The sequence below is a fragment of the Variovorax sp. ISS6 genome (assembly GCF_056523145.1).
In genome coordinates, this window is the sequence record NZ_JAWRZC010000001.1 from 4510184 (window position 1) to 4565352 (window position 55169).

54 protein-coding genes (2 of these 54 running past the window's edge) are annotated in these 55169 nt (G+C 70.7%); 22 read left to right on the top strand and 32 right to left on the bottom strand.

All coding sequences use genetic code 11. The features are described from left to right. Nucleotides 1-71 carry the 3' end of a sodium:solute symporter family protein gene (locus tag AC1HIL_RS20940; protein WP_479669923.1) on the top strand. Its footprint begins 1438 nt before the window's first position, so the window shows 71 of its 1509 coding nt (coding positions 1439-1509); its start codon lies beyond the left edge, outside the window; its stop codon occupies nt 69-71. A 7-nt stretch (nt 72-78) separates the two neighbouring features. Here AC1HIL_RS20940 and AC1HIL_RS20945 read toward each other — a convergent pair whose 3' ends face one another. The 4 genes from AC1HIL_RS20945 to AC1HIL_RS20960 form a co-directional block, all read right to left on the bottom strand. After that, nucleotides 79-1434, bottom strand: a complete 1356-nt coding sequence (locus AC1HIL_RS20945) for a homoserine dehydrogenase (protein WP_296733521.1) — start codon at nt 1432-1434, stop codon at nt 79-81. 264 nt (nt 1435-1698) lie between these two features. Continuing rightward, nucleotides 1699-2775, bottom strand: coding sequence for an amino acid ABC transporter permease (locus AC1HIL_RS20950; protein ID WP_479669924.1), 1077 nt, complete (start codon nt 2773-2775; stop codon nt 1699-1701). Continuing rightward, nucleotides 2772-3779: an amino acid ABC transporter permease gene (locus AC1HIL_RS20955; protein WP_057596934.1), complete on the bottom strand. Its 1008-nt coding sequence runs from the start codon at nt 3777-3779 to the stop codon at nt 2772-2774. Before AC1HIL_RS20955 ends, AC1HIL_RS20950 begins: the two co-directional genes overlap by 4 nt. After that, entirely contained in the window at nt 3776-4810 is a 1035-nt protein-coding gene (locus tag AC1HIL_RS20960; protein WP_057596933.1) for an amino acid ABC transporter substrate-binding protein, read from the bottom strand. Before AC1HIL_RS20960 ends, AC1HIL_RS20955 begins: the two co-directional genes overlap by 4 nt. A gap of 185 nt (nt 4811-4995) precedes the next feature. On the opposite strand from AC1HIL_RS20960, the gene AC1HIL_RS20965 reads away from it, so the two are divergent. Continuing rightward, nucleotides 4996-5385 carry a DoxX family protein gene (locus AC1HIL_RS20965; protein WP_057596931.1) on the top strand — a complete coding sequence of 130 codons (390 nt, stop codon included), beginning with the start codon at nt 4996-4998 and terminating at the stop codon, nt 5383-5385. A 6-nt stretch (nt 5386-5391) separates the two neighbouring features. On the opposite strand, the gene def is transcribed toward AC1HIL_RS20965, so the two are convergent. From def to smc, 5 genes are all read right to left on the bottom strand, one after another. Then, nucleotides 5392-5931: a peptide deformylase gene (gene def / locus AC1HIL_RS20970; protein WP_057596930.1), complete on the bottom strand. Its 540-nt coding sequence runs from the start codon at nt 5929-5931 to the stop codon at nt 5392-5394. Between the two features lie 60 nt (nt 5932-5991). Beyond that, a complete protein-coding gene (locus AC1HIL_RS20975) occupies nt 5992-6432 on the bottom strand; it encodes a hypothetical protein (protein ID WP_261205632.1) in 441 nt (146 codons plus the stop codon). 110 nt (nt 6433-6542) lie between these two features. Beyond that, nucleotides 6543-8636: an NAD-dependent DNA ligase LigA gene (gene ligA / locus AC1HIL_RS20980; RefSeq protein ID WP_479669925.1), complete on the bottom strand. Its 2094-nt coding sequence runs from the start codon at nt 8634-8636 to the stop codon at nt 6543-6545. Nucleotides 8637-8716: 80 nt separating this feature from the next. After that, nucleotides 8717-9814 (bottom strand): cell division protein ZipA C-terminal FtsZ-binding domain-containing protein, encoded by a 1098-nt coding sequence (locus AC1HIL_RS20985; protein WP_057596208.1) that lies wholly within the window; start codon nt 9812-9814, stop codon nt 8717-8719. 13 nt (nt 9815-9827) lie between these two features. Further along, nucleotides 9828-13343: a chromosome segregation protein SMC gene (gene smc / locus AC1HIL_RS20990; RefSeq protein WP_261205630.1), complete on the bottom strand. Its 3516-nt coding sequence runs from the start codon at nt 13341-13343 to the stop codon at nt 9828-9830. Between the two features lie 148 nt (nt 13344-13491). Here smc and AC1HIL_RS20995 point away from each other — a divergent pair, with 148 nt between their 5' ends. The 5 genes from AC1HIL_RS20995 (at nt 13492) to AC1HIL_RS21015 (ending at nt 17083) form a co-directional block, all read left to right on the top strand. Then, nucleotides 13492-14250, top strand: a complete 759-nt coding sequence (locus AC1HIL_RS20995; protein ID WP_057596210.1) for a hypothetical protein — start codon at nt 13492-13494, stop codon at nt 14248-14250. A 91-nt stretch (nt 14251-14341) separates the two neighbouring features. Continuing rightward, complete coding sequence (locus tag AC1HIL_RS21000) at nt 14342-14698, top strand: helix-turn-helix domain-containing protein (RefSeq protein WP_261205628.1); 357 nt, start codon at nt 14342-14344, stop codon at nt 14696-14698. Further along, nucleotides 14695-15990 carry a type II toxin-antitoxin system HipA family toxin gene (locus AC1HIL_RS21005; protein WP_422096927.1) on the top strand — a complete coding sequence of 432 codons (1296 nt, stop codon included), beginning with the start codon at nt 14695-14697 and terminating at the stop codon, nt 15988-15990. The genes AC1HIL_RS21000 and AC1HIL_RS21005 overlap by 4 nt, the downstream gene beginning before the upstream one ends. A gap of 120 nt (nt 15991-16110) precedes the next feature. Further along, complete coding sequence (locus tag AC1HIL_RS21010) at nt 16111-16341, top strand: hypothetical protein (RefSeq protein WP_296733491.1); 231 nt, start codon at nt 16111-16113, stop codon at nt 16339-16341. A 49-nt stretch (nt 16342-16390) separates the two neighbouring features. Further along, complete coding sequence (locus AC1HIL_RS21015) at nt 16391-17083, top strand: P-loop NTPase family protein (RefSeq protein ID WP_057596214.1); 693 nt, start codon at nt 16391-16393, stop codon at nt 17081-17083. Here the strand turns inward: AC1HIL_RS21015 and fabG are convergent. From fabG to AC1HIL_RS21065, 10 genes are read right to left on the bottom strand one after another with little or no spacing between them, the layout of a single operon-like run. Then, nucleotides 17080-17811 (bottom strand): 3-oxoacyl-ACP reductase FabG, encoded by a 732-nt coding sequence (gene fabG, locus AC1HIL_RS21020; protein WP_413763458.1) that lies wholly within the window; start codon nt 17809-17811, stop codon nt 17080-17082. The genes AC1HIL_RS21015 and fabG overlap by 4 nt on opposite strands. After that, on the bottom strand, nt 17808-18284 hold the full coding sequence (locus tag AC1HIL_RS21025; protein WP_261205624.1) for a hotdog family protein: 477 nt from the start codon (nt 18282-18284) through the stop codon (nt 17808-17810). Before AC1HIL_RS21025 ends, fabG begins: the two co-directional genes overlap by 4 nt. Next, nucleotides 18281-19045, bottom strand: a complete 765-nt coding sequence (locus tag AC1HIL_RS21030; RefSeq protein WP_422096926.1) for a class I SAM-dependent methyltransferase — start codon at nt 19043-19045, stop codon at nt 18281-18283. Before AC1HIL_RS21030 ends, AC1HIL_RS21025 begins: the two co-directional genes overlap by 4 nt. Next, nucleotides 19042-19863 carry a polysaccharide deacetylase family protein gene (locus tag AC1HIL_RS21035; RefSeq protein WP_479669926.1) on the bottom strand — a complete coding sequence of 274 codons (822 nt, stop codon included), beginning with the start codon at nt 19861-19863 and terminating at the stop codon, nt 19042-19044. Before AC1HIL_RS21035 ends, AC1HIL_RS21030 begins: the two co-directional genes overlap by 4 nt. A 16-nt stretch (nt 19864-19879) precedes the next feature. After that, nucleotides 19880-22309, bottom strand: coding sequence for an MMPL family transporter (locus tag AC1HIL_RS21040; RefSeq protein ID WP_479669927.1), 2430 nt, complete (start codon nt 22307-22309; stop codon nt 19880-19882). Continuing rightward, nucleotides 22306-22965 (bottom strand): LolA-related protein, encoded by a 660-nt coding sequence (locus AC1HIL_RS21045; protein WP_479669928.1) that lies wholly within the window; start codon nt 22963-22965, stop codon nt 22306-22308. Before AC1HIL_RS21045 ends, AC1HIL_RS21040 begins: the two co-directional genes overlap by 4 nt. Then, on the bottom strand, nt 22922-23959 hold the full coding sequence (locus AC1HIL_RS21050) for an acyl-CoA synthetase (RefSeq protein ID WP_422096923.1): 1038 nt from the start codon (nt 23957-23959) through the stop codon (nt 22922-22924). The genes AC1HIL_RS21045 and AC1HIL_RS21050 overlap by 44 nt, the downstream gene beginning before the upstream one ends. Further along, nucleotides 23956-25674, bottom strand: coding sequence for an AMP-binding protein (locus AC1HIL_RS21055; RefSeq protein ID WP_479669929.1), 1719 nt, complete (start codon nt 25672-25674; stop codon nt 23956-23958). Before AC1HIL_RS21055 ends, AC1HIL_RS21050 begins: the two co-directional genes overlap by 4 nt. A 46-nt stretch (nt 25675-25720) precedes the next feature. Then, nucleotides 25721-26371 (bottom strand): COG4648 family protein, encoded by a 651-nt coding sequence (locus AC1HIL_RS21060; protein ID WP_261205617.1) that lies wholly within the window; start codon nt 26369-26371, stop codon nt 25721-25723. Nucleotides 26372-26376: 5 nt separating this feature from the next. After that, nucleotides 26377-26682, bottom strand: a complete 306-nt coding sequence (locus tag AC1HIL_RS21065) for a phosphopantetheine-binding protein (RefSeq protein WP_057596224.1) — start codon at nt 26680-26682, stop codon at nt 26377-26379. Nucleotides 26683-26784: 102 nt separating this feature from the next. Here AC1HIL_RS21065 and AC1HIL_RS21070 point away from each other — a divergent pair, with 102 nt between their 5' ends. Together AC1HIL_RS21070 and AC1HIL_RS21075 are read left to right on the top strand one after the other, a co-directional pair. Further along, a complete protein-coding gene (locus AC1HIL_RS21070; protein WP_296728017.1) occupies nt 26785-28299 on the top strand; it encodes a helicase HerA-like domain-containing protein in 1515 nt (504 codons plus the stop codon). A gap of 19 nt (nt 28300-28318) precedes the next feature. Further along, nucleotides 28319-29026 (top strand): Crp/Fnr family transcriptional regulator, encoded by a 708-nt coding sequence (locus tag AC1HIL_RS21075; RefSeq protein ID WP_057596226.1) that lies wholly within the window; start codon nt 28319-28321, stop codon nt 29024-29026. A 13-nt stretch (nt 29027-29039) separates the two neighbouring features. On the opposite strand, the gene AC1HIL_RS21080 is transcribed toward AC1HIL_RS21075, so the two are convergent. The 3 genes from AC1HIL_RS21080 to AC1HIL_RS21090 all read right to left on the bottom strand — a co-directional run bounded on the left by AC1HIL_RS21080 (nt 29040) and on the right by AC1HIL_RS21090 (nt 32744). Then, nucleotides 29040-31379 (bottom strand): DUF6351 family protein, encoded by a 2340-nt coding sequence (locus AC1HIL_RS21080; protein ID WP_479669930.1) that lies wholly within the window; start codon nt 31377-31379, stop codon nt 29040-29042. A gap of 148 nt (nt 31380-31527) precedes the next feature. Further along, nucleotides 31528-32169 carry a DUF1109 domain-containing protein gene (locus AC1HIL_RS21085; protein WP_261205614.1) on the bottom strand — a complete coding sequence of 214 codons (642 nt, stop codon included), beginning with the start codon at nt 32167-32169 and terminating at the stop codon, nt 31528-31530. Continuing rightward, entirely contained in the window at nt 32166-32744 is a 579-nt protein-coding gene (locus AC1HIL_RS21090; RefSeq protein WP_479669931.1) for a sigma-70 family RNA polymerase sigma factor, read from the bottom strand. The genes AC1HIL_RS21085 and AC1HIL_RS21090 overlap by 4 nt, the downstream gene beginning before the upstream one ends. A 171-nt stretch (nt 32745-32915) precedes the next feature. On the opposite strand from AC1HIL_RS21090, the gene AC1HIL_RS21095 reads away from it, so the two are divergent. The 13 genes from AC1HIL_RS21095 (at nt 32916) to AC1HIL_RS21155 (ending at nt 45857) form a co-directional block, all read left to right on the top strand. Then, nucleotides 32916-33347 carry a hypothetical protein gene (locus tag AC1HIL_RS21095; RefSeq protein WP_261205962.1) on the top strand — a complete coding sequence of 144 codons (432 nt, stop codon included), beginning with the start codon at nt 32916-32918 and terminating at the stop codon, nt 33345-33347. A gap of 43 nt (nt 33348-33390) precedes the next feature. Next, nucleotides 33391-33873, top strand: a complete 483-nt coding sequence (locus AC1HIL_RS21100) for a DUF6152 family protein (RefSeq protein WP_479669932.1) — start codon at nt 33391-33393, stop codon at nt 33871-33873. 120 nt (nt 33874-33993) lie between these two features. Beyond that, nucleotides 33994-35346: a GTP cyclohydrolase II gene (locus tag AC1HIL_RS21105; RefSeq protein ID WP_479669933.1), complete on the top strand. Its 1353-nt coding sequence runs from the start codon at nt 33994-33996 to the stop codon at nt 35344-35346. After that, complete coding sequence (locus tag AC1HIL_RS21110) at nt 35343-36752, top strand: URC4/urg3 family protein (protein WP_479669934.1); 1410 nt, start codon at nt 35343-35345, stop codon at nt 36750-36752. Before AC1HIL_RS21105 ends, AC1HIL_RS21110 begins: the two co-directional genes overlap by 4 nt. A 58-nt stretch (nt 36753-36810) precedes the next feature. Beyond that, nucleotides 36811-37440 (top strand): uracil phosphoribosyltransferase, encoded by a 630-nt coding sequence (upp, locus tag AC1HIL_RS21115; protein ID WP_093342184.1) that lies wholly within the window; start codon nt 36811-36813, stop codon nt 37438-37440. Nucleotides 37441-37567: 127 nt separating this feature from the next. Further along, complete coding sequence (locus AC1HIL_RS21120; protein WP_057594817.1) at nt 37568-38569, top strand: BMP family protein; 1002 nt, start codon at nt 37568-37570, stop codon at nt 38567-38569. A gap of 8 nt (nt 38570-38577) precedes the next feature. Then, nucleotides 38578-39525, top strand: a complete 948-nt coding sequence (locus AC1HIL_RS21125; RefSeq protein WP_057594818.1) for a 5'-methylthioadenosine/S-adenosylhomocysteine nucleosidase — start codon at nt 38578-38580, stop codon at nt 39523-39525. A gap of 46 nt (nt 39526-39571) precedes the next feature. Then, nucleotides 39572-41167 carry an ABC transporter ATP-binding protein gene (locus AC1HIL_RS21130; protein WP_479669935.1) on the top strand — a complete coding sequence of 532 codons (1596 nt, stop codon included), beginning with the start codon at nt 39572-39574 and terminating at the stop codon, nt 41165-41167. Continuing rightward, nucleotides 41167-42231, top strand: a complete 1065-nt coding sequence (locus AC1HIL_RS21135; RefSeq protein ID WP_172705451.1) for an ABC transporter permease — start codon at nt 41167-41169, stop codon at nt 42229-42231. The genes AC1HIL_RS21130 and AC1HIL_RS21135 overlap by 1 nt, the downstream gene beginning before the upstream one ends. Then, entirely contained in the window at nt 42228-43151 is a 924-nt protein-coding gene (locus AC1HIL_RS21140; protein ID WP_057594821.1) for an ABC transporter permease, read from the top strand. The genes AC1HIL_RS21135 and AC1HIL_RS21140 overlap by 4 nt, the downstream gene beginning before the upstream one ends. Next, complete coding sequence (locus AC1HIL_RS21145; RefSeq protein WP_057594822.1) at nt 43151-43606, top strand: hypothetical protein; 456 nt, start codon at nt 43151-43153, stop codon at nt 43604-43606. Before AC1HIL_RS21140 ends, AC1HIL_RS21145 begins: the two co-directional genes overlap by 1 nt. A 59-nt stretch (nt 43607-43665) precedes the next feature. Beyond that, nucleotides 43666-44949 carry an amidohydrolase family protein gene (locus tag AC1HIL_RS21150; RefSeq protein ID WP_057594823.1) on the top strand — a complete coding sequence of 428 codons (1284 nt, stop codon included), beginning with the start codon at nt 43666-43668 and terminating at the stop codon, nt 44947-44949. A 29-nt stretch (nt 44950-44978) separates the two neighbouring features. Further along, the gene (locus tag AC1HIL_RS21155; protein ID WP_479669936.1) at nt 44979-45857 is read left to right on the top strand and encodes an alpha/beta hydrolase; all 879 of its coding nucleotides are present in this window, start codon (nt 44979-44981) and stop codon (nt 45855-45857) included. Here the strand turns inward: AC1HIL_RS21155 and AC1HIL_RS21160 are convergent. The 10 genes from AC1HIL_RS21160 to tssG form a co-directional block, all read right to left on the bottom strand. Next, nucleotides 45854-46708 carry an NAD-dependent protein deacetylase gene (locus AC1HIL_RS21160; protein ID WP_479669937.1) on the bottom strand — a complete coding sequence of 285 codons (855 nt, stop codon included), beginning with the start codon at nt 46706-46708 and terminating at the stop codon, nt 45854-45856. The genes AC1HIL_RS21155 and AC1HIL_RS21160 overlap by 4 nt on opposite strands. Before the next feature lie 104 nt (nt 46709-46812). Beyond that, nucleotides 46813-47346, bottom strand: a complete 534-nt coding sequence (locus tag AC1HIL_RS21165) for an N-acetyltransferase family protein (protein ID WP_479669938.1) — start codon at nt 47344-47346, stop codon at nt 46813-46815. A gap of 13 nt (nt 47347-47359) precedes the next feature. Further along, on the bottom strand, nt 47360-47788 hold the full coding sequence (locus AC1HIL_RS21170) for a DUF3574 domain-containing protein (RefSeq protein WP_479669939.1): 429 nt from the start codon (nt 47786-47788) through the stop codon (nt 47360-47362). 31 nt (nt 47789-47819) lie between these two features. Continuing rightward, complete coding sequence (gene sbcB / locus AC1HIL_RS21175; protein WP_479669940.1) at nt 47820-49262, bottom strand: exodeoxyribonuclease I; 1443 nt, start codon at nt 49260-49262, stop codon at nt 47820-47822. A 46-nt stretch (nt 49263-49308) separates the two neighbouring features. Then, entirely contained in the window at nt 49309-50754 is a 1446-nt protein-coding gene (cls, locus tag AC1HIL_RS21180; protein ID WP_261205597.1) for a cardiolipin synthase, read from the bottom strand. A gap of 111 nt (nt 50755-50865) precedes the next feature. Beyond that, on the bottom strand, nt 50866-53187 hold the full coding sequence (gene clpA / locus AC1HIL_RS21185) for an ATP-dependent Clp protease ATP-binding subunit ClpA (protein ID WP_057594828.1): 2322 nt from the start codon (nt 53185-53187) through the stop codon (nt 50866-50868). Between the two features lie 68 nt (nt 53188-53255). Further along, nucleotides 53256-53615 carry an ATP-dependent Clp protease adapter ClpS gene (clpS, locus tag AC1HIL_RS21190; protein ID WP_057594846.1) on the bottom strand — a complete coding sequence of 120 codons (360 nt, stop codon included), beginning with the start codon at nt 53613-53615 and terminating at the stop codon, nt 53256-53258. A gap of 134 nt (nt 53616-53749) precedes the next feature. After that, on the bottom strand, nt 53750-54118 hold the full coding sequence (locus tag AC1HIL_RS21195; protein WP_479669941.1) for a hypothetical protein: 369 nt from the start codon (nt 54116-54118) through the stop codon (nt 53750-53752). Continuing rightward, a complete protein-coding gene (locus AC1HIL_RS21200; protein WP_479669942.1) occupies nt 54100-55110 on the bottom strand; it encodes a type VI secretion system protein TssA in 1011 nt (336 codons plus the stop codon). Before AC1HIL_RS21200 ends, AC1HIL_RS21195 begins: the two co-directional genes overlap by 19 nt. Further along, nucleotides 55107-55169, bottom strand: the final stretch of a protein-coding gene (tssG, locus tag AC1HIL_RS21205) for a type VI secretion system baseplate subunit TssG (protein WP_479672793.1). 984 nt of this gene lie beyond the right edge of the window; only the last 63 of its 1047 coding nucleotides appear in the window; its start codon lies beyond the right edge, outside the window; it ends in the stop codon at nt 55107-55109. The genes AC1HIL_RS21200 and tssG overlap by 4 nt, the downstream gene beginning before the upstream one ends.

Sequence of the window (55169 nt, forward strand, 5' to 3'; positions counted from 1 at the left end):
CGCTGGCACTGGGGCAACTCGACGACGGGGCACCGCGCGCACCCCGCAGCCTGCCCGCGCGGGCCGCCTGAACGCGCGTCAAGCCTCCAGCATCTCCACGCGCAACGTCGCGACCGCGCCGGCCACGGCCGGGTGCGACTGCAGCGCATGCACCGCGAGATCGAGCGCGCCCTGCGCCATCGGCTCGGTCAGCACCAGCACCTGCGCACCGGCCGCGCAGGGCGCGGCCAGCGTCACCCGCCGCACGGGCACCTGCTGGCTCGCGAGCCAGGCCGTCACGGCCTCGATGCCGCCGGCCGCGTGCACCGGTACGCGCAGGTAGTGCGCGCTGCGCACCGCCGCGCGCGGCAGCACCTCGAGCGCATTCATCGCATGCGCATGGAAGCCCAGGTGCGGCACGCGCTGCGCGGCCGGGGTGCCGGCCAGCCGGGCCACGTCCACCAGGTCGGCGATCACGGCCGAAGCGGTCTGCTCCGAGCCGGCACCGGCGCCGTAGTACATCGTCACGCCCGAGGCATCGCCCTTGACCATCACCGCGTTCATCGAGCCGTTCACATGCGCCATCAGATGCTCGGCGGGCACCAGCGCGGGCTGCACGCGCAGCTCGACGCCCTCCTCGCGGCGGCGCGCCACGCCCAGCAGCTTGACGCGAAAGCCCAGCTGCTCGGCGCAGGCCACGTCCAGCCCCTGCAGCGCCGTGATGCCCTCGGCCTGCACGTCGGCGAAGCGCAGCGGCATGCCGAAGGCATTGGCCGCGAGCAGCGTGAGCTTGTGGGCCGCGTCGATGCCCTCGATGTCGAAGGTCGGATCGGCCTCGGCATAGCCGAGCGCCTGGGCCTGCGCGAGCGCGGCCCCGAAGTCCAGGCCCTCGTCGCGCATCTTGCTGAGGATAAAATTGGTGGTGCCGTTGACGATGCCCGCCACCCATTCGATGCGGTTGGCCACGAGGCCTTCGCGCAGCGCCTTCACGATCGGGATGCTGACCGCCACCGCACCCTCGTAGGCCACCGCCACGCCGTGGCGGCGCGCGGCCTCGAAGATCTCGCCGCCATGCTCGGCCAGCAGCGCCTTGTTGGCCGTCACCACGTGCTTGCCGTGGGCGATCGCGGCCAGCACCCAGTCGCGCGCCGCGCCGGTGCCGCCGGCCACCTCGACCACCACGTCGAGCTCGGGATGGGTCGCGACGCGCATCGCGTCGTCGGTGAGCGCCACGCCCTCGCCCACGATGCCCGCGGCGCGCGCGAGGTTGCGCGCGGCCACGATGACGATCTCGATGCCGCGGCCGGCGCGCGCGGCGATCTGGTCGTGGTTGCGCGCCAGCACGCGGAAGGTGCCCGAGCCGACGGTGCCGATGCCGATCATGCCCACGCGCAGCGCTCGCATGGCCTGGCTGGGCACGACGGTTTCTAGGGACTGGACGGGATCGCGGTACATGGGCTTCTCCAAACGACAAAAACAAAAACCCAGCTGCCAGAGCTGGGTTTCATTCGTTCGGGGGAAGAGCGATCACCAGGTGGCTGCCGGAACGGCCACCTGCGCGTGCTCAGGTGGCCGCGGTGGTAATGGTGGTAATCATTCGTGCATCCATTGCCCATCCGGTCCGCGCGAAAGCGGACGGCATCATGCGGCCCATGCGGGCGGCGCTCGATGCGAAGGCGGGGTGGAAACACGACATGGGGGCGGAGTGTACAGGACGCCTCAGGCCGGCTCGGCCTGGACCACGCGCGGCACGGCCGACAGGCGCCCCTCGAGCCACACGCTGTAGCGCGAGAGCCCGAAGCACAGCAGCCAGTAGATCGCCGCGATGAACAGGTAGCCCTCGAGGTAGAACGGCCGCCAGGTCGGATCGCCGCCGAGCGACAGGCCGAGCGCGCCCGTGAGCTCGAACAGCCCCACCACCGTGACCAGCGAGGTGTCCTTGAGCGTGCCCACCACGTTGTTGGTCAGCGCCGGCACGACCAGCCGCAGCGCCTGCGGCAGCACGATGTCGCGCTGCACCGGCCAGCGGCCGAAGCCCAGCGCCATCGCGACCTCGGTCTGGCCGCGCGGCACGGCCTGCAGGCCGCCGCGAATGATCTCCGCCAGGTAGGCGGCCACGAACAGCGACAGCCCGGCCAGCACGCGCACCAGCACGTCGGGCTGCCAGCCCGCGGGCCACAGCAGCGGCAGCAGGAACGAGGCCATGAACAGCACCGAGATCAGCGGCACGCCGCGCACCAGCTCGATGTAGCTCGCGCAGAGCGTGCGCACCACCGGCCAGCCCGAGCGGCGCCCGAGCGCCAGCAGCAGCGCGAGCGGAAAGGCCAGCGCCAGCCCGACCACCGCGAGCCCGATGGTCAGCGGCAGGCCGCCCCAGCGGTTGGTCGGCACGTGGCTCCAGCCGAACGCGCCGCCGCGCATCAGCAGCACGAAGGCCGCGAGCGCCAGCAGCCACAGCGCCGGCAGCCACCAGCGCCAGCTGCGCGGCCAGGCGCTGAGCAGCGTGACCGCCGACAGCAGCGCGACCGCGATCGCGGGGCGCCACTGGTCTTCATAGGGGAAGCGGCCGAACAGCATCGGCCGCCATTTCTCGGCCACCACGCCCCAGCAGGCGCCGTGCCGCACCGCGCGGCAGGCCTCGGCATCGGGGCGGAACACCGCGTGCACCACGGCCCAGTCGACCAGGTGCCAGCCGGCCCAGGCCAGCAGCCCCGCGAGCAGCAGCGTGGCGAGCGTGCGCAGCGGCGAACCCCAGAGTTCGTGCCGCCAGGCGATCGGGCCTCGCACGACCCTCATCGCCAACCTCGCAGCGCGACGCGCGCGTTGTAGCGGTTCATGCCCAGCGAGATCACGAGCGACAGCAGCAGGTAGACCGCCATGATGATCGCGATGCACTCGAAGGCGCGGCCGTTCGCGCCGATGGTGGTGTTGGCCACCGACACCAGCTCGGGATAGCCGACCGCCACCGCGAGCGAGGAGTTCTTGACCAGGCTCAACACCTGGTTGGTGAGCGCCGGCACGATCACGCGCAGCGCCTGCGGCAGGATCACGATGCGCAGCTGCTGCACCGGCGAGAAGCCCATCGCCTGCCCCGCGAGCACCTGCCCCTGCGACACCGACAGGATGCCCGCGCGCACGATCTCGGCCACGAAGGCGGCCGAGTAGAGCGACAGGCCCGCGACGATGGTCACGTACTCGGGGCTCAGCGCCGCGCCGCCGTTGACGCCGAAGTCGCCGCGCTCGGGCCATTCGAGGTGCGTGGGCCACCAGCCGCCCTCGCCCGCCACCGGCCACGGCACGCTGAGTCCGCCCTTGCTGAGCCACACGCCCGGCAGCAGCCGCACCGGCTCGGTCGGGTCGGGCAGCAAGTTCGCCATCACGAAGGCCAGCATCAGCAGCTGCACCAGCAGCGGCACGTTGCGCAGCAGCTCGACGTAGGCGGTGCAGATGCCGCGCACCAGCACGTGCGGCGCGAGCCGCCCGATGCCGATCAGGGTGCCGAGCAGCACCGAGAACACGACCGCCGGCACCGCGGCGCGCACGGTGTTGACGAGGCCGGCGAGGAAGGCCCGCCACGACGGCTGGCTGGCCTCGAAATCGAGCCAGCCCTCGCTGATCGCGAAGCCCGCGGGCTCGCTGAGGAAGTCGAAGCCCGAGCGCACGCCGCGCGCGCGCAGCACCTCGAGCGCGTGGTGCACGACCCAGAAGGCGCCGGCCACCACGGCCAGCACCAGGAGCACCTGCACGGCCCAGGCCAGCCAGGCCGAGCGGCGTTCACCGCCCGCGGCCCGCAGGCTCATCGCACCGGCGGTGCGTAGATCAGGCCGCCCTTGCTCCAGAGGTTGTTGGAGCCGCGCGGCAGCTTCAGCACCGACTTCGGTCCGACGTTGCGCTCGAAGATCTCGCCGTAGTTGCCCACGGCCTTGATCGCGCGATAGGACCAGTCCTTGTCGAGGCCCAGCAGCTTGCCGAGGTCCTCGCCGGCGCCCAGCAGGCGCTGCTGCGCGGGGTCCTTGCTCGAGGCCTTGAGCTGTTCGGCGTTGGCCTCGGTGATGCCGGCCTCCTCCGCCTCGATCAGCGCATTGGGCACCCACTTGGCGATCGCGAACCATTCGTCGTCGCCGCGGCGCACCAGCGGCGCCAGCGGTTCCTTGGAGATCAGCTCGGGCAGGATCAGGTAGTCGTCGGGGTTCTGCGCCTCCTTGTTGCGCAGGCCGGCGAGCGCCGAGGCGTCGGTGGTGAAGGCCTGGCAGCGGCCCGAGAAGAAGGCCTTGAACGAGGCCTCGAAGCTCTCGAACACGACCGTCTTGACGGGGATGTTCTGGGCCCGGAAGTAGTCGGAGACGTTCTTCTCGTTGGTGGTGCCCGACTGGGTGCAGATGGTCGCGTTCTTCAGTTGCTTAGCGCTCGTGACCTTGAGCTTCTTCGGCACCAGGAAACCCTGGCCGTCGTAGTAGGTGATGGTCGTGAAGTTGAAGCCCAGCGAGGCGTCGCGCGTGAGCGTCCAGGTGGTGTTGCGCGCGAGGATGTCAATCTCGCCGGCCTGCAGCGCCGAGAAGCGCTGCTGCGAATTGAGCGGCACGAACTCGACCTTCTTCGCATCGCCGAGCACGGCCGCGGCGATCGCGCGGCAGGTGTCGACGTCGAGGCCCGACCAGTTGCCCTGCGTGTCGGGCGCCGAGAAACCGGCCACGCCGTTGGTCACGCCGCACTTGAGGCTGCCGCGCTGCTTGACCGCGTCGAGGGTCTTGCCGGCAAAGGCGGGCGCGGCGGCGACCAGCGCGGCGGCGGTCGCCGCCAGGGCGAAGGCGGATCGGAATCGGGGCGTCATGGATGGGTTCTCCTCAGGCAAAAAGGCAGTGTACGAGGCGGCGCGCCGGGCCGCCAAGGAACAGGCGGTTGGATGCATATGCGAAGCCCGTGCATGCGCCATGGATGCCTGATCCGATGCATGCCGTTTCTTCACTACCATACGGCCCTCGCAACATTTCGAACCATCACCGAGGAACCCCGACCATGTTCAAGTCCGACGACACCGGCAAGCTCATTCTTCGCGTCGCCCTGGGCATCCTGATCCTGCTGCACGGCATCGCCAAGGTGAGCAAGGGCGTGGACGGCATCGGCGGCATGCTGGCCTCGCACGGGCTGCCGGGCGTGCTGGCCTACCTGGTCTACGTGGGCGAGATCGTCGCGCCGGTGCTGCTGATCATCGGCCTGTACACGCGGCCCGCTGCCGCGATCGTGGCGATCAACATGCTCGTGGCGATCTGGCTGGTGCACCGCAAGGACCTCGGCGCCCTCAACGGCCAGGGCGGCTGGGCGCTCGAGCTGCAGGGCATGTTCCTGTTCGCGGCCATCGCGCTCGCGTTCACGGGCGGCGGCCGCTTCGGGCTCAACAACAAGTAGTCCGGCTCAATCGTCGTCGGCCGCGTCGAGGCCCGGGAACAGGACCTCGGTGTAGCCGAAGCGCGAGAAGTCGCGCACCCGCATCGGATAGAGCTTGCCCAGCAGGTGGTCGACCTCGTGCTGCACCACGCGCGCGTGGAAGCCGCTGGCCGTGCGGTCGATCGGGTCGCCGTAGGGATCGAAGCCCGTGTAGCGGATGTTCGAGAAGCGCGGCACCACGCCGCGCAGTCCCGGCACCGACAGGCAGCCTTCCCAGCCCTCTTCCTCGGCCTCGCCGATCGGCGTGATGACCGGGTTCAGCAGCACGGTGCGCGGCACCGGCGGCGCATCGGGATAGCGCGGATTCACGACGTCGGTGCCGAAGATCACCAGTTGCAGGTCGACGCCGATCTGCGGCGCCGCGAGGCCGGCGCCGTTGACCGCATGCATGGTCTCGAACATGTCGCGCACCAGCAGGTGCAGTTCGTCGGTGTCGAAGGCGGTGACCGGCTGCGCGATGCGCAGCAGGCGCGGATCGCCCATCTTGAGGATTTCGTGGATGGCCATGGCGCGGATTATCGCGACGGCACTCGCGCCCCGCGACGCGCCCGGCCTTTCGCGGCCGCCTTACTGCTGGTGCGGCGAGCCCGGGGCGATGTTCTGCGGCACATAGCCCGGCATGCCCGGCAGGGCGCCCGGCACGCCACGCCCGGTGCCGGGGGTCACCGGCACGGTCCGCTGCGGCGGCAGCCCCACGGGCGGCGCGACGACCGGCGGGCGGCCACCGCCCCAGCCCGGACGCCCGCCGCCGCCGTTCCAGCCCGGACGCGGCGGGTAGGGATAGCCGGGGCGCCCGTAGTAGGGCCGGTCGCGGTAGTAGGGACGGCGGTCGTAGTACGCCCCGCCATTGATGTAGACCGGCGCGGGCTGCACCACCACCGGGTCGGAATAGTAGGGATCCGAGTAGCCCCCGCTGTAGTACGGATCGCCGGGCACCGCGACGCAGCCGGTGAGCAGCGCGAGGCCGCCGGCGGCGAGGCATAAACCGAGAACACGAGTTTTCTGCATGAGGGTCTCCTTGTCAGCCTTCTGCGTTCATTCAACGTACCAGCTTGTAGGCCCTGTTGACTGCGCTGGTGTGAAGTCGCGTAACGGCCGGTAAGGAGGACGCCGTCCTCTCATTCCGCGGCCGGAGGCACGCCGTTGGCGAGTATGTCCAGCATCCGCGCCTCGTCGATCACCTCGACGCCGTTCTCGCGCGCCTTGTCGAGCTTGCTGCCGGCGTCCTCGCCGGCCACCAGGTAGTGGGTCTTCTTGCTGACCGAGCCGGCGACCTTGGCGCCGGCCATCTCCAGTTTGTCCTTCGCCTCGTCGCGGCTCAGCGTAGGAAGGGTGCCGGTGATGACGAAGGTCAGTCCCGCCAGCGGCTTGGGCACGCGCGCCGCGGGCTCGCCCTCCTCCCAGCTCAGGCCGCAGGCGCGCAGTTGCTCGACCACCTCGCGGTTGTGCGGCTGGTCGAAGAAGGTGCGCAGGCTCTGCGCCACCACCGGGCCGACGTCGTTGACCTCGAGCAGCAGCTCCTCGCTCGCGTCCATGATCGCGTCGAGCTTGCCGAAGTGCTTGGCCAGGTCCTTGGCCGTGCTCTCGCCCACGTGCCGAATGCCCAGGCCGAACAGGAAGCGCGGCAGCGTGGTCTTCTTCGAGGCCTCGAGCGCGTCGACCAGGTTCTGCGCCGACTTGTCGGCCATGCGCTCCAGCCCCGCCAGCGTGGTGAAGCCCAGCTTGTAGAGGTCGGGCAAGGTGCGGATCAGGTTGGCATCGACCATCTGCTCGACCAGCTTGTCGCCGAGCCCGTCGACGTAGACCGCGCGGCGCGCGGCGAAATGCAGGATCGCCTCCTTGCGCTGGGCACCGCAGAACAGCCCGCCGGTGCAGCGGTAGTCGGCCTCGCCCTCCTCGCGCACGGCGTCCGAGCCGCAGACCGGGCACTTGCGCGGCATGGTGAAGACGGCGCCGCGCTCGCCCTCGGGCCGCGCCAGGCTCTCGGGCGTGACGCCCACCACCTCGGGGATCACGTCGCCCGCGCGGCGCACGATCACCTTGTCGCCCACGCGCACATCCTTGCGGCGCGCCTCGTCCTCGTTGTGCAGGGTGGCGTTGGTCACGGTCACGCCGCCGACGAACACCGGCGCCAGCTTGGCCACCGGCGTGAGCTTGCCGGTGCGCCCCACCTGCACCTCGATGCCGAGCACCTCGGTGATCTGCTCCTGCGCCGGGTACTTGTGCGCCACGGCCCAGCGCGGCTCGCGCGAGACGAAGCCGAGCTGGCGCTGCAGCTCGACGCTGTCGACCTTGTAGACCACGCCGTCGATGTCGTAGGGCAGGCTGTCGCGCTGGCGCCCGATGTTCTCGTGGAACGCGATCAGCTCGATCGCGCCGGTCGCGCGCGCGGTCTGTATCGCCACCGGAAAGCCCCAGGCATGGAACTGCTGCAGCCAGTCGAACTGGGTCGGGCAGTCGGGCCCGCCCTCGGCCGGCGGCGTGACCTCGCCGAGGCCGTAGGCGAAGAAGCTCAGCGGCCGCTCGGCGGCGATCGCCGGGTCGAGTTGCCGCACCGCTCCCGCGGCCGCGTTGCGCGGGTTCACGAACACCTTCTCGTTCTTCTGGCCGGCCGCGATCCTCTGCCGCTGGCGCTCGTTGAGCGCCTCGAAGTCGGCGCGCTTCATGTAGACCTCGCCGCGCACCTCGACCACCGGCGGCGCGTTGCCCTTCAGGCGCAGCGGGATCTCGCGCACGGTGCGGATGTTCTGCGTGACCTCCTCGCCGACCTCGCCGTCGCCGCGTGTGGCGGCCTGCACCAGCACGCCGTTCTCGTAGCGCAGGTTCATCGCGAGCCCGTCGAACTTGAGCTCGCAGACGTAGGCGATCTGCGGACCGTCCTCGGCCAGGCCGAGCTCGCGCCGCACGCGCGCGTCGAAGCTGCTGGCGCCGCCGGGCGTGATGTCGGTCTCGGTGCGGATCGACAGCATCGGCACCCTGTGGCGCACCTTGACGAAGCCGTCGAGCGCCTTGCCGCCCACGCGCTGCGTCGGCGAGTCGGGCGTGCGCAGGTCGGGGAACTCGGCCTCGATCGCCTGCAGCCGCTGGAACATGCGGTCGTACTCGGCGTCGGGCAGCGCGGGCGCGTCGAGCACGTAGTAGAGATGGGCGTTGTGATGGAGCTTCTCGCTCAGGTCGGCGGCTTCGCGGGCCGCTTCGTCGCGCGTGGTCATGGGGTGTCTTCCGAAAAAACGATGCGGCCGCCCGACCGCTTCGTGGCGGGCTGGGCGGCCTTGTGCATGGCGGGAACGGCTTAGCTGAACAGCCGGCGCGCCAGCGGCGAACCCGCCGCGAGGTCGCGCGCGTCGAGCGTGTCGTAGAGCTGCTCGAGGTCGGCGCCGATGGCGTCCATGGTCTCGTCGCGCAGCAGCTGGCCGTCGCTGTCGGTCACCACGCCGTCCATCTCGCGCGCCAGCGTGGCGGCGATCTCGCGCATGCGGGTGAAGGGCTGCTCGCCGCGGTCGACCTGGGGCACGTCGAGGCTCAGGCTCAGTTCGCGGATGGCCGACTGCGCCGGGTCGTCGGCCAATGCGGCCTGGGTGTCGAAGGCCAGGCCGAGGATCGGCGGCAGGCCCAGCTCGCTGGTCGGCAGCACCATGCGGCCCGGGATGATGCCGGCCACGAAGCCCAGGCGCGCGGCGTTCTGCTGCACGTAGCCCGGGCTCCAGGCCGCGTGCAATGCGCGCAGCACGAAGCCCAGCTGCGCATCGTGCGCGCTGGCGAACTGGTCGAGCTCGCGCGCGCGCGCCACCTCGTCGAGCATCTCGGGGAACTCGGGCGCGCCGTTCAGCGCGTCGGCGAAGGCCTGGGCCTTCACCACGAATTCCGAATACTCGATCTCGTTGAGCGCGCCGGTGCGGTTGGCCAGCTGCACGCCGACCTGGAAGGCGCCGTAGCGCTGTCCCGGCACGGGCGGCTCCCATTGGCGCGAGTGCTCGTTCAGGCCCTCGATGGCGACCGGCTTGCTGCCCGCGCGGCGCGTCGGCGGCATGGCGGCAATGGCCGCGTCGCCCGAGGCCAGGCCATCGAGCGAGATCGGCGCGATCACGTCGATCAGCGGATCGAGCCCGCCGCGCCGCTCGCCCGTGGGCACCGGCAGCGTGCCGGGCGCGGGCAGGTCGGGATCGAAAAGCGGTTCATGCCGGTCGTTCGTCGGCACCTGGCGCGGATCGACGTGCATCACCGGCTCGTAGCCGTCGTCGGACGGTGCGCGCTGCGCATCGGCCGGATCGCCATCGGCCGCATCGGGCTGGCGCGGTGCGTTGCGGCGCGAACGCAGGGCGTCGTAGCCGATCACGGCCGCGAGGACGAGGCCACCGAGGATGGCCAGGGCAAGCGTGAGATTGCTCATGGGTGCGCGCGCCTCAGGCGGCCTCGACCATCGAGGCCGCCGCTTCCATGTCGACCGCGACGATGCGCGACACGCCCTGCTCCTGCATCGTCACGCCGATCAGCTGCTCGGCCATTTCCATGGCGATCTTGTTGTGGCTGATGAAGAGGAACTGGGTTTCACGGCTCATGGCGGTCACGAGTTTGGCGTAGCGCTCGGTGTTGGCGTCGTCCAGCGGCGCATCCACTTCGTCCAGCAGGCAGAACGGGGCGGGATTGAGCTGGAAGATCGCGAACACCAGCGCGATCGCGGTCAGCGCCTTCTCGCCGCCCGACAGCAGGTGGATGGTCTGGTTCTTCTTGCCCGGCGGCTGCGCCATCACCTGCACGCCGGAGTCGAGGATCTCGTCGCCGGTCATCATCAGCTTGGCGTTGCCGCCGCCGAACAGCTCGGGGAACATGCGGCTGAAGTGCTCGTTCACGGTCTTGAAGGTGCCGCCGAGCAGGTCGCGCGTCTCGGCGTCGATCTTGCGGATGGCGTCCTCGAGCGTGGTGATCGCCTCGTTGAGGTCGCTCGACTGCGCATCGAGGAAGACCTTGCGCTCGCTCGCCACCGCGAGCTCGTCGAGCGCCGCGAGGTTGACCGCGCCGAGCGCCACCACCTCGCGGTTCAGCCGGTCGATCTCGCCCTGCAGGCCGGCCAGCCGCACCTTGTCGGTCTCGATCGACAGCGCGATGGCCTCGAGGTCGGCGCCGGCATCGGCCAGCAGTTGCTCGTACTGCTCGAAGCCCAGGCGCGAGGCCTGTTCCTTGAGCTGGAATTCGGTGATGCGCTGGCGCAGCGGGTCGAGCTCGCGCTCGAGCTGCAGCCGGCGCTCGTCGCTGGCGCGCAGCTTGAGCGTGAGGTCGTCGTACTGGCTGCGCGCGGCGCCCAGCGCGGTCTCGCGCTCGAGCTTGAGCGCCAGCGCGTCCTGCAGCCCGGCCTGGGCGGCAGCATCCGACAGCCGGCCGAGTTCGCCGCGGGCGCGCTCGTCCTCGTCGGCCAGCGCCACGGTTTGCTGCGAGGCCGTCTCGATCGAGCGGTTGAGTTCGCCGCGGCGCGCCTCGAGCGTGCGCTGCGCGAAAGTGGCTTCCTGCGCCTGGCGTTCGAGGCTGCGGTGCTGCTCGCGGCTGGCGGCCAGCGCGCGGCCGGCCTCGATCACGCGTTCGTCGAGCTCGGCATGGCGCTCCTGGCTGTCGGCCAGCTGCATGTCGAGCTCCTCGAAGCGGCCCTCGGCGGCGATGCGGCGCTCCTGCAGTTCCTCGAGCTGGGCATCGACCTCGCCGAGGTCGGCCGCGAGCTGCTCGCTGCGCGCGCGGGTCTGTTCGGCCAATTGCGTGAGGCGCAGCGTCTCGACCTGCAATTCGTGCGCGCGCGACTGCGTGTCGGCGGCTTCGCGGCGCGCCGATACCAGCCGCTGCGCGGCGTCGGCGTAGGCGGCCTCGGCGCGCACCAGGGCCGCGCGGGCCTCCTCGCTGATCAGCGCCTGGGCGCGCAACTGGCGGTCGAGGTTCTCCATCTCCTGTTGGCGCGCCAGCATGCCGGCCTGCTCGGAGTCGGGGGCGTAGAAGTTGACGCCGTGCGCGCTGACCGCATGGCCGCTCTGCACGTAGATCGTCTCGCCGGGCTGCAGCGCGCCGCGCTGGGCCAGAGCCTCCTCGAAGCTCGCGGCGGTGTAGCAGCCGTGCAGCCAGTCGGCCAGCAAGGCCTGCTGGCCCGCGTCGTTGAGGCGCAGCAGGCTCGACAGCCGCGGCAGACTGGCGGCGCCTTCGGGCACACCGGCCACGGGCGGGCTGAAGAAGGCCAGCTTGGCGGGCGGCGCGTCGTTGGCGAAGGCGCGGACCATGTCGAGGCGGCTGACCTCGAGCGCGCCCAGGCGCTCGCGCAGCGCGGATTCGAGCGCGTTCTCCCAGCCCTGCTCGATGTGGATGCGGCTCCACAGGCCCTGCAGGCCGTCGAGCCCGTGCTTGGCGAGCCAGGGCGCGAGCTTGCCGTCGGTCTTGACCTTCTCCTGCAGCGCGCGCAATGCCTCGAGCCGCGCCGACAGCTCGGCATGGCGCGCACCCTCGCTGTTCACCGCCTGCTGGCGCGTGCGACGGTCGTCGTCGAGCCGCGGCACCGCTTCCTGCAGGTCCTGCAGCCGCGCGTCGGCCTCGCTGGCCGCTTCCTGCGCGGCCTCGAGCTGCTCCTGCATCGCCACCAGCTTCGCCTCGTCGGGCGCGGCCAGTGCGTTCTGGTCGGCGCGCAACCGTTCGCTGCGCTGGTTGAGCTGGCGCGACTGCTCCTCGATGTTGCGCTGGTCGGCCGCCAGCACCTGGATCTGCTGCTGCACCTGCACGACGGCCGTGCGTTGCGAATTGGCCTGGTCCTGCGCCCGCTGCTGCGCTTCCTCGAGCTCGGGCATGCGCGCGTCGTGCTCCTCGAGCTGGGCCGCGAGCAGCACGGCCTGCTCCTCGGCGTCCACGCCCTGGCCGGCCAGCGTTTCGATCTCGGCCTCGGCCTCGACGCGGCGGTTGTCCCACTGCGCGATCTGCTCGCGCAACTGCACCAGCCGCTGCTCCACGCGCTGGCGGCCCTCGACCACGAAGCGGATCTCGCCCTCGAGCCGGCCGACCTCGGCGCTGGCCTCGTACAGCTTGCCTTGCGCCTGATTCACCAGGTCGCCGGCGCCGTAGTGGGCCTGGCGCACGGTCTCGAGCTCGTTCTCGATGTGGCGCAGGTCGGCCGTGCGCGACTCGAGGTCGTTGATCGCCTTCTCGGACTCGGCCTTGATGCGCGCCTTGTCGCTCTCGCTCTCGGCGCGCTTGAGGAACCACAGCTGGTGCTGCTTCTTCGTGGCATCGCCCTGCAGCGCGTTGTAGCGTGCGGCCACCTCGGCCTGCTTCTCGAGCTTCTCGAGATTGGCGTTGAGCTCGCGCAGGATGTCCTCGACGCGCGTGAGGTTCTCGCGCGTGTCGCCCAGGCGGTTCTCGGTCTCGCGGCGGCGTTCCTTGTACTTCGAGACGCCCGCGGCTTCCTCGAGGAACAGGCGCAGTTCCTCGGGCTTCGATTCGATGATCCGGCTGATCGTGCCCTGGCCGATGATGGCGTAGGCGCGCGGGCCCAGACCGGTGCCGAGGAACACGTCCTGCACGTCGCGCCGGCGCACCGGCTGGTTGTTGATGAAGTAGCTGCTGGTGCCGTCGCGCGTGAGCACGCGCCGCACCGCGATTTCGCCGAACTGGTTCCACTGGCCGCCGGCGCGGTGGTCGGCGTTGTCGAACACCAGTTCCACGCTCGAGCGGCTGGCCTGCTTGCGCGAGGTCGTGCCGTTGAAGATCACGTCCTGCATCGACTCGCCGCGCAGTTCCGAGGCACGCGATTCGCCGAGCACCCAGCGCACCGCATCCATGATGTTCGACTTGCCGCAACCGTTGGGCCCGACCACCCCGACCAGTTGGCCCGGCAGCAGGAAGTTGGTGGGTTCGGCGAACGACTTGAAGCCCGAGAGCTTGATGGAATTGAGACGCACGACTTGTCGGCCTGTCCTGCGTCACTGTGTCCCGGCCCGGGAGGTCAGGTCAACAATTAACGCCAAGGTATTGATTTGTAAGGAAAATTGCACGGGCCCGCCGCTTGAAGCAGGCCGCCGCCCCAGCCGTGGATGATAACGTCAGGGCATGAGCGAATCCTCGGTTTCTCCCCTGAAAGACCGCCGCGCCTGGCTGCTGGCGGGCGCCGGCGCCCTGCTCGGGCTCGGCGGCTGCGGCGCGTTCCAGAACACCCAGCGCGCCGAGCCCTATGCCAACCAGGAGTGGCTGCAGTCCGGCGCCAACCGCATCGCCAACCTCTCGCTGCGCGACAACCTCGAATCGATACGGCGCGTGCAGACCACGCTCTACCGGCGCAATCCGCGCGAATGGCGCAAGTCGGCCGCCAGCATGGACGCCGCCAGCCAGCGCGCCTGGACCGCCGTGACGCAGGGGCCCGACCTGCCCGAGCTGCACGGCGCCACCGGTATCGAGGCGATCCGCCTGGCCTTCGACACCGGGCCGCAGGGTTACCAGGGCGACCGCGTGGCCGCGCTGGTGGTGGGCTGGGCCTCGATGCTCAAGCAGGCCAACGGCGACACCTGGGAGCAGTCCATGATCGACGGCGTCAACGCCGAGAACAGCTACCGGGCCGCGCGCAACTTCGAGATCTCGCTGTGGCTGATCGCCTCCAAGACCGGCCCCGACGGCCAGCCGCTGCTGCTGGCCACCGAGATCAGCGAACGCGGCCGCAATCTCGTGGCCGACCGCGAGCTGTCGAAGGTGGTTGCGCGGCTCGACCTGCTGGCGGCCCAGGCCGACGAGAAGTACCGGCGCGCGGCGCTCGATTTCGGACAGAACTGGGTGATGGGCGTGGTGATGCCCTTCTTCACGCTGGTGCCGCGCTGAATCCGGGCGGGCGGCACGCCGCCTTTGCCTCGGCCCCAGGAAGACATCGGAAACATATTTCCGATTTTCGTATTTGCGGTAATATCTTTCCATGACCAAACAGGAACTGATCGCCGCGCTGATCGCCCGCCGCGAGGCCTCCGGCCTCACGGGCGCCGAGATCGCGCAGCGTTCGGGCCTGACCGAGCGCTCGGTGCGCAACGCGCTCGGACCGCAGGGCAATCCGCAGATGTCCTCGCTGCTCGCGCTGGTCGATGCGCTGGGGCTCGAGCTGCAGCTGGCGCCCAAGGGCTTCGGCGCCAGCGCCGCGCTCGACACCGATGCCGGTTACCGCCCCGTTCCCACGCGCGTGGGCACCGCGGTGGCCGCCATGGCACAGTCGCCCGCGCCGCCGCCCTACGCACCCGGCGCCCCGGCCCGCCGCGGCTCGCGCAGGCGCTCGCCATGAACGTCAAGATCCTCGAAATCGCGCTCGGCGCGCGCCGCTTCGGCAAGCTGTTCCAGTACGCCGACCTGTGCCGCTTCGTGGCCGAGCCCGAGATCGTCGCGGCGCCGCCGGCCGAGGTGCTGTCGCTGTCGATGGTGGCGAACGATGCCGCCTCGCAGGCCGCCCTCTGGAGCGACGTCAAGAATCCGCTGTTCAATGCGCAGGGCGGCCAGTTGCCGCGCTTCTTCCAGAACCTGCTGCCCGAAGGCGTGCTGCGCAGCCACATCGCCCAGTTGCGCGGCTGCCGCGAGAACGACCATTTCGAGCTGCTCGCGGCCTGCGGCGGCGACCTGCCGGGCGCGGTGAGCGCGCGCCCGGTGTCGGTGGACCGCGCCACCCTGCAGCGGCTCATCACGCAGGACCAGGACGCACTCGAGATGTCGGTGGTCGAGCTGCCGATGCCGCAGGGCATCTCGGTGTCGGGCGTGCAGCCCAAGCTGGGCCTGCGCCGCCAGGGCGGGCGCTACGTGGCGCGCACCCGCGCCGGCGCCAGCACGCGCGTGATCGCCAAGCTGCCCGTGGCCGGGCGGCCGCACATGCCGCAGCTGGAGATGCTCTCGCTGCAGATGGCGTCCGCCGCGGGCGTGGCGGTCTGCCATGCCGAACTCGCGCCGCTGTCCGCAATTTCGGCCGAGCACAGCTACGCCCTGCCCGACGAGCCCGAATTCCTTGCCGTCACGCGCTTCGACCGCGAAGGCGCGCGCCGCATCCACTTCGAGGACTTCGCCCAGGTGCTGGGCTTCGATCCGCTGCACAAGTACGGCGGCAGCTACCTCGACATGGCGCTCGCGATGCGGGCCTTTCCCTCGCTCGGCGAGGAGGCGGTGCTCGAGCTGGTGCGCCGGCTCGCGGTCAACGAGCTGCTCGGCAATCCCGATGCGCACCTGAAGAACTTCGGCGTGCTCTATCCCGATGGCGCCTCGCCGCGCTTCGCGCCGGCCTACGACATCGTGGCCTACGCGGCGCTGCAGGGCGTCGAGGGCCATGCGCTGCCGTTGCTGCCCGCGGCGGGCAAGGCAGCCCCGAAGCGCAGCGGCCTGTTCAGCCCGGCCAACGTACGCGCCTTCTGCTTCTCGGCCGGCCTGCACGAGCCGCAGGTGCGCCGCGTGATCGGCGACACCGCGCGCCGCGCGCGCGAGCAATGGCCCGCGATGATCGACGGCGCCACGTTGCCCGCGCCCTGGAAGGCGCGGCTGCGGCAGCGCCTGCAATCCCACCCCCTGCTGCAGGGCATGGCCCGGCGCGGCCAATAGACTCCCGGCCTGGCGGAGCCGGCATCGCGGCAAGGCCGGCGATACACACGCGCACAACTTTCCGCGATGATGCGTCCGCCCAGGTGACATAGTTCAACGCAACATGACGGGGATTGGCGCATGCGAGTCGGTATCGTGGTTCTGGAGTTGTTGATCGACGCGGGCGCGGCCTGCGCCGCCCTGGGCCTGCTCGGTGCCGGCAGCGCCGCCTTCACGGCCGCGAGGCGCCGCTTCATCGGCGGCGGCGACGGAGGCCTCGCCGCGCCCTCCCCGCACGGCCAGCCCCACGGCGGCGACAGCGGCCGTTCGGGCGATTCGCCCTCGTCCCGGGAACCCGCCCCCGGAAGCTGAGGCAAACTGTCGCCGGCTCCCTGAATCTTCCACATCTACCAGCGACACCATGAGCTCCATCAATTTCATCGGCGGCGAAAAAGGCGGGGTCGGCAAGTCGGTCACGGCACGGGTCCTGGCCCAGTACTTCATCGACCACAGCCGCTCCTTCACGGGTTTCGACACCGACCGCTCGCACAGTTCGTTCACCCGCTTCTACGAAGGCTTCGCCTCGCCCGTGGTGGTCGACAGCTTCGAAGGGCTCGACACGGTGGTCAACGGCTTCGAGACCCACCCGCAGCAGAGCGTGATCGTCGACCTCGCGGCGCAGACGCTGGCACCGCTGGCGCGCTGGATCAAGGAATCCGACCTGTTCGACGTCTTCGCCGAGATCGGCGTGACCGTCAATTTCTGGCACGTGCTCGACGACGGCAAGGACTCCTCCGACCTGCTCGGCACGCTGGTCGATACCTTCGGCAACCGGCCCAACTACATCGTGGTGCAGAACTACGGCCGCGGCAGCGACTTCGGCACCCTGCTCGGCTCGCAGTCGATGTCCAAGGCCACCGCCAACGGCGCGCGCGTGATCGCGCTGCCGCGGCTGCACGAAGCCAGCATGCGCAAGATCGATGCGCAGAGCACCAGCTTCTGGAAGGCCGTGAACGACCGTGAAGGCCCGCACGCGCTGGGCCTGCTCGAAAGGCAGCGCGTGAAGTCCTGGCTCGCGACCGCGTACGCGGCCTTCGACACGCTGCCGCTCTAGATCATCCCGCCGTTCACGGAAATCACCTGCCCGGTGATGTAGCCGGCTTCGTCGCTCGCGAGGAAGGCTGCCAGCGCCGCCACCTCCTCGGGTTTGCCGGCGCGCTTGGCTGGCACCATCTGCTGGATCACCGCCGGGTCGAACACCGCGTCGGCCATCGGCGAGGCGATGATCCCGGGCGCGATCGCATTCACCGTCACGCCGCGCGAGGCCACCTCGAGCGACAGCGCCTTGGTCGCGCTGTTGAGCGCGCCCTTGGCCGCGGCGTAGTTCACCTGGCCCTTGTTGCCCACCAGCGCCGCCACCGACGAGATGTTGAGCACACGCCCCCAGCGGGTGCGCATCATCGGCAGCAAGAGCGGCTGGGTCACGCGGAAGAAGCCGTTGAGCGAGATGTCGATCACCTTGTGCCACTGCTCGGCGCGCATGCCCGGCAGCACCGCGTCGTCGTGCACGCCCGCGTTGTTGACGATCACCTGCACCGGCCCCGGCTCGAGCATGCGCGCGCAGGCAGCGGCGCAGGCCTCGTCGCTGCGCAGGTCGAAGACGTGGCATTCGGCCTTGCCGCCGGCCGCGGCGATCTTCGCGGCCAGCTGCTCGACCGCTTCGGGCCGCGAGTTCGCATGCAGCAGCACGGTCGCGCCGTCGCGCGCGAAGCGCTCGGCCATGGCGGCACCGAGCGCGCCGCTGGCGCCCGTGATCAGGGCGCGTTTTCCTTGGAGGCTCATGATTCCTTCGGGGTGTCCAGGGCCAGCGGCGTGTTCAGCACCACCACCGCGCGGCCGTCGGCCAGCGCACGGCCTTCGCCGTCCCTGAGCCAGAACTCGTACATCACCTGCCGGGCGTCGCCCGACAGCCGCCGCGCCTCGACCTGCAGGCGCCCCTCGACCTCGTCGAGCCGCGCCACCGTCGTGCGCACGCCGCGCGTGCTCGCGAGGAAGCCGGCCGAGGGCGTGGCGCCTTCGCTCGCCAGCAGCCCGCCATGCAGCGCCATGGCCTGCGCGGCGTACTCGATGGCATTCGGCGCCAGCAGCCCGCTGGCCGTGCGCAACGGGTTGTCGGCCTGGCGGTGGGTGGTGGTGCTGCAGCGGATCGTCTCCGCATCCCAGCCCTCGAGCCGTTCGAGCAGGCACATGCTGCCGCGGTGCGGAATGCGCTGCGCGATGCCGTCGCGCTCGAGCGTCTGCGGCACAAAGCTCATCGCGCGAGCTCCGGCACCAGATCGGCCACCAGCAGCACGTTGGCGAACGGCGTGCCTTCGCTCATCGGGATGCTCCGCACGCCGAAGCCCAGCCGCTCGAGCAGCGCCATCCATTCGGCCAGCGGACGGCCCCAGGTCGGCGACACCTTGTGGCCGCGCACCCGCGTCACGGTGCGGTCGACCCACTGGCTGATCGCGAAGCCGCGGCGGCTCGAGGCATCGCCCACGCGCAGCAGCAGCCGCGCCCGGGGACTGCCGCCGCGCTGCAAGGCGTCGCGCACGCGGCGCAGCACGCCTTCCTGCGCGGCATGGTCCACGTAGTGCAGCACGTCGAGGATCACGACCAGGTCGCAATCGGGCAGATCGGCCGCGCACATGTCGGCGCAGAGCAGCCGCGGCGCGGGCTCGAGATGGCCGATCGAGGCCTCGGCGCGCGCCACGTCCTTGGGCATCAGCTCGATGCCGGTGTATTCGGCGGCGCTCGGCGTGGCGCCCCAGCGCGCGGGCCAGCGGCCCTGCTGCTGCATGCGGCTCATCGAGGCCAGCAGGCTCGCGAACAGGCCCTGGCCGCAGCCGATGTCGACCACGCGGCGATGCCGCGCATCGATCAGCCCGCGTTCGAGCAGGCCGCGGAAGACCGGATCGCGCCCGAGCTTGCCGCGCGCGAAATGCCAGGCGAAGCTGCCGCCCTTCCTGTAGGGATCGGTGGCGGCCTCGTGCAGCTCGCGCCAGGCGCCGTCGGTCGAGAGCACGGTGCTCATTCCCGAAGCCCCTCGGGCAGGGTCACGGCGCGCAGTCCATCGGCGCGCAGGCGTTCGAGCAGCAAGGGCAGTACCTCCAGCAATACGGGTTCTCCACGGGCGGTGCGCGCGGCATTGCCGTCGTGCAGCAGCAGGATGTCGCCGGCCGCCAGGCCGCGCGTGAGGCGTGCCAGCACGCGCTGCGCATCGCCCTCGCGGGTATCGAAGCCGCGGCGGGTCCAGCTCACGAGCGACAGGCCGAGCCGGTGCAGCACCGGCTCCAGGAAGGGGTTGCGCAGCCCGGCCGGCGCGCGAAAGCAGCTCGGGCGCTGGCCCGTCACCTCGCCCAGGATCTGCTGCGCCCGCGCGATCTCGCTGGCGAAGCCGCGCGGGCCGAGGAAGGAAAAGTTGTGCCGGTGCCGCGCCGTATGGTTCTGGATGCTGTGGCCCCGCGCCACGATCTCGCGCGCCAGCGCCGGCTGGGCCTGCACGCGCTCGGCGATGCAGAAGAAGGTGGCGCGCTGGCCATGGGCATCGAGCAGGTCGAGCACGCGCGGCGTCACCGCGGGCTCGGGGCCGTCGTCGATGGTGATCGCCACCTCGCGGCGCGCGATGGCGGCCGCGGGCAGCCGCGTGACGTTGGGGCCCAGCAGCCGGCTGCGCGGCGTGAGGCCGGCCGCGGTGATCAGCGCATGGTTGAGCACGATCGCGCCGAGGGCCCAGGGCCAGGCGCCCGGCACCAGCACGCCCGCGCCGACGGCGGCCGCGTGCCAGGCCGCGCTGGCGCGGATGGCGGGCGGCCAGGGCCAGGATTCGGGGGTGGCGGGTGCGGTCGACATGGCGCGGGATTGTGCGTCAGCCGCGCGCGCCGTCGCCCGAAGACCCCGCCTCGCCCACGGGTGGTGTCGCGGGTGGTGCCACGCGGCGCGCGAAGGCGGCCGACAGCAGCAGCGCCAGCAGCGCGCCCGGCGCCACCACGCGGCCGATCGACGACAGCGCGGGAATGTCGGAGATCGCGATCAGGCCGAAGGAGACCACGGTCGTCAGGTTGGCGAGCATCAGCGAGGCCAGCGTGTCCTCGTCGGCCCGGCCCGTCGTGCGCAGTTGGTCGAAGAACAGCGCGTAGTTCGAGCCCACCGCCACGATCAGCAGCAGCCCCACCAGGTGCAGGATGCCGAGCGCGGCCTGCATCACGGCCATGCCGCCGAGCGTGAGCATCACGGCGAACAGCAGCGGCTGGCACACCGCCAGCAGGCGCCGGCCCGAGCGCAGGTAGATGCCCAGCAGCACGACCACCGCCAGCGCGCCCAGCAGCACCTGCACGAAGGCCTCGTGCAGGTAGCGCTGGTAGAGGCCGCCGAGCTCGCGGCCCACGTCGACCACCTGCACCTCGGGCACGCCGGCGAGCGCGGCCTCGAGCCTCGCCTGCTCGAACTTCGGTCCCGGATGCAGCGCGATCAGCGTCGACCAGCCGCCGCCCGGGCGCTCGTACATCAGCGAGCTGACCACCGCGCGCAGCGGGCCTTCGCGCAGTTCGTCGAGCTGCACCGGCTTGAGTTGGCGCGCGGCCTCGACATCGGCCACGAAGGGCGCGAGCCGGCTGGCCGGCAACGGCAGGCCCTGCGTGGCCTCGGCCAGGCGGGTGCGCAGCGTGTCGGCATCGGGCAGGCTCGCCAGGCGCGCCTGCTGGGCCGCGATGCTCGGCAGCACGCGCGTCACGGTCTCGAAGCCGCCGAGATCGCCGCGGTCGACCAGCGCGCCGAGCTTCGCGCTCGCGGCCTCGTTGTTGCGAAGCGCCGCCTGGGCGTCGGCGCCGTTGGCCATCACGATGATGCCGCCGTCGCTGGTGCCGATGTCGTTGCGCAGCATCTCGTCGAGCTGCTGCTGCGCGCGCGGCACCGGGCTCATCGCGCTGAGGTCGGCGCGCCACAGGTGGCCGCCCTGCCACAGCACCAGCGCCGCCGCGGCCACGCCCAGCGCCGCCAGCGGCCAGCGCAGGCGCGGCAGGTTGCGCACCAGCAGGCCCGCGAAGCTCGCCATCTGGCGCCGCATGCCCATGCCGGTGGCACCGTCGGGCGCGAGCATCGGCAGCGCGTAGCGGGTGGCGATGGCGGCCGCGACCAGGCCCGCGATCGAGAACACGCCCAGCTGGGCCAGGCCCGGAAAGCCCGAGAACACCAGCGCCGCGAAGCCGCAGACCGAGGTCAGCAGCCCGATGCGCACCGTGGGCCAGTGCACCGTGCGCCAGCGCTGCCAGCCGGTGCCGGGCACGGCGGCGCCGCGCGCCTGGATCAGGTAGTAGATGGCGTAGTCGACGGTCTCGCCGATCAGCGTGCTGCCGAAGCCCAGCGTGAGCCCGTGCACCGAGCCGAAGACCCAGCTGACCGCCGCGGTGCCGATCACCACGCCGGTGGCCACCGGCAGGAAGGCGATCACCAGCGCGCGCGGCGAGGCGAAGGCCAGCAGCAGCAGCCCGCCCATGACGATGCCGCCGACGATCGCGAGATGGATCGCCTCGGTCTTGATCTTGTCGCGGCTGAGCACCGAGAACACCGGCGGGCCGGTCAGCAGCAGTTGCGGCCTGGCCTCGCCCAGGTCGCGCGTGGCCGCCTCGTGGGCCGCGTGTACGCGCGCGATCGCCACCGCTTGCGCGTCGAGGTCGCTGCCGGCGGCGCGCGTGGTCAGGATCATCAGCGCGCGCGGCGCGGTGCGCGACATCCACACGCCGCCTTCGCTGCGCGGCGCGCTGGCCGGCACCAGTTCCTCGGCGATGCGCGTGGTCTCGCCCGTGGGGTCGCGGTCGAGGAAGGGCTTGATCACGTTGCCGGCCGGCGTGCCGAGCATCGACAGCGTCTCGTTGATCGCGTCGCGCAAGCCCTCGACCGTGAAGCGCTCGGGCGCCACGCCCGGCGAGAGCTGGTAGCGGTGCTGGAACACCCAGGTGCCGGCCTCGGTCCAGTCGCCGGTGTCGCCGTTCTGGATCAGGTCGAACAGCTGGCTCTCGCGCATGGTCTTCGCCATCGCGCGCGACACCTGCGCCCGCGCCTCGGGCGTGCCGCCCTCGAGGCCCAGCATCAGGGTGCGCGAGGCCACGCCGCTTTGCAGCTGCTCGATCAGCACGCGCTGGCGCGCATCCGGGCTCTTGGGCAAAAAGGCCGACAGGTCGGCGTTGAACTGGGTGCGCGAGATCTCGAACACGCCGGCCAGCAGCAGCGCCACCCAGACCAGCAGCACGACCGCGCGGCGCTGCCAGCTCGGCGGCCCCTGCGGCGCGGTCGCGCTCACGGCGTGGTGCGCCCGGCCGGCGCGGCCGGCGCGGCCGGTGCGGGCTGGGCCGCGGGACGGTCGGGCACGATGTTCATCACCGAGCGGTCGCCGCCGACGAACTCCATCTCGAGCCCGAGCACGTCGCTCGCGCGCCCGCTGATGCGCATGCTGCGCACCTGGGCCGCGAGCCGGCTGTCGATCGGCGTCAGGTCGAGCGCCCATTGATTGGCCGAGCCGGTCACGGTGCTGCGGAAATAGCGCTGCAGCGTGGTGCCGTCGCCGCTGAGCGTGCCGCGCATGGCTTCGACCAGGCCCAGCAGCTCGGGCATGCTGTCGAGCGCCAGCGTGCGGTTGCGGCCGCCGCGCGACAGGGTCAGCGTGTTGCCCTCGACCGCCATGGTCTCGACGCGCGGCGACAGCGTGCGGCGCACCAGCTTGTCGGGCGCGTCGAAGCTCAAGGTGCCGCGCGCATCGAGCGGGCCTTCGAGGCCGTGCACGAAGCGCTGCTCGGTGAAGCGGGCCTCGCCGCTCTTCTGCCTGGCCAGCAGGCCCATCAATTCGTTGAGGTCGAAGGCCCAGGCCGGTGCGGCGCCGAAGGCCAGCACGAGCAGCAGGGCCTGGAAGAACCGTTCAAGCCGCCGCGGGCGCATCTGCATCTTCGAGCCAGAAATCATGGAAATTGAACCAGTTGTAGGGGTAGGCGCGGCACAGCGCCTCCAGGCGCGCCACATAGGCTTCGACCGCGGCGCGGATCAGCCGTTCGCGCTCGGCGGCATCGGCCGGGCGCTGGCCGAAGTCGGCCAGGCGTTCGAAGCGGACATCGTAGCGCGCACCGCCGCGGTAGACCCCGGCCATGAAGAACACCGGCCGCCGCAGCAGCGCCGCGAGCCGGAACGGCCCGTCGTTGAAGCTGGCGTCGCGGCCCAGGAACTGCAGCACGATGTTGTTGCCGCGCTGCTGCGCGGGCTGTTCCTCGCTGCCGGGCAGCGTGCGGTCGGCCAGCATGCCGCCCATGCCGCCGCCGTCGAGCCAGTCGCGCAGCGCGAGCATCGAGTGCGGCCGGCCCAGCGCGATCACGTGCGGCCGCGCCTCGGGCAGGCTGATCGCGTTGAGGATGGCGGTGATGCGCTGCGCGTTGTCCGGGTACATCAGCATCGCGAGGCGCATGCGCGCCTGGTCGGGCTGCTGGCGCTTGCAGGCGCCCATGGCCTCGAAGCTGCCCACGTGCGCGCCGAGCAGGAAGGCGCCGCGCCCTTCGAGCGCCGCTGTCTCGAGCTCGACCTGGCCGTCCATGCGGAAGTCGAACAGGTCCATGCGCCCGCGCAGGAAATACACCCGGTCGAGCACGGTCGAGGCGAAGGCATGCAGCAGCTTGAAGCCGTCGACCCAGCCGGCCTGCGGGCCGATGGCGCGGAACAGGTAGCGCTTGATGTGGCGCCGCGGCGTGGGCGCGAACAGCAGGAAATACAGTGCGATCGGCGGCAGCAGGAGTCGCGTGATGCGGCGGCCGAAGAAGATCGCCATGAAGCAGATGAAGCGCAGCGCGAGCATGTTGCTGCGCTCGGGGGCGCGCGTCCAGTCGGCCGCGTCGGCGGTGGCGCCGCCCGCGGGGGGCGCGGTCCGGGCGGCGGCGTTCACCGCGCGGGTCTCGGCCTCGGTGTGCTTCATCGCGGCGACTCTGCCACGGGGGTCCAGCGGCCGGTGACGGCCACCACGCCGTCGCAGCGCACGTCGAAGCGCACACCGCCACCGGCGGCCTCGGGGTTCAGCTCGATCGCCAGCACCGCGCCCGGGCGCACCGGCGCCAGGAACTTGGCCGCGGCCAGCGTGGGGTTGGGGCCGAGCCGGGCCAGCAGCGCCGGCACGCGGCGGATCGCCTCCTGCACCTCGGCCAGCACCAGCGCGCCGGGCAGCAGCGGCTGGCCCGGAAAGTGGCCCGCGAACGCGGGATGGTCGACCGGCACCGTGTGCACGAGCCGCACCGGCGTGCCGTCCTCGGCCAGTTGCGCCAGCGCGAACTCGCGCAGCGCGCGCACCGTGAGCTTGCCCGTGCCCTCGCGCGGAAAACCCTTCACGTGCACCACGCGCCGCGGCACGAAGACCGGCTCCAGCCGTTGCCGCAGCGCGCCGACGATGGCCGCCGCCGTGAGCTCGGGCGCCACCACGAAGGCGATCGGCCGCACCACGCCGTCGGCCACCTCGTCGGGCAGCCAGAAGGCGCCGTCGTCCACGCCGGGAATGCTGTTGAGGTGGTAGTTGAGGTGGGCCAGCGAACTGCGCCGGCCGGCCACGTGGATCAGGTCGTTGGCGCGGCCGAACAGCCGGAAGCGGCGTTCGTCGAGCAGCTCGAGCACGTCGGCCATCGGCGTCGGCTCGGGCAGGAAGTCGCCGCTGAAGATGAAGCGCTCGTTGCCGTCCTCGCCGCCCGGCTCGGCATGCACGCGGATCTGGCCGAAGGTCTCCCAGACCTCGGTCTCGGTGGTGCGGCGCATCGCGACCTGGCCCGATTCGGTGCTGCCGTAGATCTCGAGCAGCACGCCGTGCAGCGCCTGTTCGGCCTGGGCGGCCAGCTGCGGCGACAGCGGCGCGGTGGCCGAGAGGATCAGGTCGACCTCGGGCAGCGCGATGCCCGACAGCAGCAGCGTCTTGAGGTGGAACGGCGTGGTCACCAGCGCGCGCGGCCGCGGCACCGAGGCCAGCGCCTGCGCCACGTCGGCCGGGAAGAAGGGCCTGCCGCTGTCGAAGGCGGCGCCGCCGAGCATGGCCAGCAGCACCGAGGATTCGAGCCCGTAGCTGTGCTGCACCGGCACCGTGGCAACCAGCGTCAGGCCCGCGAGCGAAGGAAGATCGAGCACGCGGCACAGGCGCTCCACCGCCACCGCCACGTCGCCCGTGAGCGTGCGCCAGGTCTTGGCATGCGGCTGGGGCGCGCCGGTGGAGCCCGAGGTCAGCAGGCTGGCCGCGTGGCGTTCGGCGTCGATCATCGGCACGGCGGCCGGGTCGCCCGCCTCGGCGGGCGCCGGGCCGGCGCTTTTCTCGATCACCAGCCGCGTCATGCCGGGCGTCTGCAGCGCCGGGTCGTCGACCAGCGCGAACAGCCCCTCGCCATGCGATTCGCGCAGCCGCGACAGGGTGTCGGCGCGCGCGTCGGGCGGCAGCAGGCTGGCATGGCCGCGCACCAGGGCCGCGGCCATGCCGACGATGAAGTCGTAGCGGTCGGAGCAGAGATTGACCGCGGCGCCGTGGGCCGGCAGCTGCGGCGCGAGGCGGGCCACGTCGGCCAGGAAGCGGCGCGTGCTCAGCGGCACGCCGGCGCGCCAGGCGAGCGGCGCATCGGGATCGCGCTCGGCGAGCAGCGGCAGCAGGCCAGGATTCGGTGTCACGCGGTGCCTTTTCCTCTTTCGTGTCGGTCCGCCGGGCCGGCGGGGCTCAGCGCGGGCCGCCGCCGGCGCCGCTGTCGGCCGACGAGTTGCCGTAGAAGGCGCGCACCGCATCGACCATGCGGGTGCGCTCGAACTCGGGGTGCAGCCGGTAGCGCAGCAGGTGTTCGCCGACGAACAGCAGCGCCACGCTGGCGGGCGTCAGCACGTTGGCCAGCAGCGACCAGGCCGAGAACGACAGCGTGAGGTAGACCACGATCGACGAGAGCACCACCAGCGCGAAATAAGCGGTCCAGATGCGCGTGAGCTGCGTGGTGTAGGCCCGCATCGCGCCGCGCAACGGATGCACGCGCTGCGCGAACTGGGTGATCAGCGGCACGCTGTCGCCGCGCAGCGTGGAGCCGAACCAGCCGCACAGCAAGGCATTGATGGCCACGTGCTGGAACACGTAGAGCCGGTTGGTGTCGCCCGCTTCGCCGCTGAGCACCAGCGCGAAGCCGGCCAGGCCCAGCGCGACCACCGCGGCGAAGCCCCAGCGGCCGAAGCGGCTGGCGGCGAAGCCCATGGCGGCGAGCCACAGCGGCCCGAGCAGCACGACCACCGCCCACGGCTCGGTGGCGTGGAACAGCATCATCCAGTGGGAAGCACCGGCATAGGCCACCCCCACCAGCAGCAGGAGCGCCAGACGCCAACGTGACATGGGATTCAGGCCGCGCGGTTCTGGGCGACGTGGGCCGCGAGCGTACGCAACGACTGGAAGATCTGCTGGTTGCGTTCGTCGTCCGAACGCAGCTGGAAGCCATAGCGGCGCGAGACTTCGAGCGCGACCTCGAGGATGTCGATCGAGTCGAGGCCGAGGCCTTCGCCGTACAGCGGCTCGGTCGGGACGATGTCGGCCGGTGCCACCTCGAGATTGAGGGCGTTCACCAGCAGCACGGCCAGTTCCTGCTCGATCGGCGACTGTTCGGCATCGCCATCGGCGGGAATGGGGGGCTGAGCAGTCGAAGACAAGAAAAACCTCCAGAAACTTTTTGCCGCGGGGGCGCGTGGGCCGTGGATTATAGGAGGGCAGCTTGATTAGACTGGCCGCCCCGACACGACCCGGAACCGTCCATGGCCGACCCTCTTCTGATCGCCCGCCACGACAGCGTGGAATGCACCCTCCTCCCGGCCCTCGCCAACCGCCACGGCCTCATCACCGGTGCCACCGGCACCGGCAAGACGGTCACGCTGCAGACCATGGCCGAAAAGCTGTCGGCCATCGGCGTGCCGGTGTTCATGGCCGACGTCAAGGGCGACCTGACCGGCATCAGCCAGCAAGGCGCCATCGGCGAGAAGATGGCCGCCACCCTCAAGGAGCGCGGCATCGAGCTGCCCGAGCCGCTGGGCTGCCCCGTCACGCTGTGGGACGTGTTCGGCGAGCAGGGCCACCCGGTGCGCGCCACCATCTCCGACATGGGGCCGCTGCTGCTGGGGCGCATGCTCGACCTCAACGAAACCCAGGCCGGCGTGCTGAACCTGGTGTTCAAGATCGCCGACGACAACGGCCTGCTGCTGCTCGACCTCAAGGACCTGCGCGCCATGCTGCAGTACGTGGGCGAGAGCGCGAGCCAGTTCACCACCCAGTACGGCAACATCAGCGCCGCCAGCGTGGGCGCGATCCAGCGCGGCCTGCTGCAGATCGAGACCCAGGGCGGCGACAGGTTCTTCGGCGAGCCGATGCTCAACATCGCCGACTTCATGCAGACCGTGGGCGGCAAGGGCGTGGTCAACATCCTCGCGGCCGACAAGCTCATGAATTCGCCGCGCCTCTATGCCACCTTCCTGCTGTGGATGCTGTCGGAGCTGTTCGAGCAGTTGCCCGAGATCGGCGACCCCGACCAGCCCAAGCTGGCCTTCTTCTTCGACGAGGCCCACCTGCTGTTCAACGAGGCGCCCAAGGCGCTGGTCGAGCGCATCGAGCTCGTGGTGCGGCTGGTGCGCTCCAAGGGCGTGGGCGTCTATTTCGTGACCCAGAACCCGCTCGACATTCCCGATTCGGTGCTGGCCCAGCTCGGCAACCGCGTGCAGCATGCGCTGCGTGCCTTCACGCCGCGCGACCAGAAGGCGGTGAAGGCCACCGCCACCACGATGCGGCAGAAGCCCGGCCTCGACATCGAGAAGGCCATCACCGAGCTCGCGGTCGGCGAGGCGCTCGTGAGCTTCCTCGACGACAAGGGCCGCCCGAGCGTGACCGAGCGCGTCTACGTGCTGCCGCCCGGCAGCCAGATCGGCCCGATCACGGCCGCGCAGCGCCAGGCGCTGCTGGCCAACTCGCTGGTGGCGGGCGTCTACGAGAAGGCGGTCGACCGCGAATCGGCCTACGAGAAGCTCAAGGGCCGCGCCGAGACCGCGCCAGATGCCCCCGCGGCGGGCAAGACGGCGCCCGGCAAGCCGGCCGAAGAGGGTTCGGGCGCCGGCGGCATGCTCAACGACCTGCTGTTCGGCCACACCGGCCCGCGCGGCGCCAAGCACGACGGCCTGGTGCAGACCATGGCCAAGTCGGCGGTGCGCACCATGGGCACCTCGGTCGGCAAGGAGATCCTGCGCGGCGTGCTCGGCGGCATCTTCGGCTCGAAGAAGCGCTGAACCGGGCGGCAACGCACCCATGTCCTCGGGCAAGACACCGGCCAGGGACATCGCGGCGTTCTGGGAGCGCTGCATCTGGCCGCGCGTGCTCACGCAATGCGAGCGCGAGACCGCCTACAAGGCGCTCTACACGCGCGAGCACGGCCAGGGCGAGTTCGTCTGCCAGCGCAACGAGATCGCCGACAGCTGGATCGGCGTGATCGAGGGCTTCCTGCGCGTGCAGGACACCTCGGCCGACGGCAAGCCCGTGATGTTCACGGGCGTGGCCGCGGGCGGCTGGATCGGCGAGGGCTCGTTGCTGAAGGTCGAGCAGCGCAAGTACGAGATCGCCGCCACCCGCCCCACCGTCACCCTGCACCTGCCGCGCGACACCTTCACCTGGCTGCTCGACAGGAGCGTGCCGTTCAACCACTTCATGCTGTCGCACCTGAACGAGCGGCTCAGCCAGTTCATCGCCACGGTCAAGTTCGACCGCCTGCTCGAGCCCACGGGCCGCGTCGCGCGCGGCATCGCGAGCCTGTTCCACCCGGTGCTCTATCCCAACACCGATGCCACCCTGCAGATCAGCCAGGAAGAGATCGGCTGGATGGTCGGCGTGTCGCGCCAGCGCGTGAACGTGGCGCTGCACGAACTCGAGGCCGCGCAGCTCATCAAGACCGGCTACGGCTGCATCAATGTGCTCGACCGGCAGCGGCTGTCGCGCTATCCGGCCAACCAGCCCGCCTGAGACGCCCGCGTCCTCAGAGCGGCGTCGACACCGGCGCGGCCGGCAGGTCCTGCCCGCCCGGGCCGCCGCGGAAGCTGGTCGGCGTCCACGGCACCTGGCCCACGCCCGGCTTGCGCCAGTCGCACACGCCATCGGTGAACACGGCCTTCAACCGGTTCTGCTGGGCGCCCGTGAAGACGGCGCCGGCATAGTCCGCCGAGGCGAAGTCCAGCGGCTTGAGCTGGCACTTGAACACGTCCTCCGACAGCGGCCCGCCCGAGACGATGCGCACCGACTCGTAGGGCTTGACCGGGCAGGCGGCGCTCTCGAAGCCCACGTCCACCAGTTCGGCCTCGGTGTTGCCCGCGCCCGCGATGCAGAAGTCGACCGCGTCGGCGGGCTTGTTCTTCACCACCTTGCGCTCCTTCGTGTCGCCCGACTTGTCGCGCTCGATCGCGCTGAGCCAGCGGTCCATCATCAGGAAGGTCTGGCGGAACATCGCGGGCCCGGTGTAGGCGCCGCTGGCGCGCACCACGTGGTTGTCGTGCTGGCCGTTGGCCGCGTCGAGCCGCGCGCGCTGCTGCCAGGTGCGCCAGGTCATGTGGATGTCCACGCCGAGCTGCGGCCGCAGGTCGATGATCGGCACCTGCGCCAGGTTGCGCCCGACGCTCACCAGGCCGCTGCGGTAGAGCGCGCTCATCGACGAGGGCAGCGCGCGGGCGCGCGGCGCCGGCACCGCGACGCGGTCGCCCGACCACACCATGTCGGCGTCCCAGCTGCCCACGCCCTCGTTGAGCGCCACGAACTGCTCGGGCGTGATGGTGCCGGCGCGCAGCGCCTTGAGCCCGTACTGCACGCCCGCGTTGTCGTACGGCAGGTTCGGCTTCACGTTGCGGTCGACGTCGACCACCGTGCCGAGGACCGGCGTCATCACGTCGTGGATCGAGCAGCGCACGCCGGTGGGCCGCAGCGCCGGGTCGTAGACCACCGCGTCGGGGAAGCCCGGGCCGCAATTGGCGGCCAGCACCGGGTTCTGCGGCGCGAGGAAGGAATAGACCCAGGTGGTGCAGTGGTCGGCGCTCGGATGGCCCTCGATCGCGGCGCGCTGCGCGGGCGTCAGGCCCGTGCCCGCGGCGGTCATGTAGTAGCGCCAGAGGATGCCGCAGTCGCGCGTCTCGATCCAGGTCGTCACCGCGTCGGGATAGCTCACCCCGGTCTGCAGCCCGTCGAGCAGGCCCGGCATCACCGAGGCCGGCACCGTCTGCATCATCGAGCCGCCCGAGCCGCCGTCGGCCATGGTGAAGCGGATCTCGCCGTAGGTGTCGATCACGTGTTCCTTCACCATCATGATGTTCTCGGTCGCGAGGAACTCGTTGTTGTTGTCGTTGTGGTTGGTGAGCTGCGAGTTGACCGTCATGTAGCCCGCGCGCAGCGCGTTGTCGTCGAAGATCGCGAGGCCCGGGTTCTGCTGGAAGCGGTTGCCCGAGGCCGAGGCGCCCATCTTCCACAGCACCTTGCCGTTCCAGCCCTTCTGCGGCGCCCAGGGGGTCCTCGGCCTGGCCGGGTCGAAGAACACCGCCACCTGGTACATGCTGCGGCCCATGGTGCCGAGCTCCACCCGCAGCAGGCTCTTCACCGTGTCGCCGCGGTCGTTGGTGAAATCGGCGATCTCGGCATCGGCGGGCCGCTTCGCCGGGTCGTATTCGACGAAGCAGGGGTTGGCGCCGATCGGCGCGTAGCCGCAGTCGGTGCCCTGCTTGGCCTTGGGCTGGTAGTAGTGGGTGAACCGGGTGGGCGCGTTGCAGTCGGCATCGACCGGATCGGCGTCGAGGCCGCTGACCTGCGTGATGACCGTGGCCGACAGCCCCGTGCCCGCGGGATTCACCAGTGCCGCGCTCGGCGCCCTGGTGGCGCACACCCAGGGCTGGATCGGCACGCCCGCGAAGATGTTGCCGGCGCGGCCGAAGTTCGTGAGCGCGAGCCGCGCGCCCTTCTTCGCCGTCTTCAAGGTGGCCGTGAGCAGGTTGCGGCCTTCGCGCAAGCCCGACACCGTGCCCAGCACGCGGCCGTTGGGGCGCAGCGCGAAGGCCGCGCCAAGGTCGCGCCCGTCGAGGTCGACCGCCAGGTCGAGCGCGTCGGCGCCCTTGGGCAGCACGATCTCCACGTAGGCGTCGCCGTCGCTGAGCATGTCGGCGCGGTTCGACAGCGTGCGTATCTCGAGCTCGCCCGTCACTGGCGGCGAGGTGGGCGGCGGACTGGTCGGAGGAAGGATCGGCAACGCCACGCCGCTGCCCCCGCTGCCGCCGCAGCTCGCGAGGGTGACGACCACGCACAGGCCCAGGACCCGCAGTCCCGCTCTGAGGATGTCTCGCATCGATGTCTCCTTTGTTGTGAGGAAAAACGCGACGCGATTGCAATCCTTTCGCTCTTTTCGAACTGTTCAGCGAACGACATTTCGCCGCCGTGCAGGGTTTGTCCCAGTGAGGCTTACGAGCGCTCGCAGGCGCTGCCAGAGCCGGCCCCTACCAGCGCAGCAGCCGCGGCCCCAGCAAGGCACCCACCAGCACCGGCACCGCGATCCCGCTCACGTACCAGACCGCGATGAACGGCGCGGTGAGCTCGGGGCAATGCAGCGCATAGACGGCCGCGCCCACGCCGCCGGCCAGCGCGCCGGCCGCCGCGCCGGCGAGCGCGGGCCGGGTCGGCGCGAGGCTGCGCAGCGCGGCCATCGCGCCCGCGAAGACCGGCAGCGCCATCAGGGCGATGCTGGCCGTGCAGACGCGCCACGTCTGCCCCATCAGCGAGGGCATGCGCGCCTCCTGGGGGGCATCGATCCAGACCACCACGGCCAGCATCCAGATCGCCAGCACCGGCAGCGCGGCACCGATCCAGGCCCGGCGCACCGGCACGCCCGGGCGCGCGAGCCGCTGCGCCATCACGAAGGCCGCGCCCGCGATCGCCAGCGGGAACAGCAGCTTGACCCAGAACATCGGCCAGAACAGCACCGCCAGCAGGTCGCGCCGCGGCCCGTAGCCGACGAACATGATCGCGAGCGACAGCGGCACGCCGACGGCCAGGGCCAGCCAGAGCCGCCGGCTCGCCGCGCGGCGCGGCGCGGCCACCGGGCCGGCAGCCAGCAGCGCGACGAGGTCGTCGGTCTTCACGCCGCGCCTCCGAAACGCGCCGCCAGCGCCTTGAGCCCGCGGTGGATGCCCACCTTGACCGCCGACTCGGACATGCCGGTGAGGCTCGCGGTCTCGGCCACCGACAGGCCCTCGATCTTCACGTGCACGATCGGCAGGCGCTGGCGCTCGGGCAGGGTCTGGAGCAGGCCGCCGAGGTCGCGGCGCGCGTCGCTGGCCTCGATCTCGGAGGCGGCGAACAGGCCCTGCTCGTCGTCCAGCGGATCCTGCAGCACCTCGCGCGAGGACTTGGCGCGCAGCAGGTCGATCATCTTGTAGCGCGCGATCGCATGCACCCAGGCCGTCAGCGGCTGGTCGCTCTGGTAGGTATGGCGCTGGTTGTGCATGGCGAGCAGGCATTCCTGGACGAGGTCTTCCACATCATCGGGCCAGCCGAACAGCCGCCGGCCCAGGAAAGCGCGCAGGTGCGCGCTGAGTCGCTGCAGGAAGTCGCGGTACGCCTTCGCGTCGCCGTTGAGGCCGCGAAGGAAGAGGCCGCGCAGCACCGCCTCGGCGTCGCTCGCATGCATCCTGCTGCCTTCGTTGTTTCGTGCCATCGCACCGGCAGGTTACAGCCGCGCCGAAAAAGTTCCGCCGGATGCCACCACGCCACCATGCGGCCGCAAGGGCCCGCGCGGTGCCGGGCCTTGATCCCGAGACACCGCCCGCTGCACTAAGCTGCCCCGCCAACCCCTCGAGGAGTGCTCATGTCGTCCGGCATCGCCCCGGTGTTCAAAGGACTCGTCTCGCATCCCTGGGCCTACCCGGCGCTGGAGGCGGTGCACATCGTCGGCATCGCGATGCTGTTCGGCGGCCTGCTGGTGTTCGAGCTGCGCGCGCTGGGCCTGGGCCGCGACCTGCCCGCGGCCCGGCTCGCGCGCCTCACGCTGGGGCCCGCGCTGGCGGGCTTCGGCCTGTGCGCCGCCACCGGCCTGGCCATGTTCGCGGGCCAGCCCGGAGAGCTGCTCGCCAATCCGGCCTTCCGCCTCAAGCTGCTGCTGATCGCGCTGGCCGGCGCGAACGCGGCGCTGTTCCATGCGCGCGGCGGCTCCGCCCTGCTCGACGGGCCCGCCGCAAAGACCGGACGGCTGCAGTGCCTGTTGTCGCTGGCCTTCTGGCTCGCTGTCATCATCTGCGGACGCTGGATCGCCTATGCCTGAGCCGGCCCCGGCCCGCTCCCACCCATCCTCCGAGGAGACCGCCATGCCGCTGCCAAGACGCACCTTCGTCGCCAGTTCGCTGGGCCTCGGCCTGGGCCTCGCGCTACCGGCGCGCGCGCACCACGGCTGGAGCAGTTTCGACCAGGAGCGCCCGCTCTACCTCGAGGGCCGCGCCACCCGCGTGATGTGGCGCAACCCGCACGGCGAGCTCGAACTCGAACTGCCCGAGAAACCCGTGCTGCCGGCCGACCTGAAGCAGCGCGCGCTGCCGAAGCAGAGCGCCTCGGTCGACGGGCCCTCGCTGCTCGCCAAGGCCCGGCTGCCGACGCGGCGCGACCGCAAGTGGCTGGTCGAGCTCGCGCCGCTCACGCGGCTGTCGGCCTGGGGCGTGGAGGAGATCAAGACCGGCACGCAACTCGGCGTGCTGGGCTTCACCTTCACCGGCGAGAAAGGCGACCCGGTGCTGCGCGCCGAGTACCTGTTCGTCGACGGCAAGGTCTACGGGCTGCGCTCCTCGCCGGCCTGAGCTTCTTCGCCGCGATCCGTCTCGCGCCCTCGGCCGCGCCACGCACGCGGCGTTGTCCGTCGTTCCCCGGCTTGCAAGCCATGCGGTCGATCGGTACATTGCATTTTTTGAGGGCCATTCATGTCCGTCGACAGCACTGCGATCCCTTCGTCCTCCGCCTCCCCCGTTCCCCCCGCCGCGCCGGTGCCACCGCTTCCCTCGGCCGCCGCGCTCCCGGTCCAGACCGTCGTCCCCACGCCCAGCGGCCACATCCGGCTGACCTCGCACAGCGGCGGCTTCGGCGCGCTGCCGATCCGCTGGGGCGCGGCCACCGCCACCGAGCGCGGGCCGATCGTCGGCACCACCACCAAGCGCGCGCACCGCAACGTCATCGGCACGCACAGCGGCTCGTACAGCGTGTACCGCGCCCTCGCGGTGGCCGCGGGCGCGCTCAAGCGCGAGCACAAGGCCGACCTCACGAACACCGCGCCCACCGACATCATCGGCCCCTATCCGCAGTGGAGCGAACCCGGGCGCATCGTCTCGCTCGACCCCTGGGGCGCGCTGGTGGCCGATGCCTTCAGGAGCGAGCTCGCGGCCGGCTACGACATCCGCCCGACCATCGCCATCACCAAGGCGCACGTGATCCTGCCCGAGGTGATCGAGGCGCTGCAGAAGGGCCGGCTCAAGGCCGACGGTCACTTCCTCACGGCCGGCGGCGCCGCGATGGTGACCAAGGCCGCGATCGAGCCGGTCTGGTACCTGCCCGAGGTGGCGCGGCGCTTCGGCTGTTCCGAAACCGACCTTCGCCGCGTGCTGTTCGAGGAAACCGGCGGCATGTACCCCGAGCTGGTCACGCGCTCCGACCTCGAGGTGTTCCTGCCGCCGATCGGCGGGCAGACGCTCTACATCTTCGGCAACCCGCGCGACCTGGCCAATCCCGAGGTCGAGCTCACGGCGCGCATCCACGACGAGTGCAACGGCTCCGACGTGTTCGGCTCCGACATCTGCACCTGCCGGCCCTACCTCACGCACGCCATCGAGGAATGCATCCAGGGTGCGCAGCGCGGCGGCGTCGGCCTCATCGCCTACTCGCGCAAGGAAGGCCGAGCGCTCGGCGAGGTCACGAAGTTCCTGGTCTACAACGCACGCAAGCGCCAGGTCGGCGGCGACACGGCCGACCAGTATTTCGCGCGCACCGAATGCGTGGCCGGTGTGCAGGACATGCGCTTCCAGGAGCTGATGCCCGACGTCTTCCACTGGCTGGGCATCAAGAAGATCCATCGGCTGGTGTCGATGAGCAACATGAAGTTCGACGCCATCGTCGGCTCGGGCATCGAGATCGGCGAACGCGTGAACATTCCCGACGAACTGATCCCCGCCGACGCGCGCGTCGAGATGGACGCCAAGATGGCCGCCGGCTATTTCACGCCGGGACCGGTGCCGGACGCGGAGGAACTCAAGAAGGCCAAGGGCCGGGGACTGAACGAATGACGAGCAGCAACAACGATTTTCGCGACCACCTTCCCGTCGACGGCTCGGGCAGCCTGCGGCCCGGCGACGAGGGCCGGGTCGATCCCGCGACCGAGTTCGCGGTCGATGCCGGCCATCCCGCGGGCGCCGCGCGCCTGCTGCGCAGCACCGCCGAAGTGCGCCGCCGCGCCGCCGGCCTGCTGGCGCGCGCACGCCACGGCGAATCGCGCTGGTTCCGCATCGGCGACGACAACGCGCTCGAGGACGCCGCGCGCACCGTGGCCGAGGTCACGCGCGAGCGCTATCCCTGGGACACCATCCCCTATCACAGCCGCTGGCGCCACTTCGAGGCCGGCGGCGTCGACCGCCGGGCCCAGCTCGACGAGCTGCTCGGCGAGGCCGATGCGCGGCAGCGCGCGCGCGCCCACATCGACCTGGTGCTGGTCAGCGTGCTGCTCGATGCCGGCGCCGGCCCCGACTGGCACTACACCGAACCGGCCAGCGGCGAGCGCTTCACGCGCTCCGAGGGCCTGGGCGTGGCGAGCTTCCACGCCTTCACCAGCGGCCTGTTCTCCTCCGACCCCGAGCGCCCGCTGCAGGCCGATGCCGCCGGGCTGCGCGGCCTGGTCACCGACCGGCTCGGCGCCGCCTTCCAGGTCAGCGAGGTCAATCCGCTGGTCGGCCTCGCGGGCCGCGCCACGCTGCTGCGCCGGCTCGGCGAGGCGCTGGCCGAGCAGCCCGAGGTGTTCGGCGAGGACGGCCGGCCCGGCAACCTGTTCGACGCGCTGGTCGGCCCCTTCGGCCCGGCCGCGCCGCCCACCGCCGAGATCGGCGCGCACGAAATCCTGTCGCTGCTGCTCGACGCCCTGTCGCGCATCTGGCCCTCGGCCAATGCGGTCGACAGCATCGCGGCCGACGGCAGCGACAACCCCGGCGGCATCGGCTCGGGCGATCCCGCGCTGGCGCTCGGCGACTGCTGGCGCCACAGCGCGGTGCCGGGCCCGGGCCTCACCAACGGCTGGATGCCCTTCCACAAGCTCTCGCAGTGGCTGACCTATTCGCTGCTCGAGCCCTTCGAGTGGGCCGGCGTGAAGGTGCGCCACCTCGAGGCCCTGACCGCGCTGCCCGAATACCGCAACGGCGGCCTGCTGATCGACAGCGGCGTGATCGTGCCCAAGGACGCGGCGCTGCTCGAACGGCGCTGGAAGGCCGGCGACGAGTTCATCGTCGAGTGGCGCGCGCTCACCGTGGCCCTGCTCGACGAACTGGCGCCGCGGGTGCGCAAGGTGCTCGGCCGCACCGAGGAACAGCTGCCGCTGGCCTGCGTGCTCGAGGGCGGCACCTGGGCCGCGGGCCGGGCACTGGCACAGCGCTTGCGTGACGGTGCGCCACCGCTGCAGATCGAGAGCGACGGCACCGTGTTCTAGTTCGCCAGTCTCTTAGACTTCCGGGTTTCGCCAACGCAGAACGAATCGAAGAATTCCAATGAGCAACGTCCACCTCCTCGACCATCCCCTCGTCCAGCACAAGCTCACGCTGATGCGCCGCAAGGACGCGTCCACCAACAGCTTCCGCCGGCTCCTCAACGAGATCAGCATGCTCATGGCCTACGAGGTCACGCGCGACATGCCGATGCAGGACGTCGAGGTCGAGACGCCGCTCGAGACCATGCAGGCCAAGGTCATCGACGGCAAGAAGCTGGTGCTGGTGTCGATCCTGCGCGCGGGCACCGGCATCCTGGACGGCATGCTCACCGTGGTGCCCGGCGCGCGCGTCGGCCACATCGGCCTGTACCGCGACCCGAAGACGCTGACCGCGGTCGAGTACTACTTCAAGATGCCCGGCGAGATGGACAGCCGCGACGTGATCGTGGTCGACCCGATGCTGGCCACCGGCAACTCGGCGGTGGCGGCGGTCGAGCGGCTCAAGGAACTCAATCCCAAGTCGATCAAGTTCGTCTGCCTGCTGACCTGCCCCGAGGGCGTGGCAACGATGCAGAAGGCGCACCCCGACGTGCCGATCTACACCGCCGCGATCGACCGCGAACTGAACGACCACGGGTACATCCTCCCTGGCCTCGGCGACGCCGGCGACCGGATCTTCGGCACCAAGTAAACGCGACAAGAAGAGAAGCGGCCCGGTTCCTGCTTCGCAGCATCGGTCCACCGCCCCGCGCAGGGCGCGGTGCGACGATCCGAGCCCGCACCAGTTCCACCAGATCCATCACCCGAGGAGAAGCACCGTGACAGCACGCCGCCCCCTGATCGTTCGTTCCATCGCCATCGCCGCGGCCCTCGCGGCCGGCCTTCCCGGCCTCGCCCTCGCGCAGGCCAAGCTCAAGGTGGCGGCGGTCTACACCGTCCCCTTCGAGCAGCAATGGGTGGGCCGCATCCACAAGGCGCTGAAGGCCGCCGAGGCGCGCGGCGAGATCGAGTACAAGGCCACCGAGAACGTCAGCAACGCCGACTACGAGCGCGTGATGCGCGAATACGCCACCGGCGGCAACCAGCTGATCCTCGGCGAGGTGTTCGGCGTCGAGGCCGCGGCGCGCAAGGTCGCCAAGGACTTCCCGAAGGTCGCCTTCCTGATGGGCTCCTCGCTCAAGCCGCAGGCGCCCAACTTCAGCGTGTTCGACAACTACATCCAGGAACCGGCCTACCTCAGCGGCATGGTCGCCGGCGGCATGACCAAGAGCAACCGCATCGGCATGGTCGGCGGCTTCCCGATCCCCGAGGTCAACCGCCTGATGAACGCCTTCATGGCCGGCGCCAAGGAGACCAATCCCAAGGTCGAGTTCAGCGTGAGCTTCATCAACAGCTGGTTCGACCCGCCCAAGGCCAAGGAAGCGGCCTTCGCGATGATCGACAAGGGCGCCGACATCATGTACGCCGAGCGCTTCGGCGTCTCGGACGCGGCCAAGGAAAAGGGCAAGCTCGCGATCGGCAACGTGATCGACACCCAGGCCCAGTACCCCGACACCGTGGTCGCCTCGGCGCTGTGGAACTTCGAGCCCTCGGCCGACCGCGCGATCAAGCTGGTGAAGGAAGGCAAGTTCGCCGCCGAGGACTACGGCATCTATTCGCAGATGAAATACAAGGGCTCCGAGCTCGCGCCGCTGGGCACCTTCGAGAAGAAGGTGCCGGCCGAGATCGTCGCCAAGGTCAAGGCCAAGCAGGCCGACATCCTCGCCGGCAAGTTCACCGTGAAGGTGGACGACGGCCAACCGAAGTCCACCGCGAAGTGAGCCGAGCGATGACCCCGCGCTGGCGTTCCCTGCTCGCGGCCGGCGTGCTGGCCTTCGGCCTCGCGGGCTGCGTCGGTGTCTACAAGGGCACCGGCGTCAGCATCAACAGCGGCACCCGGCTCGACGACACGCCGCGCATCGCGGTCATCTCGGCCTTCGAGCCCGAACTCAAGCTGTTGCTCGCGCGCCTGCAGGGCGCGGCGAAGCACGGCGTGAACGGCGTCGAGTTCACCACCGGCACGCTCGAGGGCAAGCCGGTCGTGCTGTTCCTCTCGGGCATCAGCATGACCAACGCGACCATGAACACGCAGCTCGCGCTCAACCGCTTCCGCGTCACGAACATCGTGTTCAGCGGCATCGCGGGCGGCGTGAACCCTTCGCTGCATGTCGGCGACGTGACGGTGCCGGCCCAGTGGGGCCAGTACCTCGAGGTGCTGATGGCGCGCGAGACCGCGCCCGGCAAGTACGCGGCCCCGCCCTTCATCACCGACGCCACCCTGCCCAACTTCGGCATGATGTTCCCGCGCCCGGTCGAGGTGCGCTCGGCCGCGCGGCCCGGCATCGAGCGCAAGTTCTGGTTCGAGGCCGACCCGAGGATGCTCGAGGTGGCGCGCGGCATCCGCAACGTCGACCTCGCGAGCTGCAGCGCCGGCAAGTGCCTGGCGCGCAAGCCCCAGCTCGTGGTGGGCGGCAACGGCGTCTCGGGCCAGGCCTTCATGGACAACAAGGCCTATCGCGAATACACCTTCAAGACCTTCCAGGCCAACGTGCTCGACATGGAGACCGCGGCCGTGGGCATGGTGGCCTACAGCAACGGCGTGCCGTACATCGCCTTCCGCTCGCTCAGCGACCTGGCCGGCGGCGGCGATGGCGAGAACGAGATGGGCACCTTCATGAACATCGCGGCCGACAACTCCGCGAAGGTCATGCTGGCGTTCCTGGCTGCGTGGAAGTGACACCCCTTGCCCCGCGGGACCGACGCGGGGAAGGAACCAGAGATTCATGAGCAGCACGACCGTCCTTCGCCTCCAGGGCATCACCAAGCGCTTCGGCAGCCTGGTCGCCAACGATGCCATCTCCCTCGACCTGCGTGCCGGCGAAGTGCTGGCGCTGCTCGGCGAGAACGGTGCCGGCAAGTCGACGCTGATGTCGATCCTGTTCGGCCACTACGTCGCCGACGAAGGCCGCATCGAGGTCTTCGGCGCGCCGCTCGCGCCGGGCAACCCCAAGGCCGCGCTGGCCGCGGGCGTCGGCATGGTGCACCAGCACTTCACGCTGGCCGACAACCTCAGCGTGCTCGACAACGTGACCATGGGCACCGAGCCGCTGTGGCGCCCGCTGTCGCGCCGCGCGGCCGCGCGCGCCCGGCTGCTCGAGGTGGCGCAGCGCTTCGGGCTGCCGGTGCGGCCCGAGGCGACCATCGGCAGCCTCTCGGTGGGCGAGCGCCAGCGGGTCGAAATCCTCAAGGCGCTGTACCGCGGCGCGCGCATCCTGATCCTCGACGAACCCACCGCCGTGCTCACGCCGCAGGAGAGCGAGGCGCTGTTCGCCACGCTCTCGCAGATGGTGGCGCAGGGCCTGTCGGTGATCTTCATCAGCCACAAGCTCGGCGAGGTGCTGCGGGTGTCGCACCGCGTGGCCGTGCTGCGCGGCGGCAAGCTGGTGGCCGAGGCGGCCACGGCCGGCACGACGCAGGCGCAGCTCGCGCTGTGGATGGTCGGGCACGCGGTCGAGGCGCCCCGGCGCCGGCCCGCCAAGTCGGTCGGCGACGCGGTCTGCGTGCTCGACCGCGTGAGCACCGCGGCTTCGAAGAGCGGCGGCCAGGACCGGCTGCGCGAGGTCTCGCTGACGCTGCGCGCGGGCGAGATCACCGCGATCGCGGGCGTCTCGGGCAACGGGCAGGTGGCGCTGGCCGAGCTGCTGTGCGGCACCCGCCGCGCCACCGCGGGCCGCGCGCAGCTCATGGGCCGCGCCCTGCCGCCCTCGCCCGCGCGGCTGGTGCAGCGCGGCGTGGCGCGCATTCCCGAGGACCGGCATGCGGTCGGCGTGGTCGGCGACCTGCCGGTGTGGGAGAACGCGGTGTCGGAACGGCTGCGCAGCCCGGTGTTCTCGCGCGGCGCGATGTTCGTGAAGCGCGCGGCCGCGCGGCTGCATGCGCGCCGCATCGAGCAGGCCTTCGACGTGCGCGGTGCCGGCCTGATGGCGCCGGCGCGCTCGCTGTCGGGCGGCAACATGCAGAAGCTGATCCTCGGCCGCGCCCTGCTGCCGCCCGAGCAGGCCGAGCCCGGCCGCGACGAGGAACGCAAGTACCCGACCCAGGCCCCGCGCCTGATCGTGGCGCACCAGCCGACCTGGGGCCTGGACATCGGCGCCGTGGCCTATGTGCAGCAGCAGCTGATCGCCGCGCGCGATGCCGGCGCGGCCGTGCTCGTGATCTCGGACGACCTCGACGAGGTGCTGGCGCTCGGCGACCGCGTGGCGGTGATGCACGGCGGCCACCTCGGCGAGGCGCGCGCCGCCTCGGCCTGGACGCGCGAGGCGATCGGCCTGGCGATGGCCGGTGCCGCCGCCTCCACCGCGAAGGAGGCCACGCCATGATGCGGCTCGAACGACGCCACCAGGCCTCGCGCACCGCGCTGGTCCTGGCGCCCATCGGCGCGGTCGCCTTCACGCTCGCGATCAGCGCGCTGCTGGTGCTGTGGGCCGGCGCGCCCGTGGGCCGCACCTACGCCCTGCTGCTGCAGGGCGGCTTCGGCTCGGTGTTCGCCTGGAGCGAGACCCTCACGCGCGCGATCCCGCTGATCCTGACCGGGCTGGCCGCCACGGTCGCGTTCAAGGCGCGGCTGTTCAACATCGGCGCCGAGGGGCAGCTCTACGCGGGTGCGCTGGCCGCTGTCGCCGTGGGCGGCATGCATGGCGGCACCGGCTTCGAGCTCTCGCCCTGGCTGCTGTTTCCGCTGATGATGCTGGCCGCCGCCGTGGCCGGCGCGCTGATGCTGCTGGGCCCGGCGCTGATGAAGAACAGGCTCGGCGTCGACGAGGTCGTGACCACGCTGCTGATCAACTTCATCGTGCTGCTGGGCGTGTCGGCGCTGCTCGACGGGCCGATGAAGGACCCGACCGCCATGGGCTGGCCGCAGAGCGTGTCGCTGCAGTCCGACCTGGAGCTCGGCAAGCTGATCGCCCAGACGCGCGTGCACACCGGGCTGCTGTGGGCCGTGTCGCTCGCGGTGATGGTGTGGGCGGTCTTCAAATACACGGTGCTGGGCTTCGACATCCGCGCCGTCGGCGCCAATGCGCGCGCCGCCGCCTTCGCCGGCGTGCCGGTGACGCGCACCGTGGTCTCGGTGGCGCTGCTGTCGGGCGCGCTGGCGGGGCTGGCGGGCGCGATCGAGGTCGCGGGCCGCACGAGTTACGTCACGCTCGACATGTCGCCCGGCTATGGCTACACCGGCATCGTGATCGCGATGCTGGCCGGCCTGCATCCGCTGGGCGTGATCGCGGCCGGCGTGTTCGTGGCCGGCGTGCTGGTCGGCGCCGACACCATGAGCCGCGCCGTCGGCGTGCCGACCTACATCGCCGACGTGATCGTCGCGGCCTCGCTGATCGCGGTGCTGGTGGCGACCCTGCTGACCCAGTACCGCGTGCGGAGGAGCCGATGACCGAGCTGCTCGACATCCTCGCCAACCCGGCCTTCTGGGTCGCGGTGCTGCGCATCGCCACGCCGCTGATCCTCGGCACGCTCGGCGTGCTGCTGTGCGAGCGCGCCGGCGTGCTCAACCTCGGCATCGAGGGGATCATGGTCGCGGGCGCCTTCACCGGCTGGCTCGCGGTGTACCTGGGCGCGCCGCTGTGGGCGGGCGTGGGCATCGCGGCGCTCACGGGCGCCGTGTTCGGGCTGCTGCATGCCTTCCTGACCGTGGGCCTGGCGCTCTCGCAGCACGTGTCGGGGCTGGGCATCACCATGCTCGCGACCGCGTTGAGCTACTTCGGCTACCGCGTGAGCTTCCCGAAGGTCAACACGCCGCCGACCATCGTGCCCTTCGCGCCCATGGAGTGGCTGCACATCCCGGTGCTCGGCGCCCAGACGCCGCTGACCCTGCTCGCGCTGGCGCTGGTACCCGCGGTGGCCTGGCTGCTCTACCGCACGCCGCTGGGCCTGGCGCTGCGCATGGTCGGCGAGAACCCGCAGGCGGCCGAGAGCCAGGGCGTGTCGGTCGCGGCCACGCGCACCGGCGCCATCGTGGCCGGCTCGGCGCTGATGGGCGTGGCGGGCGCCTTCCTCACGCTGTCGGCCTTCAACGCCTTTTTCTTCAACATGGTCAACGGCCGCGGCTGGATCTGCGTCGCGCTGGTGGTGTTCGCCTCGTGGCGGCCTGGCAAGGCCCTGCTGGGTGCGCTGCTGTTCGCTTTCTTCGACGCGCTTCAGCTTCGTTTGCAACAATCGGGCGACGCCTTCCTGCCCTACCAGCTGTACCTGATGCTGCCCTACCTGCTGTCGATCCTCGCCCTGGTGCTCGTGGCCCGCAAGGCCAGCTATCCGCAGGCGCTGATGAAGCCCTACCGCAAGGGGGAGCGCTGATGACCGCGACCGGCCTGCGCGCGGCCTGTCTCGCTGCGCTGCTGGTACTCGGCGGCCCGGGCGCCCATGCGCTGGGCAGCGACTACGGCTACGACAGCTTCAAGACGCCCGACGCCGTCACCTGGGTCCAGCTCTGCGGCGCCTGGGGACCGAACCACCAGGGCACCTACCGCGTGGTGCACGCCGAACAGTACGCGCAGTCCTTCCTCTACGTGCAGTGGATGGCGCGCGACGCCAACGGCAGCCTGCAGGCCGCGCACACGGTGGCCATTGCCGAGCTCGACAACGACCATGCCGAGATCGCGCTCAGCGACCTGACCTGCCGCGCCACGCCGCGCGGCATCGTGCTGACGGCCAAGGCCGACTCGGGGCACGACGACAAGCTGCGGCGCGTGACCATCGAGGTCGGCCCGGCACCGGGCCAGTACCGTTTCCGGCCGCAGCGCACGCGCTGAGATCGGCCGACCGGCCACGCCAGGCCGAATCTCCCCACAACGATCCGCAAGCCCGCACGATGCTCGACCTCCTCCTCACCAACGCCACCCTCCCCGACGGCCGCACCGGCATGTCGATCGCCGTGCAGGACGGCCGCATCGCCGAAGTCACGGCCGGCCTGGCCGCGCCGGCGCACGACACGCTCGATGCCGCCGGCCAGCTGGTCGCGCCGCATTTCGTCGACCCGCATTTCCACATGGACGCCACGCTGAGCTACGGCCTGCCGCGCGTCAACCAGAGCGGCACCTTGCTCGAGGGCATCGCGCTGTGGGGCGAGCTCAAGCCGCTGTTGACGGCCGAGGCGCTGATCGAGCGCGCACTGGCCTACTGCGACTGGGCCGTGGCCAAGGGGCTGCTCGCGGTGCGCTCGCATGTGGACACCAGCGATGCCAGCCTGCTGGCGGTCGATGCGCTGCTCGAGGTCAAGCGCCGCGTGGCGCCCTACCTCGACCTGCAGCTGGTGGCCTTTCCGCAGGACGGCGCGCTGCGCATCCCGGGCGGGCTCGAGAACATCGAGCGCGCGCTCGACAAGGGCGTGGACGTGGTCGGCGGCATTCCGCACTTCGAGCGCACCATGGCCGACGGCGCGGCCAGCGTGAAGCGGCTGTGCGAGATCGCGGCCGAGCGCGGCAAGCTGGTCGACATGCACTGCGACGAGTCCGACGACCCGCTCTCGCGCCACATCGAGACCCTGGCCTTCGAGACGCAGCGCCTGGGGCTGCAGGGCCGGGTCACGGGCTCGCACTGCACCTCGATGCATTCGATGGACAACTACTACGTGAGCAAGCTGCTGCCGCTGATCGCCGAGGCCGGCGTGAGCGTGGTGTCGAACCCGTTGATCAACATCACGCTGCAGGGCCGCCACGACAGCTATCCCAAGCGCCGCGGCATGACGCGCGTGCCCGAGCTACTGGCCGCCGGCGTCAACGTCGCCTTCGGCCACGACTGCGTGATGGACCCCTGGTACGGCATGGGCTCGGGCGACATGCTCGAGGTGGCGCACATGGGCCTGCACGTGGCGCAGATGACCAGCCAGGCCGGCATCCGCCAGTGCTTCGAGGCCGTGACCACCAACGCCGCGCGCGTGATGCACCTCGAGAACTACGGCCTCGAGGCCGGCCGCGATGCGAGCTTCGTGCTGCTGCAGGCACGCGATCCGGTCGAGGCGATCCGGCTGCGCGCCACGCGCCTGAAGGTGTTCCGCAAGGGCCGGCTGCTGGCCGAGACGCCGGCGGCGACGGCCGCGCTGCACCTGCCGGGCCGTGGCGACGCGACGAGCTGGATGCTCGCGAAGAAGGCCTGAGTCCTGGCGCCGGCAACGCACACGCCGCGATGAAACGCCTCGTGCCCCGCGTGCTCGTGCTCGTGCTGCTGCTGCTGGCGGCGGCATGCGTGGCACCGCTGCCGGCCGCGGCGCCACCCGAATCGACGGCCGCGTCGCCCGCGGCAGGGGTGCGCCGCATCGCCGACCTGCCCTACGGCCCCGATCCGCGCCAGCGCATGGACGTCTACCTGCCGGCCAGCGCCGAAGCCGCCCCGGTGCTCGTGATGGTCCATGGCGGCGCCTGGATGTTCGGCGACAAGGCGGCGGCCTCGGTCGTCGGCCCCAAGGTCGAGCACTGGGTGCGCGAACGGGGCTTCGTGCTGGTGTCGGTCGGCTACCGCTTCGTGCCGCAGGTCGACGTGGCGCAGCAGGCGCAGGACGTGGCGCGCGCGCTGGCGGCCGTGCAGTCGCAGGCGCCGTCCTGGGGCGGCAATCCAGCCCGCGTGGTGCTCATGGGCCACTCGGCCGGCGCCCACCTGGTCGCGCTGCTCGCTGCCTCCGCGCCGCTCGCGCGGCAAGAGGGCGTGCGGCCCTGGCTCGGCACGGTCGCGCTCGACAGCGCCGCGCTCGACACGGCGGCGCTGATGCAGCGGCCTCACCTGCGCTTCTACGACCGCGTGTTCGGCGCCGACCCCGCTTTCTGGCGCCGCGTGTCGCCGACCGACCAGCTCGCGCCGGGCACGGCACCGCTGCTGCTCGTGTGCTCGACGCAACGGCGCGACGGTTCCTGCGCGCAGGCCCGCGCGTTCGCCGACCGGGTGGCCGCGAGCGGCGGCCGCGCCGAGTTGCTGCCGCAGGACCTGTCGCATGGAGAGATCGATGCGGAACTCGGCCTGCCGGGTGGCTACACCTCGGCGGTGGACGGCTTCATCCGCTCGCTGCGCTAGCTGGCTCGCCAAGCCGCGCGCGGTTCGGGCGCCAGCGCCTCGGCCAGGGCCGCCAGCGACTCGCCCACCGGCCGCTCGACCTTGAGCGCCAGCAGCGCGTCGGCCCGCGTGCGCCCGAGATTCACCGCCGCCACCGGCTTGCCGGCCGCCGCGGCCGCCTGCACGAAGCGGAAGCCCGAATAGACCATCAGCGAGGAGCCCGCGACCAGCACCGCATCGGCGGCCTCGAGTGCCGCAAAGGCGGCGGCGACACGCTCCCTCGGCACGCTCTCGCCGAAGAACACCACATCGGGCTTGAGCAGGCCGCCGCAATGGGCACAGGCCGGCACGTCGAAGGCCGAGAAATCGTGGCCCTCGAGGTCGGCGTCGCCGTCGGGCGCCGCGCGCGCCTCGAGCGCGGCCCAGCGCGGGTTGCGCGCGCGCAGCTCGCGCTGCAGCTGCGCGCGCGGCTGGCGGCGTTCGCAGCCCATGCAGCGCACGGTGTCGATGCGCCCGTGCAGGTCGATGGTGGCGCGGCTGCCGGCGGCCTCGTGCAGGCCATCGACGTTCTGGGTCAGCAGCAGGACGACGCGGCCCGCGGCCTCGAGCCGTGCCAGCGCCAGGTGCGCGGCCGCGGGGCGGGCCAGCGCCATGGTCGGCCAACCGATCAGGCTGCGCGCCCAATAGCGGCGCCGTGTCGCCTCCTCGCCCATGAAGGCCTGGTAGGTCACGGGCGCGGGCCGCTTCCATTCGCCGCGCGCATCGCGGTAGTCGGGGATGCCCGACTCGGTGCTGCAGCCCGCGCCGGTCAGCACGAACAGCTTGCGGTGGCGCGTGGCGAAATCGGCGAGCGCGGCGGCGGTGGCATTCATGCGGGGAGCATACGAGGCCGGGCCCGGGGACGCGCGCCCGGGGGAAATCAGGACCGCCGTTGCGGCCGCAATGGTGCCGCTCGGCGCTCGACCTGCCCCGGGCTTCAGCCCCGCGCCTGGCCGGGCTGCAGCAAGTCGCACCACATGTGCACCTTGCCCAGCAATTGGCCATCGAGCGCGATCGCCAGCGGCTCGACGCCGAAGGGCCGGAAGCCGCAGCGTTCGTAGAGCCGCTGGGCGGCGTCGTTGCCCTCGGTCACGGTGAGCTGCACCAGGCGCAGGCCCGGCCGCTGGCGCGCATGGTCCAGCAGCGCCAGCACCAGCCGGCGGCCGAAGCCCGCCTGCCGGGCCGATTCGGCCACCGACATGCCGAACAGCGTCGCCTTGTGCCGCGCGCGCTCGCGCCGCTCGAAGCTCAGACCGGCCGCACCGACCAGCCCGCTGGCGTCGAAGGCGCCATAGACCACGTCGGCCGTGTCATCGCCGGACGCCAGCCGCTCCTCCCAGAAACGCAGCGGCAAGGCGCCGCGCTCGGCCACCGTCGAGGTGAAGGCGCTGGGATGCCGCTCGTAGGCATCGAGCATGCGCGCGCGATAGGCCACGGCGTCGGCCAGCACCAGCCGTCGGACGACATCCATCTCGGAGTTCTGTTCAGAACCGGACACAGACAGCCTGCCTTTCCTGCAGCACGGCCTCCTGCGCGAAGGCCTGGCGGTAGGCCGCGATGACCCGGGCGATGGCCGCGTCGGCCTTGTCGTCGCGCGGATGCAGCAGCACCACGATCTTCGAGGGCTCGCGCACCACCGCGCCCGCGTCGCCGCGCCACTGGCCCACGGCGTCGATGACGGTGAGCCCTTGCGGGAAGGCCGGGGTCACGGTGCCGTCGAGGAAGCGCAGCCAGTCGGCTTCGGAGACCTGGCCGCCGGTGGGAATGGCGCGGCCGAAATAGAGGGTGTCGCGCTCGAAGGGCGAGAGGCCTGGGGCGCAGGCCGCTGCACCTGGCGATGCGGGGAGCGAGCCGCATCCCGCCAGAGACAGCGCCAGCATCGCGGCCGCGAGCCCGCGTGGGAGTCGTCGCATCGACGGCATCGGCACGAACGATCCCGCAGGTTCAACGCGACGGCGCGATCGCGTCCGCGTAGTCGTAGAGCGCGCCCAGCAGTTCCTCGCCCTGCTCGTCCACCGTCTCCGACAGCGCATCGATCTCGGCGAACAGCCCCTCGACCGTGCGGGCACCGCCCTCGCCGTCGAACAGCTTCGCCACGCGGTGTTCTTCCCAGCGCTGCGCCTCTTCCTCGCTCAGCGTCTCGGGCCAGTTGCGCGCGCGGTAGCGGAACACGATTTCCTCGAGCCGCCCGTCGTCGAAACCGGTGCGGTCCCTCGCGAGTTCGGCCGGCGAGAGCGCACGCAGCTGGTTGAGCCGGCGCCGGTCGCCGTTGCCGACGAAGCCGCCGTAGAGGTCCTCGTCGACATCGGGCGCATCCTCCTTCGGCCGTTCGTAGACCCTGGCCCAGATCGCGCTCATGTCGGGCAGGTCGCGCGCGATCGCGGCATGGCGCATGGCCGCCTCGAGATCGATGCCCCAGCGCTCGGCCATGGGCGCCGCCAGCGTGCGCAGGTTGCCCACCACCATCGGCGACTTGTTGAGGTGCACGCCCTTGATCGGCAGCCGCACCACGCCCTCGGGCAATTCGGCGGCGCGCGTGAACATGCGCAGGCGCACGGTGTCGGCGTCGAGGTCGCGCAGTTCGCTCGGGTCGTGCGCGAGGTCCCAGGCCAGCAGCTCGTTCTTGTTGGTGGGATGGCTGGCCAGCGGCCACATCACGGCCAGGCAGCCGCGCTCGGCCGGGAACATGCCCGAGACGTGCAGGAAGGGCTTCGCGGTCTCGCGCACCGCCGGCAGGCCGAGCTCGGTGGCCACGCGGTCCTTGCGGTGCAGCGCGAAGGCGAAATCGAACAGCTTGGGCTGCGCGTTGCGGATCAGCCGCGCCAGCGCGATGGTGGCGCGCACATCCGACAGCGCATCGTGCGCCGACTCGTGCAGCAGGCCGTTGGCCTTGGCGAGGTCCTCGAGCTTGAAGCTGGCGCTGCCGTCCTCCTTCTTCGGCCACTGGATGCCGTCGGGCCGCAACGCATAGGTCAGGCGCACCACGTCGAGCAGGTCCCAGCGGCCGCATTCGTTCTGCCACTCGCGCGCATAGGGATCGATGAGGTTGCGCCAGAACAGGAAGCGCGTGACCTCGTCGTCGAAGCGGATGGTGTTGTAGCCCACGCCGATGGTGCCGGGCTGCGAGAAGGCGCGCTCGATCTGCGCCGCGAACTCGTGCTCGGGCAGGCCGCGTTCGAGGCACAGCTGCGGCGTGATGCCGGTGATCAGCGTGGCTTCGGGACTCGGCAGGTAGTCGGGCGCGGGCTTGCAATAGATCATCAGCGGCTCGCCGATCTCGTTGAGCGCCGCGTCGGTGCGGATGGCGGCAAACTGCGAGGGCCGGTCGCGGCGCGGCACGGCGCCGAAGGTTTCGTAGTCGTGCCAGAGGAAGGTTTGAGCGGTCATGTCGTTGTGGGAAAGCGAAAGCGGATACCGGGTGCGGCGCCCGGACTCAGAGCAGCGGCGACGACAGCCGCGCGATCGAGTCGCCGAGCCGTTGCCAGAAGGGCTGCGGCCGATGCGCGCGCACCGCGGCCGAGCTGTGCAGGTCGGTCTCGAACTGCGCCGCCAGCGGCCGGGTCAGCGCGGGACCATAGACCACCGCGCAGACCTCGAAGTTGAGGCGGAAGCTGCGGTTGTCGAAATTCGCGGTGCCGATCATCGCGCAGTCCTCGTCGACCACCAGCGTCTTGGAGTGCAGCATGCGCGCCTTGTACTCCCACACCTTCACGCCCGCGGCGATCAGCTCGTCGAAGTAGGAGCGCGCGGCGGCGCTCACGATGGCCGAGTCGCTGCGCCGCGGCACCAGCAGCCGCACGTCGACACCGCGCAGCGCGGCGCTGGTGAGCGCCATCAGCGCGGGCTCGCCGGGCACGAAGTACGGCGTGGTGAGCCAGGCGCGATGGTTGGCGTTGTGGATCGCCTCGACGTGCATGCGGTGGATGGCCTCGAGCGTGTTGTCGGGCCCGCTGGTGACGATCTGCACCGGGATCTCGCCGGCCTCCACCTTGGGCAGCATCGCATCAAGCCCGTCGCCGAAGCTGTGCAGGTCCTCGCCGGTGGCATAGGTCCAGTCCTCCATGAAGGTGGTCTGCAGCCAGCGCACCGCGCTGCCTTCCACGCGCAGGTGCACGTCGTGGTAGGCGTCGGGACGCGTGCGCTTGTCCTCCTCGTCGGTGATGTTCACGCCGCCCGTGAAGCCCACGCGGCCGTCGCACACCACGATCTTGCGGTGGGTGCGGTAGTTGGTCACGGGACGCAGGCGGCGGCCGATCTTGGTGTCGTGGAACAGCGCCACCTGCACGCCCGCGGCCAGCATCGGCGCCATGAACTTGCGGCCGATGCGCTTGGAGCCCAGCGCGTCGATCAGCAGGCGCACCTTCACGCCCTCGCCCGCGCGCGCCACCAGCAGGTCGCGCAGCGCGGTGCCGATGGTGTCGGGCTCGAAGATGTAGTACTCGAGATGCACATGGTCGCGTGCCGCGCGCACCGCCTCGAAGATCGCGTCGAAGGTGCGCGCCCCGCCCGAGAGCAGCTCGACGCCGGTGGCGCTCGATACCGGGATGCCGCAGGTCGCGGTGCCCAGCCGCGCCATCTGCTGCAGCGCCGGCGGCGCATGCTCGGCCGCGTCGCGCAACCGCGCGAGGTCGGCCTGCGCGTTGGCGTTCGCGCGGGTGCGCAGGCGCTTGAGCCGCTGCTTGCGCAGGCGCTGTGGCCCGAGGAAGTAATAGATGACGAATCCCGCGAACGGCAGCAGCGCCAGCGACAGGATCCAGCTCATCGTCGACACCGGTGCGCGCTTCTGCATCACGATCCAGACCGACAGCACGGCGATGTAGCCGCTCCATGCCAGGGAGAGGCCGGTTTTCCATTCGGGACTGAGTTCGGGGAGGATCAAGGCGAGGGGCGGACCGATAAAAAGAAAAAGGCCGGCAGCGCGATGCTACCGGCCTTTGGAGGCGGTTCCGCGGCCTCGCCGGCCACGGAATGCCCAGTTCCTTCGCTTGTCTTAACCGGCCGCGGCCTCTTCCGCTTCGGGCTTCGACTTGCCTTCCTTCTTCGGCAGCGGCTGGATGTCGAGCAGCACCTCGTCCTTCTCGTCGAGGTCGACTTCCAGGCGCCCGCCTTCGGTCAGGCGGCCGAACAGCAGCTCGTCGGCCAGTGCGCGACGGATCGTGTCCTGGATCAGGCGCTGCATCGGCCGTGCGCCCATCAGCGGATCGAAGCCCTTCTTCGCCAGGTGCTTGCGCAGCTTGTCGGTGAAGGTGACCTCGACCTTCTTCTCGGCCAGCTGCGTTTCGAGCTGCAGCAGGAACTTGTCGACCACGCGCAGGATGATCTGCTCGTCGAGTGCCTTGAAGTTGACGATGGCATCCAGCCGGTTGCGGAACTCGGGCGAGAACAGGCGCTTGATGTCGCCCATCTCGTCGCCGGCCTGCCGCGGGTTGGTGAAGCCGATGGTCGCCTTGTTCATGGTCTCGGCACCCGCGTTCGTCGTCATGATGATGATGACGTTGCGGAAGTCGGCCTTGCGCCCGTTGTTGTCGGTCAGCGTGCCATGGTCCATGACCTGCAGCAGCACGTTGAAGATGTCCGGATGCGCCTTCTCGATCTCGTCGAGCAGCAGCACCGCGTGCGGCTTCTTCGTGACGGCTTCGGTCAGCAGGCCGCCCTGGTCGAAACCGACGTAGCCCGGAGGCGCGCCGATCAGGCGGCTCACCGCATGACGCTCCATGTACTCCGACATGTCGAAGCGGATCAGCTCGATGCCCATGATGTAGGCGAGCTGCTTGGCCGCTTCGGTCTTGCCGACGCCCGTGGGACCCGAGAACAGGAACGAGCCGATCGGCTTGTCGCCCTTGCCCAGGCCCGAGCGCGCCATCTTGACGGCCGAGGCCAGCACCTCGAGCGCCTTGTCCTGGCCGAACACCACGCTCTTGAGGTCGCGCTCGATCGTCTGCAGCTTGCTGCGGTCGTCGTTGCTGACGTTGGCCGGGGGAATGCGCGCGATCTTCGCGACGATTTCCTCGACCTCGGTCTTGCTGATGGTCTTCTTGCGCTTGCTCGCCGGCAGGATGCGCTGGGCCGCGCCCGCTTCGTCGATGACGTCGATCGCCTTGTCGGGCAGGTGACGGTCATTGATGTACTTGGCGCTCAGTTCGGCCGCGGCCTGCAGTGCGGCCACCGCGTACTTCACGCCATGGTGCTCCTCGAAGCGCGACTTCAGGCCCTTGAGGATGTCGACGGTTTCCTGCACCGAGGGCTCGACCACGTCGACCTTCTGGAAACGACGCGACAGCGCCGCGTCCTTCTCGAAGATGCCACGGTACTCGGTGAAGGTGGTCGCGCCGATGCACTTGAGCTGGCCGCTCGAGAGCGCCGGCTTGAGCAGGTTCGACGCGTCGAGCGTGCCGCCCGAGGCCGCGCCGGCGCCGATCAGCGTGTGGATCTCGTCGATGAACAGGATCGCGTTCGGCTTGTCCTTGAGCGACTTGAGCACGCCCTTCAAGCGCTGCTCGAAGTCGCCGCGGTACTTGGTGCCCGCGAGCAGCGCGCCCATGTCGAGCGAGAACACGTTCGACTCGGCCAGGATCTCGGGCACGTCGCCCTGCGTGATGCGCCATGCCAGGCCTTCGGCGATCGCGGTCTTGCCCACGCCGGCCTCGCCGACCAGCAGCGGGTTGTTCTTGCGCCGGCGGCACAGGATCTGGATCACGCGCTCGACCTCGTACTCGCGGCCGATCAGCGGATCGATCTTGCCGTCCTTGGCCATCTGGTTGAGGTTCTGCGTGAACTGTTCGAGCGGCGAGGCCTTCTCGTTCTTCTCGCCGCCGCCTTCTTCGTTCTCGTTCGAGGAGGCTTCGCTGTTGCCCTTGACGGCTTCCGGCGGATCGCTCTTCTTGATGCCGTGGGCGATGAAGTTCACCACGTCGAGGCGGGTCACGCCCTGCTGGTGCAGGTAGTAGACCGCGTGCGAATCCTTCTCGCCGAAGATCGCGACCAGCACGTTGGCGCCGGTGACTTCCTTCTTGCCGTTGCCGGTGGACTGCACGTGCATGATGGCGCGCTGGATCACGCGCTGGAAGCCCAGCGTGGGCTGGGTGTCCACATCGTCGGTACCCGCCACCTGGGGCGTGTTGTCCTTGATGAAGTTGGTGAGCGACGCCCGCAGGTCGTCGACGTTGGCCGAGCAGGCGCGCAGAACTTCCGCGGCGCTCGGGTTGTCCAGCAAAGCGAGCAGCAAATGCTCCACGGTGATGAACTCGTGGCGCTGTTGCCGGGCCTCGACGAAGGCCATGTGCAAGCTGACTTCCAGTTCCTGGGCAATCATGTGATTTCCTTTTTGCCTTGCTGTAAATAAGTTCTCAGATGGGTTGGAGCTTGCCTAAATCAACAGGTTCATTCCACGGGTTCGCTGACACATTGCAAAGGGTGCCCCGCCTGCTTGGCGGCTTCCATCACCTGGTTGACCTTGGTGGCCGCCATGTCGCGGGAATAGACCCCACAGACGCCGCGGCCATCGAGGTGGATCTTGAGCATGATCTGGGTGGCGCTTTCGCGGTCCTTGCTGAAGTACTCCTGCAAGACGACGACCACGAACTCCATGGGCGTGTAGTCGTCGTTGAGCATGACCACCTGGTACATCTGGGGTGGCGCCGTTTTCTGCGGACGCCGCTCGAGGACGACCGAATCTCCGTCGTCTCGCGCCGGCTTGCGCACCGGTGGAGCGGGAGGGGTCGAAGGAATTCTCGTTGCCATGAAAAAGATTCTATAGAGCGTGCAAGCGCCGTGCCGGCTCGGGAAAAGCTGGTGGCGAGAATTCGACAAATCAAGAGGCTTGCGCCTCATCCGCCGCCAAAAATCCTTTTCAACGGATTTTGACGATGTAGCGCTCAGATATTCCGCAGATCAGGCTTTCGGGGACCCGGCAATTTGCGCCTTTGGGCACGTTCGGCGGCCGGCAGTTCCGCCGGAAGCGCATCGATTTCCTCGTCGCTGAGGTCGAGCAGCCGACGTTCCGGTCGTTCCGGCGGCGGTACGGGCGGTGCGGCCTCGGCCAGCCGCGGAATCCGGGAAACCCGGGCTGCCGGGCGTTCGGCCACGGGTACATCGGGCCGGGCGGGTTGCCGCGAGACCCGTGGCGCCTTGCGTCCCGCTCGCAGGATCAGCCATGCGGACAGTCCGCCGCCGAGCCAGCCAATGGCGAGGATGCCCGCGAGCAGCCATGCCGGCGGGAGCCGGTTCACTTCGCGGCGCCCCATTTCTGCAGCAGTTCCTGTGGAATCGCACCGACCACCTCCGCGAAGGGCCTTCCGACCAGGCTCTCAGCCTGGCGCAGCAGCAGCACGACCGGGGTGCTCGGCTCATGGACCTCGAACCAGGCCCGCACGGCCCGGATGGCGTTCAGCGCGTCATCCCGCGAGGTGGGCCGCTCATGCGCGGCCGCGTCGGCGAGAGGCGCGACCGTCACCGACGAGGTACGCCGGTCAGGAGCTTCATGGGCAGCGACGTCATTGGAGAGGTGAAAGGGGCTCAGCAGCCGTTGCAGCGAATGCGGTTCGGGCGCCTCGCCAGCGAGCTGTGCCCTGCTCCACCGCACGATGCGCTGAACCGAGCACGCTGCGCTCGCCAGGCGATTCAGCGGCGCCCCCGGATCCGAGCCCGACACGCGCCGCAGTTCGGACAGTTGCCTTCCCACGGAATCCCGCAGCGATGCCCCGCCCGCCGCATGCAGCGCCCGATCGACATCGCGCACGGTCAGGCGCGCGGCCGAGCCGGCATGCACGACGATCTCGCGGACGTCTCCGACCAGGCCGTCCGGATCGGCCAGGGCTGCCAGGGCGTTCGCGCGCACCGTCGGATCGTCCTCGCCCTCGATCACGCGCTGCGGATGCACGGCGTCCGGCCAACGGGCGAGGACCGCGGCCAGCACCGCGAGCCCCTGCGCCAACCCCGTGGCGCCCGCCAGCCGCGTGCGCGCCCGGCACAGCCAGACCAGCAGATGGATGTCGCGCGTGCGCGCCAGCAGGCGCACGCAGTCCCGCTCGACGTCACCCCAGTTCGGTGCCTCCGCAAGCCCGATGAAATCGCCGTATTGCGCTTCGGCCCGCGGCAGCATGCGCGAACGCAGCACCGCATGGTCCGGGTCGTACTCGAGGCTGGGGCCGCAGGGCGCCGTGGGACTGACCGGCGACAGCCACTGGGCTCCCCAGTCGTCGACGAGGTCGCCGGAAACCGCGGGCCCCGGATTCATGGCGACTCCGCAGTGCCCATGTACCGCTCGGGCTCGAACACCATGCCGACCGTGTAGTC

What these genes read in the sequence shown, in the direction of transcription:
- AC1HIL_RS20945 (WP_296733521.1), bottom strand. Translation starts at nt 1,434, where the DNA reads ATGTACCGCGATCCCGTCCAGTCCCTAGAAACCGTCGTGCCCAGCCAG.
- AC1HIL_RS20950 (WP_479669924.1), bottom strand. Translation starts at nt 2,775, where the DNA reads ATGAGGGTCGTGCGAGGCCCGATCGCCTGGCGGCACGAACTCTGGGGT.
- AC1HIL_RS20955 (WP_057596934.1), bottom strand. Translation starts at nt 3,779, where the DNA reads ATGAGCCTGCGGGCCGCGGGCGGTGAACGCCGCTCGGCCTGGCTGGCC.
- AC1HIL_RS20960 (WP_057596933.1), bottom strand. Translation starts at nt 4,810, where the DNA reads ATGACGCCCCGATTCCGATCCGCCTTCGCCCTGGCGGCGACCGCCGCC.
- AC1HIL_RS20965 (WP_057596931.1), top strand. Translation starts at nt 4,996, where the DNA reads ATGTTCAAGTCCGACGACACCGGCAAGCTCATTCTTCGCGTCGCCCTG.
- def (WP_057596930.1), bottom strand. Translation starts at nt 5,931, where the DNA reads ATGGCCATCCACGAAATCCTCAAGATGGGCGATCCGCGCCTGCTGCGC.
- AC1HIL_RS20975 (WP_261205632.1), bottom strand. Translation starts at nt 6,432, where the DNA reads ATGCAGAAAACTCGTGTTCTCGGTTTATGCCTCGCCGCCGGCGGCCTC.
- ligA (WP_479669925.1), bottom strand. Translation starts at nt 8,636, where the DNA reads ATGACCACGCGCGACGAAGCGGCCCGCGAAGCCGCCGACCTGAGCGAG.
- AC1HIL_RS20985 (WP_057596208.1), bottom strand. Translation starts at nt 9,814, where the DNA reads ATGAGCAATCTCACGCTTGCCCTGGCCATCCTCGGTGGCCTCGTCCTC.
- AC1HIL_RS20995 (WP_057596210.1), top strand. Translation starts at nt 13,492, where the DNA reads ATGAGCGAATCCTCGGTTTCTCCCCTGAAAGACCGCCGCGCCTGGCTG.
- AC1HIL_RS21000 (WP_261205628.1), top strand. Translation starts at nt 14,342, where the DNA reads ATGACCAAACAGGAACTGATCGCCGCGCTGATCGCCCGCCGCGAGGCC.
- AC1HIL_RS21005 (WP_422096927.1), top strand. Translation starts at nt 14,695, where the DNA reads ATGAACGTCAAGATCCTCGAAATCGCGCTCGGCGCGCGCCGCTTCGGC.
- AC1HIL_RS21010 (WP_296733491.1), top strand. Translation starts at nt 16,111, where the DNA reads ATGCGAGTCGGTATCGTGGTTCTGGAGTTGTTGATCGACGCGGGCGCG.
- AC1HIL_RS21015 (WP_057596214.1), top strand. Translation starts at nt 16,391, where the DNA reads ATGAGCTCCATCAATTTCATCGGCGGCGAAAAAGGCGGGGTCGGCAAG.
- fabG (WP_413763458.1), bottom strand. Translation starts at nt 17,811, where the DNA reads ATGAGCCTCCAAGGAAAACGCGCCCTGATCACGGGCGCCAGCGGCGCG.
- AC1HIL_RS21025 (WP_261205624.1), bottom strand. Translation starts at nt 18,284, where the DNA reads ATGAGCTTTGTGCCGCAGACGCTCGAGCGCGACGGCATCGCGCAGCGC.
- AC1HIL_RS21030 (WP_422096926.1), bottom strand. Translation starts at nt 19,045, where the DNA reads ATGAGCACCGTGCTCTCGACCGACGGCGCCTGGCGCGAGCTGCACGAG.
- AC1HIL_RS21035 (WP_479669926.1), bottom strand. Translation starts at nt 19,863, where the DNA reads ATGTCGACCGCACCCGCCACCCCCGAATCCTGGCCCTGGCCGCCCGCC.
- AC1HIL_RS21045 (WP_479669928.1), bottom strand. Translation starts at nt 22,965, where the DNA reads ATGATTTCTGGCTCGAAGATGCAGATGCGCCCGCGGCGGCTTGAACGG.
- AC1HIL_RS21050 (WP_422096923.1), bottom strand. Translation starts at nt 23,959, where the DNA reads ATGAAGCACACCGAGGCCGAGACCCGCGCGGTGAACGCCGCCGCCCGG.
- AC1HIL_RS21060 (WP_261205617.1), bottom strand. Translation starts at nt 26,371, where the DNA reads ATGTCACGTTGGCGTCTGGCGCTCCTGCTGCTGGTGGGGGTGGCCTAT.
- AC1HIL_RS21070 (WP_296728017.1), top strand. Translation starts at nt 26,785, where the DNA reads ATGGCCGACCCTCTTCTGATCGCCCGCCACGACAGCGTGGAATGCACC.
- AC1HIL_RS21075 (WP_057596226.1), top strand. Translation starts at nt 28,319, where the DNA reads ATGTCCTCGGGCAAGACACCGGCCAGGGACATCGCGGCGTTCTGGGAG.
- AC1HIL_RS21080 (WP_479669930.1), bottom strand. Translation starts at nt 31,379, where the DNA reads ATGCGAGACATCCTCAGAGCGGGACTGCGGGTCCTGGGCCTGTGCGTG.
- AC1HIL_RS21090 (WP_479669931.1), bottom strand. Translation starts at nt 32,744, where the DNA reads ATGGCACGAAACAACGAAGGCAGCAGGATGCATGCGAGCGACGCCGAG.
- AC1HIL_RS21100 (WP_479669932.1), top strand. Translation starts at nt 33,391, where the DNA reads ATGCCGCTGCCAAGACGCACCTTCGTCGCCAGTTCGCTGGGCCTCGGC.
- AC1HIL_RS21105 (WP_479669933.1), top strand. Translation starts at nt 33,994, where the DNA reads ATGTCCGTCGACAGCACTGCGATCCCTTCGTCCTCCGCCTCCCCCGTT.
- AC1HIL_RS21110 (WP_479669934.1), top strand. Translation starts at nt 35,343, where the DNA reads ATGACGAGCAGCAACAACGATTTTCGCGACCACCTTCCCGTCGACGGC.
- upp (WP_093342184.1), top strand. Translation starts at nt 36,811, where the DNA reads ATGAGCAACGTCCACCTCCTCGACCATCCCCTCGTCCAGCACAAGCTC.
- AC1HIL_RS21125 (WP_057594818.1), top strand. Translation starts at nt 38,578, where the DNA reads ATGACCCCGCGCTGGCGTTCCCTGCTCGCGGCCGGCGTGCTGGCCTTC.
- AC1HIL_RS21130 (WP_479669935.1), top strand. Translation starts at nt 39,572, where the DNA reads ATGAGCAGCACGACCGTCCTTCGCCTCCAGGGCATCACCAAGCGCTTC.
- AC1HIL_RS21135 (WP_172705451.1), top strand. Translation starts at nt 41,167, where the DNA reads ATGCGGCTCGAACGACGCCACCAGGCCTCGCGCACCGCGCTGGTCCTG.
- AC1HIL_RS21140 (WP_057594821.1), top strand. Translation starts at nt 42,228, where the DNA reads ATGACCGAGCTGCTCGACATCCTCGCCAACCCGGCCTTCTGGGTCGCG.
- AC1HIL_RS21145 (WP_057594822.1), top strand. Translation starts at nt 43,151, where the DNA reads ATGACCGCGACCGGCCTGCGCGCGGCCTGTCTCGCTGCGCTGCTGGTA.
- AC1HIL_RS21150 (WP_057594823.1), top strand. Translation starts at nt 43,666, where the DNA reads ATGCTCGACCTCCTCCTCACCAACGCCACCCTCCCCGACGGCCGCACC.
- AC1HIL_RS21155 (WP_479669936.1), top strand. Translation starts at nt 44,979, where the DNA reads ATGAAACGCCTCGTGCCCCGCGTGCTCGTGCTCGTGCTGCTGCTGCTG.
- AC1HIL_RS21160 (WP_479669937.1), bottom strand. Translation starts at nt 46,708, where the DNA reads ATGAATGCCACCGCCGCCGCGCTCGCCGATTTCGCCACGCGCCACCGC.
- AC1HIL_RS21165 (WP_479669938.1), bottom strand. Translation starts at nt 47,346, where the DNA reads ATGGATGTCGTCCGACGGCTGGTGCTGGCCGACGCCGTGGCCTATCGC.
- AC1HIL_RS21170 (WP_479669939.1), bottom strand. Translation starts at nt 47,788, where the DNA reads ATGCGACGACTCCCACGCGGGCTCGCGGCCGCGATGCTGGCGCTGTCT.
- sbcB (WP_479669940.1), bottom strand. Translation starts at nt 49,262, where the DNA reads ATGACCGCTCAAACCTTCCTCTGGCACGACTACGAAACCTTCGGCGCC.
- clpA (WP_057594828.1), bottom strand. Translation starts at nt 53,187, where the DNA reads ATGATTGCCCAGGAACTGGAAGTCAGCTTGCACATGGCCTTCGTCGAG.
- clpS (WP_057594846.1), bottom strand. Translation starts at nt 53,615, where the DNA reads ATGGCAACGAGAATTCCTTCGACCCCTCCCGCTCCACCGGTGCGCAAG.
- AC1HIL_RS21195 (WP_479669941.1), bottom strand. Translation starts at nt 54,118, where the DNA reads ATGGGGCGCCGCGAAGTGAACCGGCTCCCGCCGGCATGGCTGCTCGCG.
- AC1HIL_RS21200 (WP_479669942.1), bottom strand. Translation starts at nt 55,110, where the DNA reads ATGAATCCGGGGCCCGCGGTTTCCGGCGACCTCGTCGACGACTGGGGA.